Annotated in this window: 46 protein-coding genes (1 of these 46 cut by a window edge); 9 read left to right on the forward strand and 37 right to left on the reverse strand. The window is 73.6% G+C overall.

Annotation, left to right across the window (positions count from 1 at the left end):
- The 14 genes from D5H75_RS27420 to D5H75_RS27485 form a co-directional block, all read right to left on the reverse strand.
- The coding region (locus tag D5H75_RS27420) for an MFS transporter (protein WP_242454549.1) at positions 1–1,290 on the reverse strand (1,290 nt) is incomplete at its 3' end.
- A 250-nt stretch (positions 1,291–1,540) separates the two neighbouring features.
- On the reverse strand, positions 1,541–2,530 hold the full coding sequence (gene ilvC, locus D5H75_RS27425) for a ketol-acid reductoisomerase (protein ID WP_119929574.1): 990 nt from the start codon (positions 2,528–2,530) through the stop codon (positions 1,541–1,543).
- Between the two features lie 159 nt (positions 2,531–2,689).
- Positions 2,690–3,214, reverse strand: a complete 525-nt coding sequence (gene ilvN, locus D5H75_RS27430; RefSeq protein ID WP_119929441.1) for an acetolactate synthase small subunit — start codon at positions 3,212–3,214, stop codon at positions 2,690–2,692.
- A gap of 2 nt (positions 3,215–3,216) precedes the next feature.
- Positions 3,217–4,974 (reverse strand): acetolactate synthase large subunit, encoded by a 1,758-nt coding sequence (locus tag D5H75_RS27435; protein WP_119929442.1) that lies wholly within the window; start codon positions 4,972–4,974, stop codon positions 3,217–3,219.
- A 332-nt stretch (positions 4,975–5,306) separates the two neighbouring features.
- Positions 5,307–7,943 (reverse strand): putative bifunctional diguanylate cyclase/phosphodiesterase, encoded by a 2,637-nt coding sequence (locus D5H75_RS27440; protein WP_119929443.1) that lies wholly within the window; start codon positions 7,941–7,943, stop codon positions 5,307–5,309.
- A gap of 387 nt (positions 7,944–8,330) precedes the next feature.
- Positions 8,331–9,239 carry a 2-hydroxyacid dehydrogenase gene (locus D5H75_RS27445; RefSeq protein ID WP_119929575.1) on the reverse strand — a complete coding sequence of 303 codons (909 nt, stop codon included), beginning with the start codon at positions 9,237–9,239 and terminating at the stop codon, positions 8,331–8,333.
- 117 nt (positions 9,240–9,356) lie between these two features.
- Positions 9,357–10,199 carry an amidohydrolase family protein gene (locus D5H75_RS27450; RefSeq protein ID WP_119929444.1) on the reverse strand — a complete coding sequence of 281 codons (843 nt, stop codon included), beginning with the start codon at positions 10,197–10,199 and terminating at the stop codon, positions 9,357–9,359.
- Positions 10,196–11,155, reverse strand: coding sequence for an aldo/keto reductase (locus tag D5H75_RS27455; RefSeq protein WP_242454550.1), 960 nt, complete (start codon positions 11,153–11,155; stop codon positions 10,196–10,198). The genes D5H75_RS27450 and D5H75_RS27455 overlap by 4 nt, the downstream gene beginning before the upstream one ends.
- Positions 11,156–11,158: 3 nt before the next feature.
- Positions 11,159–12,175, reverse strand: coding sequence for an ABC transporter permease (locus D5H75_RS27460; RefSeq protein ID WP_242454551.1), 1,017 nt, complete (start codon positions 12,173–12,175; stop codon positions 11,159–11,161).
- The gene (locus tag D5H75_RS27465; RefSeq protein WP_119929445.1) at positions 12,168–13,664 is read right to left on the reverse strand and encodes a sugar ABC transporter ATP-binding protein; all 1,497 of its coding nucleotides are present in this window, start codon (positions 13,662–13,664) and stop codon (positions 12,168–12,170) included. The genes D5H75_RS27460 and D5H75_RS27465 overlap by 8 nt, the downstream gene beginning before the upstream one ends.
- Before the next feature lie 63 nt (positions 13,665–13,727).
- Complete coding sequence (locus D5H75_RS27470) at positions 13,728–14,777, reverse strand: sugar ABC transporter substrate-binding protein (RefSeq protein ID WP_202638565.1); 1,050 nt, start codon at positions 14,775–14,777, stop codon at positions 13,728–13,730.
- A gap of 28 nt (positions 14,778–14,805) precedes the next feature.
- Complete coding sequence (locus tag D5H75_RS27475; RefSeq protein WP_119929447.1) at positions 14,806–15,555, reverse strand: SDR family NAD(P)-dependent oxidoreductase; 750 nt, start codon at positions 15,553–15,555, stop codon at positions 14,806–14,808.
- Positions 15,552–16,841 (reverse strand): enolase C-terminal domain-like protein, encoded by a 1,290-nt coding sequence (locus D5H75_RS27480; protein ID WP_119929448.1) that lies wholly within the window; start codon positions 16,839–16,841, stop codon positions 15,552–15,554. Before D5H75_RS27480 ends, D5H75_RS27475 begins: the two co-directional genes overlap by 4 nt.
- A gap of 3 nt (positions 16,842–16,844) precedes the next feature.
- A complete protein-coding gene (locus D5H75_RS27485) occupies positions 16,845–17,711 on the reverse strand; it encodes a fumarylacetoacetate hydrolase family protein (RefSeq protein WP_119929449.1) in 867 nt (288 codons plus the stop codon).
- 221 nt (positions 17,712–17,932) lie between these two features.
- Between D5H75_RS27485 and D5H75_RS27490 the strand changes: the two genes are divergently transcribed.
- The 3 genes from D5H75_RS27490 to D5H75_RS27500 all read left to right on the forward strand — a co-directional run bounded on the left by D5H75_RS27490 (position 17,933) and on the right by D5H75_RS27500 (position 19,903).
- Positions 17,933–18,637, forward strand: a complete 705-nt coding sequence (locus tag D5H75_RS27490) for a FadR/GntR family transcriptional regulator (RefSeq protein ID WP_119929450.1) — start codon at positions 17,933–17,935, stop codon at positions 18,635–18,637.
- 49 nt (positions 18,638–18,686) lie between these two features.
- On the forward strand, positions 18,687–18,998 hold the full coding sequence (locus tag D5H75_RS27495) for an L-rhamnose mutarotase (RefSeq protein ID WP_119929451.1): 312 nt from the start codon (positions 18,687–18,689) through the stop codon (positions 18,996–18,998).
- A 233-nt stretch (positions 18,999–19,231) separates the two neighbouring features.
- Positions 19,232–19,903, forward strand: a complete 672-nt coding sequence (locus D5H75_RS27500) for a class I SAM-dependent methyltransferase (RefSeq protein WP_119929452.1) — start codon at positions 19,232–19,234, stop codon at positions 19,901–19,903.
- Between the two features lie 124 nt (positions 19,904–20,027).
- Here the strand turns inward: D5H75_RS27500 and D5H75_RS27505 are convergent, their stop codons facing one another.
- The 4 genes from D5H75_RS27505 to gatC form a co-directional block, all read right to left on the reverse strand.
- On the reverse strand, positions 20,028–21,461 hold the full coding sequence (locus D5H75_RS27505; RefSeq protein WP_202638566.1) for a carboxylesterase/lipase family protein: 1,434 nt from the start codon (positions 21,459–21,461) through the stop codon (positions 20,028–20,030).
- 264 nt (positions 21,462–21,725) lie between these two features.
- Positions 21,726–23,228 (reverse strand): Asp-tRNA(Asn)/Glu-tRNA(Gln) amidotransferase subunit GatB, encoded by a 1,503-nt coding sequence (gene gatB, locus D5H75_RS27510; RefSeq protein ID WP_119929453.1) that lies wholly within the window; start codon positions 23,226–23,228, stop codon positions 21,726–21,728.
- A 150-nt stretch (positions 23,229–23,378) separates the two neighbouring features.
- Positions 23,379–24,830 (reverse strand): Asp-tRNA(Asn)/Glu-tRNA(Gln) amidotransferase subunit GatA, encoded by a 1,452-nt coding sequence (gene gatA / locus D5H75_RS27515; RefSeq protein ID WP_242454567.1) that lies wholly within the window; start codon positions 24,828–24,830, stop codon positions 23,379–23,381.
- A 35-nt stretch (positions 24,831–24,865) separates the two neighbouring features.
- Complete coding sequence (gene gatC, locus D5H75_RS27520) at positions 24,866–25,165, reverse strand: Asp-tRNA(Asn)/Glu-tRNA(Gln) amidotransferase subunit GatC (protein ID WP_119929455.1); 300 nt, start codon at positions 25,163–25,165, stop codon at positions 24,866–24,868.
- A 322-nt stretch (positions 25,166–25,487) separates the two neighbouring features.
- On the opposite strand from gatC, the gene D5H75_RS27525 reads away from it, so the two are divergent.
- Complete coding sequence (locus tag D5H75_RS27525; RefSeq protein ID WP_119929456.1) at positions 25,488–25,766, forward strand: DUF6458 family protein; 279 nt, start codon at positions 25,488–25,490, stop codon at positions 25,764–25,766.
- Here D5H75_RS27525 and D5H75_RS27530 read toward each other — a convergent pair.
- Together D5H75_RS27530 and ligA are read right to left on the reverse strand one after the other, a co-directional pair.
- Positions 25,742–27,832, reverse strand: a complete 2,091-nt coding sequence (locus D5H75_RS27530) for a putative bifunctional diguanylate cyclase/phosphodiesterase (protein ID WP_119929457.1) — start codon at positions 27,830–27,832, stop codon at positions 25,742–25,744. The genes D5H75_RS27525 and D5H75_RS27530 overlap by 25 nt on opposite strands.
- 403 nt (positions 27,833–28,235) lie before the next feature.
- On the reverse strand, positions 28,236–30,410 hold the full coding sequence (gene ligA / locus D5H75_RS27540) for an NAD-dependent DNA ligase LigA (protein WP_119929458.1): 2,175 nt from the start codon (positions 30,408–30,410) through the stop codon (positions 28,236–28,238).
- Positions 30,411–30,595: 185 nt separating this feature from the next.
- Between ligA and D5H75_RS27545 the strand changes: the two genes are divergently transcribed.
- The gene (locus tag D5H75_RS27545; RefSeq protein WP_119929459.1) at positions 30,596–31,750 is read left to right on the forward strand and encodes a cysteine desulfurase family protein; all 1,155 of its coding nucleotides are present in this window, start codon (positions 30,596–30,598) and stop codon (positions 31,748–31,750) included.
- A gap of 15 nt (positions 31,751–31,765) precedes the next feature.
- On the opposite strand, the gene D5H75_RS27550 is transcribed toward D5H75_RS27545, so the two are convergent.
- The gene (locus D5H75_RS27550; protein WP_119929460.1) at positions 31,766–33,439 is read right to left on the reverse strand and encodes a class I adenylate-forming enzyme family protein; all 1,674 of its coding nucleotides are present in this window, start codon (positions 33,437–33,439) and stop codon (positions 31,766–31,768) included.
- Positions 33,440–33,670: 231 nt separating this feature from the next.
- Positions 33,671–34,711, reverse strand: a complete 1,041-nt coding sequence (locus D5H75_RS27555) for a DUF695 domain-containing protein (RefSeq protein WP_119929461.1) — start codon at positions 34,709–34,711, stop codon at positions 33,671–33,673.
- A gap of 184 nt (positions 34,712–34,895) precedes the next feature.
- Here D5H75_RS27555 and mnmA point away from each other — a divergent pair, with 184 nt between their 5' ends.
- On the forward strand, positions 34,896–35,969 hold the full coding sequence (gene mnmA, locus D5H75_RS27560) for a tRNA 2-thiouridine(34) synthase MnmA (RefSeq protein ID WP_119929462.1): 1,074 nt from the start codon (positions 34,896–34,898) through the stop codon (positions 35,967–35,969).
- Between the two features lie 58 nt (positions 35,970–36,027).
- Here mnmA and D5H75_RS27565 read toward each other — a convergent pair whose 3' ends face one another.
- From D5H75_RS27565 to D5H75_RS27575, 3 genes are all read right to left on the reverse strand, one after another.
- The gene (locus D5H75_RS27565; RefSeq protein ID WP_119929579.1) at positions 36,028–36,669 is read right to left on the reverse strand and encodes an MBL fold metallo-hydrolase; all 642 of its coding nucleotides are present in this window, start codon (positions 36,667–36,669) and stop codon (positions 36,028–36,030) included.
- A 138-nt stretch (positions 36,670–36,807) separates the two neighbouring features.
- Positions 36,808–37,488, reverse strand: coding sequence for an SDR family NAD(P)-dependent oxidoreductase (locus D5H75_RS27570; RefSeq protein WP_119929463.1), 681 nt, complete (start codon positions 37,486–37,488; stop codon positions 36,808–36,810).
- A gap of 153 nt (positions 37,489–37,641) precedes the next feature.
- Positions 37,642–38,361 carry an SDR family oxidoreductase gene (locus tag D5H75_RS27575; RefSeq protein ID WP_119929464.1) on the reverse strand — a complete coding sequence of 240 codons (720 nt, stop codon included), beginning with the start codon at positions 38,359–38,361 and terminating at the stop codon, positions 37,642–37,644.
- Positions 38,362–38,410: 49 nt separating this feature from the next.
- Here D5H75_RS27575 and D5H75_RS27580 point away from each other — a divergent pair, with 49 nt between their 5' ends.
- The 3 genes from D5H75_RS27580 to D5H75_RS27595 all read left to right on the forward strand — a co-directional run bounded on the left by D5H75_RS27580 (position 38,411) and on the right by D5H75_RS27595 (position 42,318).
- Complete coding sequence (locus D5H75_RS27580; RefSeq protein WP_119929465.1) at positions 38,411–39,019, forward strand: TetR/AcrR family transcriptional regulator; 609 nt, start codon at positions 38,411–38,413, stop codon at positions 39,017–39,019.
- Between the two features lie 270 nt (positions 39,020–39,289).
- Positions 39,290–40,288: a methionine synthase gene (locus tag D5H75_RS27585; RefSeq protein ID WP_202638567.1), complete on the forward strand. Its 999-nt coding sequence runs from the start codon at positions 39,290–39,292 to the stop codon at positions 40,286–40,288.
- 569 nt (positions 40,289–40,857) lie between these two features.
- The gene (locus D5H75_RS27595) at positions 40,858–42,318 is read left to right on the forward strand and encodes a vanadium-dependent haloperoxidase (RefSeq protein WP_119929467.1); all 1,461 of its coding nucleotides are present in this window, start codon (positions 40,858–40,860) and stop codon (positions 42,316–42,318) included.
- A 129-nt stretch (positions 42,319–42,447) separates the two neighbouring features.
- Here D5H75_RS27595 and D5H75_RS27600 read toward each other — a convergent pair whose 3' ends face one another.
- The 12 genes from D5H75_RS27600 to D5H75_RS27655 all read right to left on the reverse strand — a co-directional run.
- The gene (locus D5H75_RS27600) at positions 42,448–43,401 is read right to left on the reverse strand and encodes an electron transfer flavoprotein subunit alpha/FixB family protein (RefSeq protein ID WP_119929468.1); all 954 of its coding nucleotides are present in this window, start codon (positions 43,399–43,401) and stop codon (positions 42,448–42,450) included.
- A 13-nt stretch (positions 43,402–43,414) separates the two neighbouring features.
- Entirely contained in the window at positions 43,415–44,194 is a 780-nt protein-coding gene (locus D5H75_RS27605; protein ID WP_119929469.1) for an electron transfer flavoprotein subunit beta/FixA family protein, read from the reverse strand.
- A gap of 335 nt (positions 44,195–44,529) precedes the next feature.
- On the reverse strand, positions 44,530–45,984 hold the full coding sequence (locus tag D5H75_RS27610; RefSeq protein ID WP_119929470.1) for a serine/threonine-protein kinase: 1,455 nt from the start codon (positions 45,982–45,984) through the stop codon (positions 44,530–44,532).
- Positions 45,985–45,993: 9 nt separating this feature from the next.
- A complete protein-coding gene (locus D5H75_RS27615) occupies positions 45,994–47,706 on the reverse strand; it encodes a serine/threonine-protein kinase (protein WP_242454552.1) in 1,713 nt (570 codons plus the stop codon).
- A 23-nt stretch (positions 47,707–47,729) separates the two neighbouring features.
- Positions 47,730–49,823 (reverse strand): serine/threonine-protein kinase, encoded by a 2,094-nt coding sequence (locus D5H75_RS43500; protein ID WP_202638568.1) that lies wholly within the window; start codon positions 49,821–49,823, stop codon positions 47,730–47,732.
- 122 nt (positions 49,824–49,945) lie between these two features.
- Complete coding sequence (locus tag D5H75_RS27625; RefSeq protein WP_119929471.1) at positions 49,946–50,482, reverse strand: YbaK/EbsC family protein; 537 nt, start codon at positions 50,480–50,482, stop codon at positions 49,946–49,948.
- 419 nt (positions 50,483–50,901) lie between these two features.
- On the reverse strand, positions 50,902–51,744 hold the full coding sequence (locus tag D5H75_RS27630; protein WP_119929472.1) for a M55 family metallopeptidase: 843 nt from the start codon (positions 51,742–51,744) through the stop codon (positions 50,902–50,904).
- 222 nt (positions 51,745–51,966) lie between these two features.
- Positions 51,967–52,740, reverse strand: coding sequence for an enoyl-CoA hydratase/isomerase family protein (locus D5H75_RS27635; protein WP_119929473.1), 774 nt, complete (start codon positions 52,738–52,740; stop codon positions 51,967–51,969).
- A gap of 95 nt (positions 52,741–52,835) precedes the next feature.
- Positions 52,836–53,984 carry a glycosyltransferase family 4 protein gene (locus D5H75_RS27640; protein WP_119929474.1) on the reverse strand — a complete coding sequence of 383 codons (1,149 nt, stop codon included), beginning with the start codon at positions 53,982–53,984 and terminating at the stop codon, positions 52,836–52,838.
- Positions 53,985–54,197: 213 nt separating this feature from the next.
- The gene (locus D5H75_RS27645) at positions 54,198–56,333 is read right to left on the reverse strand and encodes an amylo-alpha-1,6-glucosidase (protein WP_119929475.1); all 2,136 of its coding nucleotides are present in this window, start codon (positions 56,331–56,333) and stop codon (positions 54,198–54,200) included.
- A gap of 65 nt (positions 56,334–56,398) precedes the next feature.
- Positions 56,399–57,229, reverse strand: a complete 831-nt coding sequence (locus D5H75_RS27650; RefSeq protein WP_119929582.1) for a phosphoribosylaminoimidazolesuccinocarboxamide synthase — start codon at positions 57,227–57,229, stop codon at positions 56,399–56,401.
- Between the two features lie 226 nt (positions 57,230–57,455).
- Positions 57,456–57,671, reverse strand: partial view of an alpha/beta fold hydrolase gene (locus D5H75_RS27655; protein WP_119929476.1) — the end only. Its footprint extends 561 nt past the window's final position; only the last 216 of its 777 coding nucleotides appear in the window; its start codon lies beyond the right edge, outside the window; its stop codon occupies positions 57,456–57,458.

Genomic DNA, 57,671 nt, shown 5'->3' on the forward strand with positions numbered 1-57,671 from the left:
GCTGAGGGCTATGAAGGCGGCGGGGAGGACGGTGCCGCCGAGGAGGGTGCCGAGGATGGCGGTGTCCGTCTGGCGGACGGGGGCGGAGGGGTCGGAGGAGACGAAGCCGAAGGCGGCCAGGACTCCGCCGAGGAACATGGCGCCCGCGGCGAAGACGACGGTCTCGGCGGCGGTCCACAGGCCGGTGAACAGGCCCGCGCGGCGCTTGCCGGAGACGGCGGTGTCGGCGGCGATCACGTCGGCCAGCATGGAGAACTGGAGGAGCTGGAGCCCGGCGAACCCGATCCCGACCAGGAGGGCGCACCCGTGGGCGTACCCGGCGCCGAGGGCCGGGGTGAACGCCAGGGCCAGGGCGCCGGCGAGGTAGAGCGCGGAGGCCAGGATCATCGCGCCGCGCTTGTCCAGGCGGCGGGACACCCACATCCACAGCGGCATGGTGGCCAGCAGCGGCCCCACGATGCACAGCATGAGCGTCGTCGTCGCCGAGGGCCGTTCCAGGGTGTACGACGCGAAGTACGGCGTGCCCGCGAGCATGATCCCGGCGGCCGCCATCTGCGCGCAGCTCAGGCCCAGCACCAGCAGGAACGAGCGGTTCCCGCGCGCCGCGGCGATCTGGGCGCGCAGCGAGGGCTCGGCCTCGGCCTGGGCGACCATGGGGGCGCGGGCGGTGCCGAAGAACGTGCCGAGCATGGCCGCGAGCAGGACCACGCCCACGACGATCCCCACCAGCCGGTACCCGCCGAGCGTGTCGCCGCCGAGGCCGGAGTTCAGGAGCTGCTGGGTCCCGGCGCTGGAGAGCAGGATCGCGAAGCCCAGGAAGACCATCCGCCACTGGAGCAGCGAGGACCGCTCGTGGTAGTCGTCGGTCATCTCGGCGGGCATCGCCTTGTACGGCACCTCGAAGAAGGCGTACGCCGTCGCGGCCAGGAAGAACAGCACCGTGACGTAGACCGCCGCGGGCACCCCGGTGAGCGGCGGCCCGGCGAAGGTCAGCGCGAACGCCGGCGGGAGGGTGAGCGCGCCCACGAGCAGCCAGGGGCGGCGCGGCCCCATCGGGGAGCGGGTGCGGTCCGACAGCCGCCCGACGTAGGGGTTGATGAACAGGTCCCACGCCTTGGGCAGGAACGCGACCAGCCCCGCCAGCCACGCGGGTACGGCCAGCACGTTCGTCATGTAGAAGAGCAGGAGCAGGCCGGGCACGCTGGAGAAGGTCCCGGTGCAGAACGAGCCGAGCCCGTAGCCGAGCCGGACTCCCCGCGAGACTCGCGCGGCAGGCGTAGATGTGAGCACGGTCACAGTGAACACAACCAAGCGACTGTTCGGTAGGCCCAGTGCGCCGGACCACGCCGCCCGGCATGCCGAAGGGCGCGGGGACCACCGCCCCCGCGCCCCTCAACCTGCGGCTTCCACGCGCCTCGCGCACCGGTCACCGCGCCCCTCGGGCACCGGCTCCGGCGCCCCGGGCACCGGCTTCCCGCGCGCCTCGCGTGCGGCGCGGCCCGGCGCGTGCCGTACGGCGCCGCCGGGCCGCCCCCCGGACCTACTCGGCCGACTTGAGCCAGCTCATCATCGGGCGCAGCTCGGCGCCGGTCTTCTCGATCGGGTGGCCGGACAGCTCCTCGCGGTACTTGCGGAAGTTGTTCTGGCCGCCGTCGAACTCCTCGACCAGCTCGCGCGCGAAGGTGCCGTCGGTGATCTCGCCGAGGATGCGGCGCATCTCCGCCTTGGTCTCCTCGGTGACGACGCGCGGCCCGCGGGTGTAGCCGCCGTACTCGGCGGTGTCGGACACCGACCAGTACATCTTGGAGATGCCGCCCTCGTACATCAGGTCCACGATCAGCTTCATCTCGTGGAGGCACTCGAAGTAGGCGACCTCCGGCTGGTACCCGGCCTCGATCAGCGTCTCGAAGCCCGCCTTGATCAGCTCGGACACGCCGCCGCAGAGCACGGCCTGCTCGCCGAACAGGTCGGTCTCGGTCTCCTCGGTGAAGGTGGTCTTGAGCGCGCCGGCGCGGGTGCCGCCGATGGCCTTGGCGTACGACAGGGTCAGCGGCCACGCCTTGCCGGTGGCGTCGCGCTCGACGGCGACGAGACACGGCACGCCGCGCCCGGCCGAGAACTGCCGGCGCACGAGGTGACCCGGGCCCTTCGGGGCGACCATGGCCACGTCCACGCCCTCCGGCGCCTCGATGAGGCCGTACCGGATGTTCAGGCCGTGGCCGAAGAACAGCGCGTCGCCCTCGACCAGGCTGGGGGCGACGGCCTCCCGGTAGAGGTCGCGCTGCACGTGGTCCGGCGCGAGGATCATGACGAGGTCGGCCTCCTCGGCCGCCTCCGCCGGGGTGACGACGCGCAGGCCGTCGTTCTCGGCCTTCTCGCGGCTCTTGGAGCCGGCGGGCAGGCCCACGCGCACGTCCACGCCCGAGTCGCGCAGCGACAGCGCGTGCGCGTGCCCCTGGCTGCCGTAACCGATCACGGCCACGTGACGGTCCTGGATGATCGACAGGTCCGCCTCGTTGTCGTAGAAGATCTCTGCCACTTTGGGTCGCCCCTCCTGGTTTTCTGTCTTGTCTCTGTACGGCTCGCGCCGGGGCCCCGTCCACGGTACGGCTCGCGCCGTGGCGTCGTACGGCTGACGCCGTACGGCCCGGGCCGGAGGCCGTACCCGGGCCTGGCGCGGCGCGCCCTCTCAGGCGGACCGGTCGAGGGCGCGCAGCGTGCGGTCGGTGATGGAACGGGCGCCGCGCCCGACCGCCACCATGCCGGACTGCACGAGTTCCTTGATGCCGAACGGCTCCAGCACCCGGATGAACGCCTCCAGCTTGTCCACCGTGCCGGTGACCTCGATGGTCACGGCGTCGGGGGCCACGTCCACGCACCGGGCGCGGAAGAGCTGCACGGTCTCCAGGACCTGGGACCGCGTCTCGGCGTCGGCGCGGACCTTGACGAGCATGAGCTCGCGCTGCACGCTCTGCGCCGGGTCCAGCTCGACGATCTTGATGACGTTCACGAGCTTGTTGAGCTGCTTGGTGACCTGCTCCAGCGGCAGGTCCTCCACGCTGACCACGATCGTCATGCGGGAGATGTCGGCGTGCTCGGTGGGCCCGACGGCCAGCGAGTCGATGTTGAACCCGCGCCGTGAGAACAGGGCGGCGACCCGCGCCAGCACGCCCGGCTTGTTCTCGACCAGCACGGAGAGGGTGTGACGGCTCACGTTCAGTCCCCGTTCTCCCACTCGGGCGCCAGGTCCCTGGCGTACTTGATGTCGTCGTTGCTGGTGCCGGCCGCGACCATGGGCCAGACCATGGCGTCCTTGTGCACGATGAAGTCGATCACGACGGGCACGTCGTTGATCTCCATCGCCTTCTGGATCGCCGCGTCCACGTCCTCGGCCTTGTCGCAGCGTATGCCCACGCAGCCGTACGCCTCGGCCAGCTTCACGAAGTCGGGGATGAGGCGGGCGGTCTGCAGGTCGGTGTTGGAGTAGCGCTCGTTGTAGAAGAGGGTCTGCCACTGGCGGACCATGCCGAGGTTGCCGTTGTTGATGACCGCGACCTTGATCGGCACGCCCTCGATGGCGCAGGTGGCCAGCTCCTGGTTGGTCATCTGGAAGCAGCCGTCGCCGTCGATGGCCCAGACCGTGGCGTCCGGGCGGCCCATCTTGACGCCCATCGCCGCCGGGACCGCGAAGCCCATCGTGCCCGCGCCGCCGGAGTTGATGAACGAGCCGGGGTTCTCGTAGCCGATGTACTGCGCCGCCCACATCTGGTGCTGGCCGACGCCCGCGCAGTAGAACGCGTCCGGCCCGACCAGCTTGCCCAGCCGTTCGATGACGTACTGCGGGGCCAGGCCGTCCTCGTGGTCCTCGTAGCCGAGGGGGTACGTCTCGCGCAGGCGGTCCAGGTAGGCCCACCAGTCGGCGTAGTCCCCGCTGCGGCCGTCCACCGCGCCCCTGGCCTCGATCTCGGCCTTGACCGCGACGATCAGGTCGGCGATCACCTCGCGGGCGTCGCCGACGATCGGCACGTCCGCGTGGCGGTTCTTGGAGATCTCGGCCGGGTCGATGTCGGCGTGGACGATCTTGGCGTCCGGCGCGAACGTGTCCAGCCGGCCGGTGACCCGGTCGTCGAAGCGGGTGCCCAGCGCGACCAGCAGGTCGGCCCGCTGGAGCGCGCCCACCGCCGCGACCGTGCCGTGCATGCCGGGCATGCCGACGTGCTGCGGGTGGGCGTCGGGGAACGTTCCCCGCGCCATCAGCGTGGTGGCCACCGGCATCCCGGTCAGCTCGGCCAGCACCTTGAGCTCGGCGCTCGCGCCCGCCTTGTGCACGCCGCCGCCGACGTACAGCACCGGCCGCCTGGCCTCGGCGATCAGCCGGGCGGCCTCGCGGATCTGCTTGGAGTGCGGCCGCGTCACCGGGCGGTAGCCGGGCAGTTGCATCGGCTGCGGCCAGACGAAGTCCATCTCGTCCTGCAGCGCGTCCTTGGAGATGTCCACCAGGACCGGGCCGGGGCGGCCGGTGCCGGCGATGTGGAACGCCTCGGCGATCGTCCGCGGGATGTCCTCGGCCCTGGTGACCAGGAAGTTGTGCTTGGTGATCGGCATCGTGATGCCCACGATGTCCGCCTCCTGGAAGGCGTCGGTCCCGATCATCGAGCTGGCCACCTGCCCGGTGATCGCCACGATCGGCACCGAGTCCATGTACGCGTCCGCGATCGGGGTCACCAGGTTCGTCGCGCCCGGCCCCGAGGTCGCCATGCAGACGCCCACCTTGCCGGTCGCCTGGGCGTACCCCTCCGCGGCGTGACCCGCGCCCTGCTCGTGCCGTACGAGCACGTGCCGGACCTTGGTCGAGTCGAGGAGCGGGTCGTACGCGGGGAGAATCGCGCCGCCCGGGATCCCGAACACGGTCTCGACCTCCATGTGCTCCAGCGCGCGCACCAGCGCCTGGGCACCTGTCATCCGTTCGGTCATCGGCTCGTTCCTTGCTGGTCAACACTGGCTACCGGCTGTGAGCCCTCACTTGGGTGAGGCCAAACAAAAAGCCCCTCCCGGATACCGGATGAGGGGCGCGCGCAGGCTGGGACTCTTCGTCAGCGACCTGCGCGCCGGCGAAGTACTACGAGGATCCCACTGCGATGCATGTCGCCAACATTGGCCGATGAGACGCCCCGCCGTCAACTTGCTGGGATGGAAGTCTCACAATACGAGACGTCTTCGCGTTTCCGGCGAGACGAACGAGCACGTCAGAGCGGGTCTCAGCGGAGGGCCAAGCGGAGGTCTCAGCGGAGGGCCAAGCGGAGGTCTCAGCGCAAGGTGCCGCTGAGCTTGGGCGGCATGAGCGTGTCCACCCGGCGCGGCGCCATCGGGCGCGCGACCAGGTAGCCCTGGCCCCGCGTGCACCCCATCTCGCGGAGCTGCTCCAGTTGCTCCGGCCGTTCGATGCCCTCGGCCACCACGACCAGCCCCAGGTCGTGGCCCAGCCGCACGATCGTGCGGGTGAGCAGCGCCAGGGTCTCGTCGGAGCCGAGCCCGGACACGAACGACGGGTCGATCTTGATCATGTCCACGGGGAGCTGCCGGAGGTACGCCAGGGAGGCGTATCCCGTCCCGAAGTCGTCGATGGCCAGCCGTACGCCCAGGGCGCGCAGGGCCGACAGGCGCTCGATCCGCTCGTCGGCGTCCTCCACCAGCAGGTCCTCGGTGACCTCCAGCGTCAGCGCGCTCGGCGGCAGCCCGCTCTCCTTGAGCGCGGCGGCGATGGTGTCCACGAACCGGGGCGAGGTGATCTGGCGCGGGGACAGGTTCACGTTGAGCCCGATGTCCCACGAGGAGGCCCGCCAGGCGGCCACCTCGCGGCACGCCTCGGTCAGGATCCACTCGCTCAGCGGCACGATCAGGCCGGTGTCCTCGGCCACGCCGAGGAAGTCCTCGGGCGGCACGAACGCGCTGCCCCGCCACCACCGCACCAGCGCCTCCACGGCGGTCACGCGGGAGGTCGCCAGGTCCACCACCGGCTGGTACTCCAGGGCGAACTGGTTCTCCATCAGCGCTCGCTGGAGGTCGGCGGCCATCTCCAGGCGGCGCATGACGTCGGCGTGCATGTGGGCGGCGAACACCTCGACGCGGTGCCCGCCCAGTTCCTTGGCGCGGGCCATCGCCACGTCGGCGTTGCGGATCAGCTCGCCGTGCGCGAGCCCCTCCTCGGCGAAGGCGATGCCCACGCTGGCGGTCAGCGCGACGTCGCGCCCGGCCACGCGGAACGGCTCGGTGGAGACCGTGCGCACGAGCAGCTCGGCCAGGTCCACCACGGCGGCCTGCCCCTCGGCGCCGATCTCGACCAGCACGGCGAACTCGTCCCCGCCGAACCTGGCGAGGGTGTCGTCCACGTCCACGGCCCGGCGCAGCCGCCGCGCGGCCTGGCTGAGCAGGTAGTCCCCGGCGGCGTGCCCGACCGAGTCGTTCACGGCCGTGAACCCGTCCAGGTCCAGGAAGACCACGGCGACGCCGCTCGGGTGCCGGTCGAGCAGGTCGCGCACCCGCTCCTCGAAGTAGGCGCGGTTGGGCAGGCCGGTGATGCCGTCGTGGAAGGTCAGGTGGGTCACCTGGTGGCGCAGGGCCATCTCGTCGGTGATGTCCCGGGTGGTGATCAGCAGCAGCTCGTCGCCGCCGGTGCGCACGTGGCGGGTGGCCACGGCCTCGGCCGGCCGCCAGGTGCCGTCGGCGGCGCGCACGCGGCACGACAGCCGGCAGGTGGACCGCTCGTCGTCGGCGAACGCCCGCAGCGCCGCCTCCACGTCCGGCTGGTCCTCCGGGTGCACGAACTCGCCCACGCGGCGGCGCGCGACCTCCTCGGGGCGGTAGCCGTACATCGCGAGGACGCCCTCGCTGACGTGGTGGATGACGCCCTCGTGGTCCACGGTCAGGACCACGTCGCCCGCGGTCTCGGCCAGGTCCCGCAGCCGCCGCTCGGCGCCGTCCACGAGCAGCCGCAGGCGGGCGGCCCGGAGCGTGAGCACGAACAGCCGCACGAGCAGGATCAGCATGACCGACCCGCCGACCAGGCCGAGCACGGGCAGCCCGTGCCAGGGCCGGACGCCGTGGGTGGCGGTCCACACGCTGACGACGACGATCGCAACGCCGGCGAGCGCCAGCGGCACGCCGGTGGCCAGCGGCGGCCTGTCCTCACGCGGCTCCGCGCGGCGGCGCCGTACCCAGGGGGACACGGCGAGCAGCAGGAACGCGGCCAGCAGCGGCACGGCGCCCGCGGCGGGCGCCGGGTCTCCGGTGAGCTTGGCGGCCGCGACGAAGGTCTCGCTCGCGGTCAGCGCGGCCATGGTGGCGAGCACGGCGATGGCGAGCGGGCGGCGCGGGGGCCCGGCCCCGGCCACGCCCTGGCCGATCCAGCAGGTCACGCAGAGGAAGAGCAGCGGGAGCGCCATCGCGAGCAGGAAGTCCGCCGACAGGCCGCCGCCGCGTTCGTAGAGCGGGCCGAGCAGCGTCACCCAGCCGATCGAGAACAGCGAGCCGGCGCAGACGTAGGCGTCGGAGAGCTGGCGGGCGAGCGTGAGCGCCCCGGACGACCGGCCCACGGTGAGCGCCGAGCCCACGGTGAACACCACGGCCGCGCCCAGGACGAACAGGTCGGCGAAGGACAGCACCGAGGCGGGCGGCTCTCCCGGCGAGAGGAACGTGCGCCCCCAGGTGCCCGCGGCCCAGGTGATCGCCCCCGCCGCCAGCCAGCGGCAGGCGCCGCGGCGCGCGGGGGCCACGCGCGTGCCGGCGGCCAGCAGGGACAGCGCGGCGGCCAGTGCCGCCCCCACCCCGGAGGCCGCGAGCGCCCCGCCGGAGGTGCGGAGCACCAGGAGGGCAACCGCCAGCGCCGCCACGCCCAGTCCGGCCGCGGCGGTCAGCGGCAGGCGGTGCCTACGCCAGTCGCTCATCGTCGTCGCTCATCAGGCCGCCCACCAATCAGGCCGCTCGTCATGTCTGTAGTCTCGCGTGCTCACGACGGCCGGGATGGGCCGACACCCGAGTCGTCACCGTTCTGATAACGAGCCGGGCGCGAATCGTGAGCAGGCTCCCGCATGCGTCTTCGCATGCCCGTGCACCACGCTGTGCACAGTTTCCGACGGTGCCGCTTACTCTACGTGGCCAATGTCACGGCATCAGCACGGTCAGGAATCCTTCTGGCCGTCAGCCTTACGGGGCCCTGAGGGCGCCCCGGCCCGGCAGGAGGCACGCGGGAGGAACGCGGGAGGAACGCGGAAGGACGCGGGACGAGCGCGGGACGAGCGCGGACCGGGCGCGACCGGGGCCCGGTCCGGGGGTCAGTACGCGCCTTCGATGACGTTGACGAGGGGTTCCCCGGCGAGGAGGCGTTCGAGCTGGGCGCGCAGCAGCTTCAGCGCGCGGCGGCCGGAGGCGGGCGTGGACCCGGCCACGTGCGGCGTGATGAGCACGCCGGGGGCCTTCCACAGCGGGTGCCCGGCGGGCAGCGGCTCGGGGTCGGTGACGTCCAGGGCCGCGCGGATGCGCCGGGAGTTCAGCTCGGCGACCAGCGCGCCGGTGTCCACGACGGGCCCGCGCGCGGCGTTGACCAGCAGCGCGCCGTCCTTCATGCGGGACAGGAACGCGGCGTCGGCGAGCCCGGCGGTCGCGGGCGTGGAGGGCACCAGCAGCACGACCACGTCGGCGTCCGGCAGCAGGGCGGGCAGCTCGTCCTCGCCGTGCACGCCGTCCCTGGCCGTCCGGGCGACCCGGACCACCTCGACCTCGAACCCGGCGAGCCGGCGTTCCACGGCCGCGCCGATCGATCCGTACCCGACGATCAGCACGGTCTGGTCGGCGAGCGCGCCGGTGAAGCGGTAGTCCCAGCGCTCCTCGCGCCGCGCCTCGTCGAACGCCGGGAAGTCGTGCTGCATCGCCAGGATCGCGCCCACCACCCACTCGGCGGTGCCCGCGTCGTGCACGCCCTTGGCGTTGCAGAGCAGCACGCCGTCCGGCATGTGCGGCCGGTAGGCGTCCACGCCGGCGGTCAGCGTCTGGACGACCCGCAGCCTGGCCATGCGGGCCAGCGCCTCGGGCGTGCGCGGCGTGCCGAAGAAGGGGGGCACCCACACCTCGACGTCCTCGACGCCCGGGGGGAACTCCGCGCCCCCGTCGTAGACGCCGACCTCGACCCCCGGCAGATCCCCCAGCGCCTGGGCGATGCCCGGCAACGGCACCCACACCTTCATGCCCGCCACCCTAGATCCCCCTCCGCGTCCTCCGGAACCCACGATCACCGCCCGATCCCCCGCCGTCCCGCGCGCCCCCGCGCCCGGGACCGCGCGGCGGGGAGGGACGGAGGCGGGTCACAGGCGGTAGACGCGGCGGGCGGTGCCGGACAGGACCGACTCGCGCTCGGCGTCCGAGAGCCCGGCCAGGGCCAGGTCGGTGGTCTCGACCGCGCCGCCGTACGGCACGGCGAGGGTGCAGACGGGCCAGTCGGAGCCGAACATGAGGCGTTCGGGCCCGAAGACGTCCAGGGCGTGCCGGACGTACGGCGTCACGCGGGCGGGGTCGGGGGTGTTCCAGTCGGCCTCGGTGACCAGGCCGGAGACCTTGGCGGTGACGTTGGGCAGGGCCGCCAGGTCCGCGATCCAGGCCGCCCACGGCTCCCACATGCCCGCGGCGATGCCGGGCTTGCCGAGGTGGTCGAGCACGAACTGGACGCCGGGCAGGTCGCGCGCCGTCCGCAGCGCTGCCTCGTACTGCGGCGGCTTGACCAGCAGGTCGTAGGCGAGGCCGGCCTCGGCGACGGCGGCCAGCCCGCGCCGGGTCTCGGGGCGTTCCAGCCAGGCGGGGTCGGGCTCGTCCTGGACGAGGTGGCGCACCCCGGCCAGGTTCTTGCCCCCGGCGCCGCCCATGAGCTCGGCGAGCACGTCCACCACGCCGGGCGCGTCCAGCGGGACCCACCCGACCACGGCCCGCACCAGCTCGGACCGGGTGGTCAGCTCCAGCAGCTCGCGGGTCTCCGCGACGTCCGCGAGCGCCTGCACCACGACCGCCGCGTCCACGCCGTGCGGCCGGGCCTCGGCGGTGTAGCGGGCCTCGTCGAACACCCCCCGCAGCGGGTCCGCCCAGGGGCCGTCCATCCAGGGGTACTCCCGGGCCCCGGTGTCCCACAGGTGATGGTGCGCGTCCACCCGGCTCATGCGACCTCCAGCTCCGCCCACAGCGCGTCGGGGACCTCCGCGGCGAACATCGCCAGGTTGTCGGCGACCTCCGCCTCGCTGCGGCAGCCGACGAGCACGCTGGCGACGGCCGGGTGGCGCAGCGGGAACGCGATCGCCGCCGCGCGCAGCGGCACGCCGTACGTCTCGCAGAGCGCCTTCATCCGCAGCGCCCGCTCCACCAGCGGCTCGGGCGCGGGCAGGTAGTCGTACGTCGCCCCGGGCCGCGGGTCGGCGAGCAGTCCCGAATTGTAGACCCCGCCGATCACGACGGAGGTGCCGCGTTCGGAGCAGGCGGGGAGGAGTTCCTCCGCCGCGCGCCGGTCGAGCAGGGAGTACCGTCCGGCGCAGAGCACGACGTCCAGGTCGAGCCGCCGCACGAACCGGGTGAGCAGCTCGGTCTCGTTCGTGCCCGCCCCGATCGCGCCCACGACGCCCTGCTCGCGCAGTTCCGCCAGGGCCGGGTAGGCGGACTCGTAGACGGCCTCCTCGGCCCCGGCCACGTCCGGGTCGTGCAGGTAGACGACGTCCACGCGGTCGAGCCCGAGCCGTTCCAGGCTCTCCTCGATGGACGCGCGGACGCCGGCCCGCCCGAAGTCCCAGACCCGCTTGTACGGCGGGCTGTCGCGGAACATGGGGGCGTCGTTCTCCTCCCCGGGCGCGAGCGGGCGCAGCAGCCTGCCCACCTTGGTGGAGAGCGTGTACGACCCGCGGTCCGCCGCCCGCAGCGCCGCGCCGAGCCGCCGCTCCGACAGGCCCGCCCCGTAGTGCGGCGCGGTGTCGAAGTAGCGGACGCCGCCCGCCAGCGCCCGCCGGACGGACGCCCCGGCCTGGTCGTCGGACATGGGCGCGAAGAGGTTGCCCAGCGGCGCGGCCCCGAAGGACAGGGTGCTGACCTCCACGTCCGTCGAGCCGAGGCGGCGGGTTTCGATGCGCACGGGTTACTCCTGGGCCCGGCCGGTGGTGACGCGGGCGATCATCAGGGCGACCAGGATGATCGCGCCCTGGATGGACTGGATCCAGAAGGACGACACCTGCGCCAGCGTGAGCAGGTTGGTGACCACGCCGAGCAGCAGCACGCCGGTGAGCGCCCCGGACATCGTGCCCCGGCCGCCGTCCATCGCGATGCCGCCGACCACCGCCGCCGCCATGACCATGAAGATCATGTTGGCGCCCTGGTTGGCGTTGATCGCGCCGACGTAGCCGGTCTGGATCAGGCCGCCCAGCCCGGACAGCGCCCCGGCCACGACGAACACGCCGAGCAGGACGCGGTCCACGCGGATGCCGGCCGCCCTGGCCGCCGCGGGGTTGCCGCCGATGGCGTACAGGGCGCGGCCGAGCCGGTGGTAGCGCAGGAAGAACCCGGCGACGCCGAACGCCGCCGCGGCCAGCCACACCGAGATCGGGATGCCGAGGAAGGTGGTGGTGGCCAGCGCGAAGAACGGCTCGGGCATGTCGAACAGGGTCTTGCCCTTGGTCGCGCCGACGAGCAGGCCGCGCAGCACGATCAGCATCGCCAGGCTCACGATGAACGCGTTGAGCCGCAGCTTCACCACGAGGAAACCGTTGAACGCGCCCACGAGCGCGCCGACCACGACGATCAGCGCGAGGCCCACGGCCGTCGGCAGCTCCAGCCCGAACCCCGCCGACGCCGCCGGGATCACGACGAGCGCGCCGAGCGCCGGGGCGATGCCCACGACCGACTCCAGCGACAGGTCGATCTTGCCGGTGATCAGGATCAGCGACTCGGCGAGCACGACCATCGCGAGCGCGGCGGACGAGCCCAGGATCGAGATGATGTTCGCGTAGCTCAGGAAGTTCTCGTTGACGAAGGCGCCCAGCACGATCAGCGCGACCAGCGCGGGCACCAGGGCCAGCTCGCGCAGCCGGCGCATGACCGGGCTCTGGCGCGGAAGGGCCGCCGCCGTGGGGCGCGCGGCGGTCGAGACGTCAGTCACGGGTAACACCTTCAATCGAGGCGACCAGGTCGTGGTCGTGCCATCCGGCGGGGAACTCGTCGGCGATCGAGCCGTGCCGCATGACCAGCACCCGGTCGCAGGGCCGCAGGTCGTCCAGCTCGTCGGAGATGATGATCACGGAGGTGCCGCCGGCGCGGATGCGGTCCACCACGGCGAGCAGCGCCTCCTTGGACTTCACGTCCACGCCGGCGGTGGGGTTGATCAGCACCAGCAGCCTGGGATCGGTGGCCAGCGCGCGGGCCATGACGACCTTCTGCTGGTTGCCGCCCGACAGCGCGTTGACCGGCTGCCCCGGCCCCTCGGTGCGGATGTCCAGGTCGGCGATCGCCCGCTCGGCGTGGGCGCGCAGCCGGGACGGGGCGATGACGCCGTACTTCCCGAGGCGGCCGGCGATGGTCATCGCGGAGTTCTCGCCGACCGACAGCTCGGGCACCAGGCCCTCGTGGTGCCGGTCGCGGGGCACGCAGCCCACCCCGGCGTCCAGGGCCCGGCGCACGTCGCCGAAGGGCAGCGCCTCCCCGTCCAGCACGGCGGAGCCGCCGCTCGGGGTGCGCAGCCCCACCAGGGACTCCGCCAGCTCGATCTTGCCGCTGGCGCTGGAGCCCGCCAGGCCCAGCACCTCGCCCCGCCGCACGGCCAGGCTCACGTCCGTGAACGCGTCGCCGGACAGACCGGAGACGGCGAGGCGGACCGGCACGTCCGGGCCGACGCGCGACTCGGTCACGCCCTCGCCGAGCGCGGTGGCCTCGCCGGTCATCGCCTCGACGAGCGCGGCGCGGGGCAGGTCGGCGACCGGGGCCGTGATGATCCAGCGGGCGTCACGGAGCACGGTCACGGTCTGGCAGACCTCGTAGACCTCCTGGAGGTGGTGCGAGATGAACAGGAACGTCACCCCGGACTCCTGCAGGGCACGCATCCGGGCGAACAGCCGCTCGATCTCGTTGTTGTCGAGCTGGGCCGTGGGCTCGTCGAGGATGATGAAGCGCGCGCCGTACGACAGGGCGCGGGCGATCTCGACGAGCTGCCGGTCCTCCACCGCCAGGTCCCCGGCGCGGGCGTCCACGTCCACCTCGACGCCCCACTGGTCCAGCAGCTCGCGGCCCTCGGCGCGCAGCCGCTTCCAGCTGATGCGGCCGAAGCCCGCGAGCGGCTGGCGGTTGATGAACAGGTTCTCGCCCACGGTGAGGTCGGGGACGATCGTGGACCGCTGGTAGACGCAGGCGACGCGGGCGCGCCACGCGTCGCGGTCCGCCAGCGGCGGGGCCGGCTCCCCGCCGAACCTGATCTCGCCGCCGTCCGGGGCCTGCAGGCCCGTGAGCAGTGAGACCAGGGTCGACTTGCCGGCCCCGTTCCGGCCGACCAGCGCGTGCGACTCACCGGGCACGACGGTCAGCCGCGCGTCCGCGAGCGCCACGGTGGAACCGAAGCGCTTGCCGACGCCGATCGCCTCCACGAGGGGGGCAGACATGACACCTCCTAGCCGACGACTCCGCCGGTCGCGGCGCCGCGCGGGCGCCGCCGACGGCGTGGACTACTTGACGCTGTTGCCCCACAGGGCCTTGTCGTCGACGTTCTCCTTGGTCACGAGAGGCGCCGCGAGCTGGTCCTCCAGCAGGCCGTTCGGCAGCTTGACGATCTCGCTGTCGTGGTCGGTCGGGCCGGGCCGGAACGTCTTGCCCTCCATCGCGGCCTTGACGTAGAAGAGCCCGTACCTGGCGTACGCGTCGGCCGGCTGGGACACGGTGGCGTCGATCTCGCCCTTGCGGATCGCGTCGAACTCCTGCGGGATGCCGTCGTTGGAGACGATCACGATGTGCTTGTCGTCGCCGGCCGGGCGCAGCATCCCCTTGCTCTTGAGCGTCTGCAGCGTCGGCGCCAGGTAGACGCCGCCGGCCTGCAGGTAGATGCCCTTGACGTCGGGGTTGGCGTTGAGCAGGCCGTCCAGCTTGGCGGCGGCGACGTCGGACTTCCACTCGGCCGGGATCTCCAGCACCTTGATGTCCGGGTAGTTCGCCTTCATGCACTGGTTGAACGCCTCGGAGCGCTCCCGGCCGTTGACGGAGGCCAGGTCGCCCTGGATCTGCACGACCTTGCCCTTCTTGACCTGGTCGCCGATGTGCTTGCAGGCCTTCTCGCCGTACGCCCGGTTGTTCGCGCGGACGATCATGAAGACCTTGCCGCTCTCGGGGGCGACGTCCACGGCCACCACCGGGATCCCCTTGTTCTCGGCCTGGCGCAGGCCCGCGACGATCGCGGCGCTGTCGAGCGGCGAGACGACGATGCCCTTCACGCCCTGGGTGACGAGGTTGTTGATGTCCGTCACCTGCTGCGCGGGGTCGGAGTTGGAGTTGACGGTCGGCAGCGTCTCGACGCCGAGCTCCTTGGCCATCCGCGGCACGTAGTTGTTGTACGCCTGCCAGAACGGCGAGGTCAGGAGCGGCAGGACGACACCCGCCCGGCCCGCCTCGGCCCCGGCCCCGCCGGCCGCGGGCCTGGCGGCGTCCTTGGTGCTGCCGCAGCCCGCGGCGAGCAGCGCGGACAGGGCGAGCACGGCTGTCGCCGCGAGCTTCTTGCTGATCATCGTCGCCTCCATGCGAGATGTCGTGTGCTCAGTTCCTCGGCCGGAGCCGCAGCCCGGCCATTCCGCCGTCCACCGCGAGCCAGGTCCCGGTGGTCGCCCCCGACACCGGGCCGGCCAGGTACGCGATGGCCGCGGCCACCTCCTCGGGGGTGACCAGCCGCCCGGTCGGCTGCCGGGCGGCCAGGGCCGCGCGCTCGGCCTCGGGGTCGTCGGCCGCGTCCAGCAGCCGGCCGACCCAGGGGGTGTCCACGGTCCCGGGGTTGACGCAGTTGACCCGGATGCCCTCCCGCACGTGGTCGGCGGCCATGGCCAGCGTCAGCGACAGGACCGCGCCCTTGGACGCGGAGTACAGCGCCCGGTTCGGCAGCCCCGCCGTGGCCGCGATCGAGCAGGTGTTGACGATCGCGGCGTGCGCGGACTCGCGCAGGTACGGCAGGGCCGCCCGCGTCGTGCGGACCATGCCGAGCACGTTGACGTCGAGCACGCGGCGCCACTCGTCGTCGTCGTTGTCCTCGACGGTGCCCTGCGCCCCGATGCCCGCGTTGTTCACGAGCACGTCGATCCCGCCCAGCGCCTCGGCGGCCCGCCGTACGGCGTCGCGCACGGAGGCGTCGTCGCTCACGTCGGCGCGGACGCCGATGAGCGGGGCGTCCACCTCGGGGTTCAGGTCCAGGCAGGCGACGCGGGCGCCCCTGCCGAGGAGGGTCCTGGCGGTCGCCAGGCCGATGCCGGAGGCGCCGCCGGTGACGACCGCCCTGATTCCGTCGAACTCCGTCACTGCCAGACGCTCCCTTCGGGATAGGCGTAGGCGGTCAGCGTCTCCGCCCTGATCTCGGCCGACATGCCGGGCGCGGTGGGCGTGACGTAGTGGCCGCCCTCGATGACCACCGGGTCCAGGAAGTGCTGGTGCAGGTGGTCGACGTACTCGATCACGCGGTCCTCGACGGTGCCGCTGACCGCGACGTAGTCGAACATCGACAGGTGCCGCACGACCTCGCACAGGCCCACGCCGCCCGCGTGGGGGCAGACGGGCACGCCGTACTTGGCGGCCAGCAGCAGGATCGCGACGTTCTCGGTGACCCCGCCCACGCGGCAGGCGTCGAGCTGGAGGATGTCCAGGGACCCGGCCTGGAGCATCTGCTTGAAGATCACCCGGTTCTGCACGTGCTCGCCGGTGGCCACCTTCACCGGCGCGACCGCCCGCCGGATCGCCGCGTGCCCCAGCACGTCGTCCGGGCTGGTCGGCTCCTCGATCCAGTAGGGGTCGTACGGCGCCAGCGCGGCCATCCACCGTTCCGCCTGCGGCACGTCCCACCGCTGGTTGGCGTCCACGGCGATGCGGACGCCCGGCCCCACGGCCTCGCGGGCCAGCCCCATGCGGCGCACGTCCTCGCCGAGGTCGGCGCCCACCTTGAGCTTGATCTGGGTGAAGCCCTCGGCGACGGCCTCGCGCGCCAGCCGTACCAGCTTCTCGTCGTCGTAGCCGAGCCAACCGGGGGTGGTCGTGTAGGCCGGGTAGCCGCGCTCCATGAGCCGCTTCTCGCGCTCGGCGCGGCCGGGCTCGGCGGCCCTGAGCAGCTCGACGGCCTCCTCGCGGGTGAGCGCGTCGCTCAGGTAGCGCCAGTCCACGAGGTCGGCGATCTGGTCGGGGGTCATGTCCGCGAGCAGCTTCCACACGGGCTTGCCCGCGACCTTGCCGGCCAGGTCGAACGCCGCGTTGATGATCGCGGCGGCGGCCATGTGGGAGGCGCCCTTCTCGGGGCCGAGCCAGCGGAGCTGGGAGTCGTGGGTCAGCCTGCGGGCGAAGCCGCCCAGGTCGCCGACCACCTCGGCCACGTCGAGGCCGGTCACGAGCGGGGCGTGGGCGTTGATCGCCGCCACGCAGACGTCGTTGCCGCGGCCGATCGTGAAGGCGAACCCGTGCCCGTGCTCCGCGCCGTCGGTGCGCAGGACGACGTAGGCGGCGGAGTAGTCGGGGTCGGGGTTCATCGCGTCGGAGCCGTCCAGCTCGCGCGAGGTCGGGAAGCGGATGTCGAAGGCCTCGACGGCCGTGATCGTCGCCATCGCTCAGGCCTGCCCGGCGGTCTGCCGCTGGCGGCCCAGGCGGTCGATCTCCAGCTCCATCACGTCGCCCTCGCGGAGGTAGGGCCGGCCGGGCAGGCCGAGGGCGACCCCCTGGGGCGTGCCGGTGTTGATCACGTCGCCGGGGTCGAGCACCATGAACTGGCTGAGGTACCAGACCAGGTGGTCGACGTCGAAGATCATGTCGGCGGTGGTGCTGTTCTGGCGCAGCTCGCCGTTGACCCACAGGCGCAGGCCCAGCGCCTGCGGGTCGCCCACCTCGTCCGGGGTGACCAGCCAGGGGCCGAGCGGGTTGAAGGTCTCGCAGGACTTGCCCTTGACCCACTGGCCGCCGCGTTCGAGCTGGAACTCCCGCTCGGAGACGTCGTTGCTGATCGCGTAGCCGGCGATGTGGCGGCGCGAATCCCGCGGGGACTCCAGGTAGCGGGCCTGGCTCCCGATCACCACGGCCAGCTCGACCTCGTAGTCGGTCTTGACGCTGCCGCGCGGGATCAGGACCTCGTCCTCTGGTCCGACCACCGTGTTGGACGCCTTGAAGAAGACCACCGGCTCCTCCGGCACGTCCATGCCGGACTCGGCCGCGTGCTCGCGGTAGTTCAGGCCGACGCAGACCACCTTGCCCGGCCGGGCCACCGGGGCGCCGAGGCGGGAGCCGTACGGAAGCTCGGCGGCGGGCTCGATCGGGCGCAGCTCACCGGACCGGAGCGCGGCGCGGACCCGGTCGGCGCCGCCCCCGGCGAGGAAGTCCGCGTCGATGTCCCGGGTCAGGCCCGAGAGGTCGAGCAGCACGTCGTCGCCGGTGAGGAGCGCGGGCCGCTCGGCCCCGGGCGCGCCCACGCGCAGGAGCTTCACTGGAAGTGTCCCCCTATCAACCGCCGACACCCTGGCGGTATCGTTCTTGTCTGACCACTTTGTCGGATCTCTCGGCTTCATCTCGCGCACTTACCGGACATATCCGGGAGATCAGCGATAATTGGTATGACAACTCATACTTGGGGACAATCGAGGGTGTCAAGACGTCACCCTTGATCGACAGACGGTCGGGACACGGGCGTGATGTGGAGAGGTGCGCGTTGGATCAGAAGGCGGCGAAGATCTCGGTCACCCAGCGGGCGATCGAGCAGATCAAGGCGATGATCGCCGAGGGTGAGCTGCGGGCCGGGCAGCGCCTGCCCACCGAGCGCGACCTGTCCGCCGACCTGGGGCTCTCCCGCAGCTCGATGCGGGAGGCGATCCGCGCGCTCACCGCGATGGGCGTGCTGGAGGCCAGGCACGGCGCCGGGGTCTACGTCACCCAGCTCGCGCCCAGCGACCTGCTGGAGACCTTCGGCGTGGTGGCCGAGATCTCCCGGGGCGCGACCCTCGTCGAACTGCTCCAGATCCGGCGCATCCTGGAGCCGGCCGCGACCTCGATGGCCGCGGCCCGGGTCACCGACGCGCAGCTCGCCGTCATCCACACCCACCTGGAGGAGATGGCCGCCAGCGAGCAGATCGAGGAGTTCGTGGCCGCCGACCTGGCGTTCCACCGGGACGTCGTGGCCGCCGCGGGCAACGCCACGCTGGCCGCGATCATCGACGGCCTCTCCACCCGCACCTTCCGCGCCCGGGTCTGGCGCGGCCAGAAGGAGAAGGGCGTGCTCTCCCAGATGCACCTGGAGCACGTGCGCATCTACCGCGCCCTGGCCGCGCGCGACCCCGAGGCCGCCAGCGCCGCCGCGGCCGTGCACGTCGGCGAGGTGGAGAACTGGCTCCGCGAGAACATCGCCGACTTCGAGTGACCCCTCCGGCCCCTTCCCGCGAACCCCGCGACCGACCCGAGGAGACCCCATGCGAGTGGCGCTGCACACCCGCGTCCGCGCGGACAAGATCGACGAGTACGAGGCGGCCCACCGGGAGGTGCCCGCGGAGCTGGTCGCCGCGATCAAGGCGGCCGGAGCGCACGAGTGGACCATCTGGCGCAGCGGCCAGGACCTCTTCCACGTGATCGAGTGCGACGACTACGCGCGGCTCCTCGCCGAGCTGGAGAACCTGCCGGTCAACGTGGCCTGGCAGGCCCGGATGGCGGACCTGCTGGAGGTCGTCCACGACTACTCGGGCGCGGGCGCCGCCGCCGGGCTGCCGGAGGTCTGGCGGCTCTGACGCCCGTCCCCGGCCGCGCGGGGACGGCCCTGACAGCCCGTTCCAGCGCGGGGGACGGCCCTGACAACCCGTCCCGGCCGAGTACGGGGACGGGCGAGACGGTGACCGGCGTGACGAGGACGGGCCTGACGAGGACGGACGTTCCGGGGCGGACGTGCCGGGGCCGGGACGGGCGTGGCGGGGCGCCGGGGGGCGCGCCCGGGCGGCCGCCGGGTGGGCTAGGGTCCTCCCCCATGACCGAACCCTCCTACCTGACCGCGACCAGAGCGGGATACGACTCCTTCGCCGCCGAGTACGCCGAGGCCGCCGCTGACGAGCTCGGCGAGAAGCCGTTCCAGCTCGCCATGCTGGCCGAGTTCGCCGAGCGGGTGCGCTCGGCGGGCGCGGGACCGGTGGCCGACATCGGCTGCGGGCCCGGCCGCGTGTCCGCCCACCTGGCCTCGCTCGGCGTGGACGTCTTCGGTCTCGACCTGTCCTCGGAGATGATCGCGCTGGCCCGCCGCACCTACCCGGGGCTGCGCTTCGACGTGGGCGCCATGCCGGACCTGGACCTGGCGGACGCCTCCCTAGGCGGCGTGCTCGCGTGGTACTCCGTCATCCACCTGCCGCCGGAGCTCCTGCCCGCGGCCTTCGCCGAGTTCCGCCGGGTCCTGGTCCCCGGGGGTCACCTGCTCCTCGCCTTCCAGGTCGGCGACGAGCCGCTGCACGTGAGCGAGGCGTTCGGCCACGAGGTCGCCCTGGACTTCCACCGCCTGCGGCCCGAGCGCGTCTCGGACCTCCTGGAGGACGCCGGGTTCCGCGTGGACGCCCGCCTCGTCCGCGGGCCCCACGACCCGGGGACCTCGGAGACCAGGCTCACCGAGAGGATGCCGCAGGCCTACATCCTGGCCTCCGCCCCGGCCTGACCCCGGTTCCGATCCTCCCGCCGCGCCGCCGTCCCGGCCCGATCCGGTACGGCTCCCGCCCGCGCGCGGCCCGCCGTACGGGCTCATGCCGTACGGCGGGCTCGCGGGGCGTCGCGGGGGTCGGTCAGTCCACCGGGGGGAAGCCGCGTGGGCCCCAGAGGGCGCGCGAGGCGGCCTCGGGGTCCGGGACGTCGGAGGGGGTCACGTCGAACAGGTGCGTGACGGCGGTGTCCGCGTCGTGGCGCGGCCAGCCGGGGTCGCCGGTGCGGGCGAAGGCGGTCCAGGCGGCGCGGAACTGCTCCGACAGGTTCGCCGCGTCCGGGGAGCCGCCGGTCAGCATCCGGGCGAAGTCGCCGTCCAGCACGCCGAAGGTGAGCGGGAGGTCCAGCGCGTGGCAGGCGCCCAGCGGCGAGGGCGACCAGGTCAGCTCGTAGGCGTACGTCGTCCCCCGGTGCGCGTCGGCGAGCAGGGCGCTGGGCATGCGGAACAGCCAGTCCGACATGAGCGCGGTGTAGGCGGCCCGGGCGTCGCCGCGGTACAGCTCGGCCGCGCCATCGGGCGCGAGCGCGGCCAGGGCGACGGGCAGGCGGGCGTCCAGGTCCAGCGTCGGGTCCATGGCCGTGAACAGGGCGTACTCGTCCCTGTTGAAGCCGGCGACCAGCTCCACGCCGGCGGCGTCGCCCCGCGCCAGGCCCTCCCACGGCGTCACCGGCAGCACCTCGCCGTCCACCACGGGCGAGAAGCAGGTCGGCGTGAGGGCGATCGGCCCCCAGGTCTCCACGTCTCCCGGCATCACCTTGGTCATGAACGCCGAGGCCGCCTCGATCACCGCCTCGGGGGCGGCCTCCAGCGGGTTCCCGCCGGGGAGCAGCGCGGTGATCGCCGCGCCCACCCGGCCGGCGTACTCCGCTGAGAAGAACGTGCCCGGCACGCTCTGCGCGATCGCCCGCCGGAACAGCCCGCGGGCCGAGGGCATGACCATCAGCGAGGCGACGCCGCCCGCGCCGGCCGACTCCCCGAACACGGTCACCAGGTCCGGGTCGCCGCCGAACGCCGCGATGTTCTCGCGCACCCAGCGCAGCGCGGCCACCTGGTCCAGCAGGCCCCGGTTCGCCGGGACGCCCGGGACCTGGCCGAATCCCTCCATGCCGACCCGGTGGTCGAACGACACGACCACGACGCCCGCGGCGGCGAGCCGCGTCCCGTCGTACTCCGGCATCCCGGACCAGCCGGAGATGTACGCGCCGCCGTAGATCCAGACCATGACCGGCAGCCCGGACCCGCCGGGATCCGGGGTCCACACGTTCACCGTGAGGCAGTCCAGGCCCTCGCCGGAGCTCCACGGCCGCATGCCGGGACCGCCCTCGTGCTGGGGCGGCCGCGGCCCGAACGCGTCCGCCTCGCGGACCCCGTCCCAGGGCTCGGCGGGCGCGGGGGCCCGCATGCGGTGCTCGCCGAACGGCGGCCGCGCGAAGGGGACGCCCTTGAAGGAGGCCACGCCGCCGGTCTCACGACCGCGTACGGCTCCCGACGACGTGCGCACGATGGGTTCGCTCAACGCCCCGCCTCTCCGACTGCTCCGGCCGGCCGTTCCGGCGCGGATCGGGTTTCGGGCCTCCCCCGGCGACCCGGAGATCGCATACCTCCCGCCGAAATTAGCGAAAGCCGCATCTCCCGCAAAAGACGTCCGGCGGAGAAGACCCCCGCCCCGCGGAGAAGACCGCGGCGCCTCGGGAAGACCTCCGCGCCCCGGGAAAGCCCGCTGCCCGCCATCCGGACGGATGACGGGCAGCGGGCGAGATCGGGGCCGGGTCGCTCGCGGTCAGGCGGCGCCGAGCTTCTCCAGGATCAGCTCCCGGGCGCGGCCGGCGTCGGCCTGGCCGCGCGTGGCCTTCATGACCGCGCCCACGAGGGCGCCGGCCGCGGCCACCTTGCCGGAGCGGATCTTGTCGGCGACGTCCGGGTTGTCGGCGATGACCTGGTCGATCACCGCGCCCAGCTCCTCGTCGCCACCGACGATCTTCAGGCCGCGCGCGGCCACGACCTCGTCGGGCTCGCCCTCGCCGGCCAGCACGCCCTCCAGGACCTGGCGGGCCAGCTTGTCGTTCAGCGTGCCCTCGGCGACCAGCGCCGCCACCCGGGCGACCTGCGCCGGGGTGACCGCCAGCTCCGCCAGCGGCGTGCCGGACTCGTTGGCGCGGCGGGCCAGCTCGCCCATCCACCACTTGCGGGCGTCCGCCGGGGTCGCCCCCGCGGCGATCGTCGCCTCGACCGGCTCGACCGCGCCCGCGTTCAGCATCGCCTGCATGTCCAGCTCGGACACGCCCCACTCGGACCGCAGGCGCTTGCGCCGCACCGAGGGCAGCTCGGGCAGGCCGGCGCGCAGCTCCTCCACCCAGGCGCGGTCGGGGGCGATCGGCACGAGGTCGGGCTCGGGGAAGTAGCGGTAGTCCTGCGCCTCCTCCTTGGACCGGCCGGACGTGGTCTCGCCGGTGTCCTCGTGGAAGTGGCGCGTCTCCTGGATGATCGTGCCGCCGTCGGCCAGGATCGCCGCCTGCCGCTCGATCTCGTGGCGCACGGCCCGCTCGATCGACCGCAGCGAGTTGACGTTCTTGGTCTCGGTGCGGGTGCCCCACTCGGAGGAGCCGCGCGGCATCAGCGACACGTTGATGTCGCACCGCATCGAGCCCTCCTCCATGCGCACGTCGGAGACGCCCAGCGCCCGCATCAGCTCGCGCAGCTCCGTGGCGTACGCCCGGGCGACCTCGGGGGCGAGCCGGTCGGTGCCCTCGACGGGCTTGGTGACGATCTCCACGAGCGGGATGCCGGCGCGGTTGTAGTCCACGAGCGAGTAGTCCGCGCCGTGGATGCGCCCGGTGGCCCCGCCGACGTGCAGCGACTTGCCGGTGTCCTCCTCCAGGTGGACCCGCTCGATCCCGACCCGCACGACCTCGCCGTTCACCTCGACGTCGAGGTAGCCGTCGAAGCACAGCGGCTCGTCGTACTGGCTGATCTGGAAGTCCTTCGGCATGTCCGGGTAGAAGTAGTTCTTCCGCGCGAACCGGCACCACTCCGCGATGGAGCAGTTCAGCGCCAGGCCGATCTTGATCGTCGCCTCGATGGCCGCCGCGTTGGCGACGGGCAGCGACCCCGGCAGGCCCAGGCAGACGGGACAAACCTGCGTGTTGGGCGCCGCCCCGAAGGTCGTGGCGCACCCGCAGAACATCTTCGACGCCGTCCCCAGCTCAACGTGCGTCTCCACACCCAGCACCGGCTCAAACCGGCCCAGCGCCTCGTCGTACGGCATCAGCGTCGGGGTAGTCATTGCGATTCGTCCTCGATGTCCATCGTCGGCCCTGGCCAGGGCTCCAGATCGTCGGTTACAGCCTAGTGTCCGCCGCGTCCGCTGCTCGGGTCGCGCGGACGCGGGCGGGTGGCGGGGAACGGCGGGACGCCCGCCGTTCCCCTCCGGGTGCTACAGGGCGGGGGCCTTGTCCAGCAGGGGGGCGCCCCAGCGGGACTGGAGGGCGGCCTCCACCGCGGCGCCGACCCGGTAGCAGCGGTCGTCGCCGAGGACGGGGGCCATGATCTGGAGGCCCACCGGGAGGTCGTCCTCGTCGGCGAGACCGCAGGGGACGGAGATCGCGGCGTTGCCGGTCAGGTTGGACGGGATGGTGCACAGGTCCGCGAGGTACATCGCCATCGGGTCGTCCGCGCGCTCGCCGATCCTGAAGGCGGTCGTCGGCGTGGTCGGGCTGATCAGGACGTCCACCTGCTCGTAGGCCGCCTCGAAGTCGCGGGTGATGAGCGTGCGGACCTTCTGGGCCTGACCGTAGTAGGCGTCGTAGTAGCCCGAGGACAGGGCGTAGGTGCCCAGCATGATGCGGCGCTTGACCTCGGGGCCGAAGCCGGCCGCCCGGGTCAGGGCCATGACCTCCTCCGCCGAGCGGGTGCCGTCGTCGCCCACGCGCAGGCCGTACCGCATCGCGTCGAACCGGGCCAGGTTGGAGGAGGCCTCGGACGGGGCGATGAGGTAGTAGGCCGGGAGGGCGTAGGTGAAGGACGGGCAGGAGACCTCGACGACCTTGGCGCCCAGGGACTCCAGCAGGTCGCACGCCTCCTGGAAGCGGGCCAGGACGCCGGGCTGGTAGCCCTCGCCGGAGAACTCCTTGACCACGCCGATGCGCATGCCGGACACGTCGGCCTGGCGCGCGGCCTCGACGACCGGCGGGACCGGCTGGTCGATGGAGGTGCTGTCGAGGGGGTCGTGGCCGGAGAACGCCTCGTGCAGGAGGGCCGCGTCCAGGACGTTCCGGGCGAACGGCCCCGGGGTGTCCAGCGAGGACGCGAACGCCACCAGGCCGTACCTGGACGAGCCGCCGTAGGTCGGCTTCATGCCCACGATGCCGGTGACCGCGGCGGGCTGGCGGATGGAGCCGCCCGTGTCGGTGCCGGTGGACAGGGGGGCCTCGAACGCCGCGACCGCCGCCGAGGAGCCGCCGGACGAGCCGCCGGGGACGCGGGTCAGGTCCCAGGGGTTGTGGCTCGGCCCGAAGGCGGAGTTGTCGGTGGACGAGCCCATGGCGAACTCGTCGAGGTTGGTCTTGCCGAGGATGACCAGGCCGGCGGCGCGCAGGCGGGCCGTGACGGTCGCGTCGTACGGCGGCTGCCAGCCCTCCAGGATCTTCGAACCGCAGGTGGTGGGCATGTCGGCCGTGGTGAAGATGTCCTTGTGCGCGACCGGGACGCCGGCCAGCGGGCCCAGCTCCTCCCCGGCGGCGCGGCGGGCGTCCACGTCACGGGCCTGCGCGAGCGCGGACTCGGTCGCGACGTGCAGGAACGCGTGGACCTTGTCGTCCACCTCGGCGATGCGGTCCAGGTGCGCCTGGGTCACCTCGACGGCGGAGACCTCGCCGGAGGCGATCATGGCGCCCAGTTCCGCGGCGGTGCGCCTGGTCAGGCTCACGCTTCCTCCTCCAGGATCCTCGGCACGCGGAAGCGGTCCTCCTCGACGGCCGGCGCGGCGGCCAGCGCGTCGTCGGGCGCCAGGCCCGGCCGTACCTCGTCGGGCCGGAAGACGTTGGTGAGCGGCAGGGCGTGCGAGGTCGGCGGGATGTCGCCGGCGGCGACCTCGCGCACTCGGGCTACGGACTCGATGATCTGGTCGAGCTGGGCGGCGAAGTGGTCGAGCTCGTCGTCGGCCAGCGCCAGCCGCGACAGCCGAGCGAGATGCGCCACCTCGTCACGGGTTATGGCGGACATGGATCGCAGATTCCTAGGTCAGGGAGCGTTGTGGAAGACTTCCCCGCCATCCTAGGGGGCCGCGCCCGTGAGGCCGACTCGATATCCGCCCGGCGGCCCGCCCCGCGCCCCCGGACCCGCGCCGTATGACGGGCGGGCCCGCCCCGCGCCCCGGCCCCCGGCCCGCACCCCGGGCCGCGCCGTACGGCGGGCGGGGCGTCCCGCGGCACGGCCGCGCGCGTTGACCCTGGGCTGGGCTAATCGTGACCGACGTTTGAGACGCGGGGGCGGGAGATAACTGGACGTAGCGCGAGCGATGTGACGACGCAAAGGAGTGAGCGCGGTGACCATCGCAGGCGGAATCATCCTGATAATGATCGGCGCCATCCTCACCTGGGCCGTGGACTACGACCTGGCCGGGATCGATATCAACGTCGTCGGGGTCATCCTCATGCTGGGCGGCCTCGCCGGGACGATCGTGGGGATCATGCGGCTCCAGGCGGCCCGGCGCGCCGTGGTCGAGCCCCCGGTCCGCGAGGTGCACGACGAGACGCGGCCCCTGGGCGGGACCACGCGGCGCGTCCGCGAGGAGCGTTACTACAACGACCCCCCGGCCGTGTAGGGAAGCCGGTCCTGGGTGGCGTAGCCGCCCAGGACCATCGGGGACTCGTCCTTGCCGAGGTTCTCCTTGAGCCACAGGGTGGCCTCGTCGGCGGGCAGCGGCTCGCCGAACCACCGGCCCTGCGCGGCGTCGCACCCCATCTCCCGGAGGGTGCGCGCCGTCTCGGCGTCCTCGACCCCCTCGGCCACCGACCGGACCCCGAGTGAGCGGGCCAGGTCCACGAGCGACCGGACGACGCGCGCGTCGTCGGCCGACTCCCGCAGCTTCCCCACGAACGATCGGTCGATCTTGACCTCGCTGACCGGGAGCCGCTGGAGCCGCACCAGCGAGGAGTAGCCGGTGCCGAAGTCGTCCAGGGCCAGCGTGACGCCCATGCGGGCCAGGGAGCGCACGGTCTCGGCGGTGTACGCCTGACCGGTCATGAGCACCCGCTCCCCCACCTCCAGCAGCAGCGCGCACGAGGGGACGTCGTGCCGCTCCAGCGCCTTCTCGACCACCTCGGGCAGGCCGGTGTCGAGCAGGTCGCGCGCCGACACGTTGATCGAGACCGGGACGCGCCAGCCGTTCTCCCACCACCGCGCGGCCTGTTCCAGCGCCTGGTCCACCACGTGCTGGGTCAGCAGCCGCATCAGGTAGGACTGCTCGGCCAGCGGCACGAAGTCGTCCGGCCACACCATGCCCCGGTCGGGGTGCCGCCAGCGCACCAGCGCCTCCACGCCCACGGGGACCCGGTCGGCCAGCCGCACCTTGGGCTGGTAGTGCAGCACGACCTCGCCCCGGTCGAGCCCGCGCCGCAGGTCGCCGAGCAGGTGCAGGCGCGCCGGCGAGTTGCGATCCTTGTCGGGGGCGTACGTCTCGACGCCGGTGCGGCTCTCCTTGGCCAGGTACATCGCGACGTCGGCGCGCTGGATCATCAGGTCGAAGTCGGGCGCGTGATCGGGGTGGAGGACGATGCCGACGCTGGCGTCCAGGTCGAACGTCATGCCCTCCAGGCGCACGGGCTCGGCCAGCGCGGCCCGCAGCCGGGCGGCGACCTCGCGGGCGGCGGCCTCGTCCCGCACGGACGGCAGCAGCACGGCGAACTCGTCCCCGCCGAGCCGGGCGACCACGTCACCCGGGCGCACGCTGTGGGTCAGGCGGTGGGCGATGAGCTGGAGCAGCCGATCGCCCACCGGATGCCCCAAAGTGTCGTTGACCTCCTTGAACCTGTTGAGGTCGAGCAGGAACAGGCCGACGCGCCCGCGCGACTCCTCCAGGGCCGCGGCGGCGCGCAGGGCCAGCAGCTTGCGGTTGGGCAGGCCGGTGAGCGGGTCGTGCATCGCCTGGTGGTCGCGGCGCACCGAGAGCGCGGCGGTGAAGTAGACGGCCACGATCGGGGCCACGAACAGCGGCACGAGCGCGCTGGAGTGGTGCATGACCACGACGACGACGGGGGCGAGCCCGAGCAGCGCCAGGTGCACGAGCGACTGGTAGCCCAGCGTGGCCCGTACCACGCGCCACACCGGGCGGCGTTCGTGCAGGGCGACGGCGCCGCACACGAGCAGGTCGGTGACCAGGAAGTACGCCACGCCCGCGAGCAGCACGACCCCGATGTCGCGGCCGGAGGGCACCCAGGGCGCGGCCGGGTCGGGCCGTATCCCCGCGAGCCGGAGCACGCCCGAGGCGGCGGCGAACCCGAGCGTGAGCTGAGCGGCGTTGAAGGCCACCCTGAACCACGCCTTGCGGGTGACGATGCCGCTCACGACGATCGCGACGGCCTGGAGGAGCGCCGCGGTGGGCAGCCCGAAGTGCAGCAGCGCGGCGAACGCGAACATCGTCGAGGTGGTCGCCCCGCCCATCGCGTGGGACCCCGGGGTGACGACCGGCCGCAGCTCGCCGAACACGACCAGCACCGCCAGGATCCAGAACAGCGGCTCGTGCAGCAGCCCCGCGAACTCCCGCGGGCCCATCAGGAACAGGGCCGCCACCAGGGCGGACGTGCCGATCAGGGTCACGCCCGCGAGGTAGCCCCACAGCGGGGAACCGCGGCGCGGCCCGATGTCCCTGGTGTCGGTCGGATCCTTCATCACGTCCTCGGCTGCCGTGCCCCGGGTCAAGGGCGGGTCAGGCGACCGGCAGCGAAAGGTAGACGACTGGTCACTATGGGAGAGTAAGGCTTCCACACGACTTCGCGAAACCGATTGGGCACGTTCCGTGAAGTTTGAGCAGGTCCGGGTTATTCAAATTGTTGAATCTATTCAGACTTCCTCAAGGTTCGCCAGGTTCGCCAGGGTCCCCCGCGTCCGGAACGACCCCTGGTACGGCTCGCGCGCCGGGCGGGACGCCGTACGGCCCAGACGGCCCAGGCCGTACGGCCCGCGCGGGCGGGACGCCGTACGGCCAGGCAGGTCAGGCAGGTCAGGCAGGTCAGGCAGGTCAGGCAGGTCAGGCGGTCCAGGCGACCCGGGCGGTCCAGGCGCCTCAGGCGATCTAGGCGTCCTCGGGGGGGACGGCGGCCTCGCGGGCGCGGTCGGGGCCCTGCTCCAGGAGCACGCGGAACCCGGCCTCGTCGAGGATGGGGACGCCCAGCTTGACCGCCTTGTCGTACTTCGAGCCGGGGTTGTCGCCCACGACCACGAACGAGGTCTTCTTGGACACCGAACCGGTCACCTTGCCGCCGAGGTCCTGGATGGCCTCGGTCGCGCCGTCGCGGCTGAAGCCCTCCAGCGAGCCGGTGACCACGATCGCCAGCCCCTCCAGCGGGCGCGGGCCCTCGTCGGCCCCCTCGTCCTCCATGCGGACCCCGGCGGCCCGCCACTTCGCGACGATCTCGCGGTGCCAGTCCTCGGCGAACCACTCGCGCACGCTCGCCGCGATCGCCGGGCCCACGCCCTCGGCCGCGACCAGCTCCTCCTCCGACGCCGCCATGAGCCGGTCGATCGAGCGGAAGTTGCGCGCGAGCTCCCGCGCCGCGGCGGGTCCCACGTGCCGGATCGACAGCGCCACCAGGACGCGCCACAGCGGCTGCTCCTTGGCCTCCTCGAGCTCCCGCAGCAGCTCGTCCACGACCTTCTTCGGCTCGCCCTCGGCGTTGGCGAAGAACGTCACGACCTTCTGCTCGCCGGTCTCCGGGTCGAGCTTGGGCAGCCCGGTGTCCTGGTCGCGCACGACCGTCTTGATCGGCAGCAACTGCTCGACCGTGAGGTGGAACAGGTCGCCCTCGTCCCGCACCGGCGGCTCGGCCGGCTCCAGCGGCTGGGTCAGCGCCGTCGCGCCGACGTACCCCAGCGCGTCGATGTCGAAGGCGTTCCGGCCCGCCACGTGGAACACGCGCTCGCGGATCTGCCCCGGGCAGTAGCGCGCGTTGGGGCAGCGCAGGTCGGCGTCGCCCTCCTTCTCCGGCCGCAGCGCCGTGCCGCACTCGGGGCAGTGCCCGGGCATCTGGAACTCGCGCTCGGTGCCGTCGCGCAGCTCGGTGACCGCGCCCACGATCTCCGGGATCACGTCCCCCGCCTTGCGGACGATCACCGTGTCCCCGATCAGCACGCCCTTGCGGCGCACCACGTCCTCGTTGTGGAGGGTCGCCCGCTGCACCACCGAGCCCGCGACCGTCACCGGCTCCATCACGGCGTACGGCGTCGCGCGCCCGGTGCGGCCGATGCCGACCTGGATGCCGAGCAGCCTGGTGTTGACGGTCTCCGGGGCGTACTTGTACGCGATGGCCCAGCGCGGCGCCCGGCTCGTGGAGCCCAGGCGGCGCTGGAGCGCGATCCGGTCCACCTTCACCACCACGCCGTCGATCTCGTACGGAGGGTCGTGGCGGTGCTTCTCGTAGTGGTCGACGTACGCTTGCACGCCCGCGAGGTCGGGCACGACGCGATAGCGGTCGCTCGTCGGCAGCCCGAAGCCCTTGAGCAGGTCGTACGTCTCGGACTGGCTCGCCGGCGCCGGGCCGCCCTCCCAGCGCCCGAACCCGTGGACGAGCATGCTCAGCGGGCGCTGCGCGGTGATCCGGGGGTCCTTCTGGCGCAGCGACCCGGCGGCGAAGTTGCGCGGGTTGGCGTACACCCGCTCCCCCGCCTCCGCCGCCCGCGCGTTCAGCTCGTTGAACGCCTCGACCGGCATGAAGACCTCGCCCCGCACCTCCAGCAGGTCCGGGACGTCGTCCCCGGCCAGCCGCTGCGGCACCTCGGCGATCGTGCGCACGTTGGCGGTGACGTCCTCGCCGACCCGCCCGTCGCCCCGGGTCGCGGCCCGCACGAGCCGCCCCTTCTCGTAGACGAGCGCCACGGCCAGGCCGTCGATCTTCAGCTCGCAGAGGTACGGCCCCGCGTCGCCGACCTCCTTCTCCGCCCGCGCCGCCCAGGCCGCGAGCTGGTCGGGGCTGAACGCGTTGTCCAGGCTCTGCATCCGCTCCAGGTGCTCGACCTTGGCGAAGTCGGACCCCAGCGGCGCCCCCACCCGCTGCGTGGGCGAGTCTGGCGTGCGCAGGTCCGGGTGGCGCTCCTCCAGCTCGTGCAGCTCGCGCATCATCGCGTCGTAGTCGGCGTCGCTCACCGAGGGCGAGTCGAGCACGTAGTACCGCCAGTTGTGCTCGTCCACCTCCTGCGCCAGCTCCGCGTGCCGCTCCCGCGCCGCCGCCGGGGTCTCGAACTCCGCGCTCATCTCCAGCCTCCCTGCTCACACCGCTCGCGCCGCCGCCCCCGGCCGGCCTCGCCCGGGGCTCGCGGCGGCAGGTTCACCTTACGGAAATCGCCCGCCCGGGACCGCCATCCCGGCGCCGCCGCGCCGCCGTACGGCGGGGCTCGGGTCGGGGCCGGGCGAGGCGGCCCATATAGGCTGGGGGCGCCATGGTGTACCTCGATCACGCCGCCACGACTCCCATGTCGCCCGAGGCCCTCGACGCGATGACCGCGGAACTCGGGCGGGTCGGCAACGCCTCGTCCCTGCACGCCGCGGGACGCCGCGCCCGACGGAGGGTCGAGGAGTCCCGCGAGACGATCGCGGCGGCGCTCGGCGCCCGGCCCAGTGAGGTGATCTTCACCTCGGGCGGCACCGAGGCGAACAACCTGGTCGTGAAGGGGCTCTACTGGGCGCGGCGCGCGGCCGACCCCCGGCGCACCCGCGTGCTGGTCAGCGCGGTCGAGCACCACGCCACCCTGGACCCGGCGCAGTGGCTCGCGGAGAGCCAGGGCGCGCGGGTGGACCTGATCCCCGCCGACGAGCACGGCCGGGTGCACCCCGAGGCGCTGCGCGAGGCCATCGGCGACGACCCGGGCAGCGTGGCCCTGGTCAGCATGATGTGGGCCAACAACGAGGTGGGCACCGTCCAGCCCGTGAAGGCGCTGCGCGAGGTGGCCGCCGAGCACGGCATCCCGTTCCACACCGACGCGGTGCAGGCCGTCGGGCAGCTCCCCGTGACGTTCGAGCAGAGCGCGATGACCATCAGCGGCCACAAGGTGGGCGGGCCGATGGGCGTGGGCGTGCTGCTGCTGGCGCGCGGCGTGGACCCCGCGCCGGTGCTGCACGGCGGCGGCCAGGAGCGCGACGTGCGCTCGGGCACCCTGGACACGCCCGCGATCGTGGGCATGGCGGTGGCCGTGGACCAGGCGGTCGCGCGGCAGGAGGAGCAGGCCAAGGTCCTGACCGAGCTGCGCGACGAGCTGATCGCGCGGGTGCGCGCCGAGGTCCCGGACGTGATCCTCAACGGCGACCCGGTGGACCGGCTGCCGGGCAACGCCCACTTCTCGTTCCCCGGCTGCGAGGGCGACGCCCTGCTGATGCTGCTGGACGCCAAGGGCATCGAGTGCTCGACCGGCTCGGCGTGCTCGGCCGGCGTGGCCCAGCCGTCCCACGTCCTGCTGGCGATGGGCGCGGACGCCGTACGCGCCCGGGGGTCGCTCCGCTTCACCCTCGGGCACACCTCGACCAGGCAGGACGTGGAGGCGCTGGGGAACGTGATCGCCGGCGCGGTCGAGCGGGCCCGCCGCGCCGGCGTGAGCTGAGGCCCGGGAGCCGGCTCAGGCTCCCAGGATCTCCTTCCTCAGGTGCGTCTTGAGGATCTTGCCGCCGGGGTTCCTCGGCAGCTCCTGCTCGCGGAACCAGATCCGCGCCGGGACCTTGAAGTGGGCGATCCGCTCGGCCAGGAACTCCCGCAACTCCTCCTGCGTCGCCCGCGCGCCCGGCTTGAGGCAGACGACCGCGCCGACCTCCTCGCCCAGCTCGTCGTGCGGGATGCCGATCACCGCCGCGTCGTCCACCGCCGGGTGCTCGAAGAACGCGGCCTCGACCTCGGCGCAGTAGATGTTCTCCCCGCCGCGGATCAGCATGTCCTTGGCGCGGTCCACGATGTAGATGAACCCGTCCTCGTCGATGCGGGCCATGTCGCCGGTGTGCAGCCAGCCGTCCACGAAGGTCATCGCGGTCGCGTCGGGCCGGTTCCAGTACCCCTTGATCACGTTGGCGCCCTTGACGCACAGCTCGCCGACCTCGCCGGCGGGCAGGTCCTCGCCGCCCGGGCCCACGACCTTGGCGTCCACGATCGCGACCGGCAGGCCGATGCTCTCGGGGCGCTCCAGGTAGTCCACGCCGCCGTTGAAGACCGCCAGCGCCGTCGTCTCCGTCATGCCGTAGCCGTTGCCCGGGGTGCGCTTGGGCAGGAGCTCGGTGATGCGCTCGACCAGCTTGGGCGGGGCGGGCGCGCCGCCGTACGACACGGAGTTGAGGCTGGAGATGTCGTACTTGCCGAACGAGGGGGCCGACAGGAGCTGCCAGGCGTTGGTGGGCACGCCGTTGAAGACCGTCACCTTCTCGCGCTCGATGAGCTGGAGCGCCCGGTCCGGGTCCCACTTGTACATCAGGACGAGCTGCCCGCCGGTGAAGACCGTCGCGGTGAGCACGGCGAAGCAGCCGGTGACGTGGAACAGCGGCACGGTGAGCAGGGTGACGCGGCGCGGCCCGGCGGCCTCGGCGGCGGTCTTCCCCGCGCGCATCGCGGTGCGCAGCAGCGCGTACGCCACGGTCATCGGGGACTGGCCCAGGTTGCGCTGGGTGACGAGGGCGCCCTTGGGCTTGCCGGTGGTGCCCGAGGTGTAGAAGATCGTGGCGTCGTCGTCGGGGTGCAGGTCGATCGCCGGCATGGTCACGTCGGCCCGGACCTCGCCGAGCACGTCGGCGAACGCGCGGGCGCCGGCGGGCAGGTCCCCCTCGGCCCGCGCCACGATCATCGGCACGTCCACGCCGGCCAGGCGCTCGGCCCGCTCGCCGTCCGCGATGAGCACCTTGGCGCCCGAGTCGCTCAGGCCGTACTCCAGCTCCTGCCGCGTCCACCAGGCGTTCAGCGGCACCACGACGGCCCCGGCCGCCGCCGCGCCGAAGAACGACACGATCCACTCGGGGAAGTTGCGCATCGCCAGCGCGACCCGGTCGCCCTTCTGGACGCCGTACTCGTCGACCAGGCGGTTCGCCAGCGTCACCGCGCGCCGGAAGTGCTCCTCGAACGTGATGTGCTCGTCCTCGTAGGCGATGAAGACGTTCTCGCCGTGGAACCGGGACATCTCCAGCAGGGCCCGCACGTCCTTGGGGGCGTGTTTCCACGTGCGGGTCCGCACCCCGCGCACGTCGATCTCTTCCATCTCGAACAACTGGCCCGGGCCGGTGAGCTCGGCGGTCACCTCTGCCAAGGGTCGGGTCATCGAACGCTCCTCGGGGGATTCGGAGTCGGATCGGGGTGAAGCCTCGGGATACCTCGGTGGTCTGGTCGCTCGGTGGTCTGGTCGCTCGGTGGTCTGGCCGGCGGAGTGGCCGCCCGGGCGCGGAGCGGTCCCGGGGACGGCCGGGGAGGCGCCCGGCCTCCGGCGCGGGTTCCGCCCCCGGCGCCGGGCGTTCTCAGGTTTCTGGCGTTCTCGCGGGTTTCCCGCGTTTTCTCAGGATAGGAACGGGGCCACGGCTGTCCAGGCCGGATCCGGGTGGGCCTCCACCCGCCCCCGGCCCTCGGGCCACCGCGCGACCAGGCTCTTGAGAGCGCCGGCCACGGAGGCGTCCGGATCGGCGTACACGTGGAAGACCCGCGTCCGGTCGCTGCTCGTGTGCGCGACCAGCACCGCCCCGGACCCGCTCCCGTCGTACGGCGACTCGCCCAGCGCGGCCTGGAGCCCTTCCTCGAACTCGCGCAGCGCGTCGAGCGAGTCCCCGGTGGGGAAGCCCTCGTCGTCCGCGGTGCGGTAGGGCAGGGTGATCGCGATGTGCTCGTCGAACAGCGGGTGGTCCACGGGCCGCAGCGGGTAGCGCGTCATGGCCGCCAGGGGCGATCCCCGGCCGGTCTCGCCGCGCATCAGCGCCCACTGGTCGGGCTGGACGTCGGCGGCGACGTCGGCCACGACGGCGGGCAGGTGCAGCGCGGGGACGGCGTCGATGGGCGCGGCCGTCGCGGCGGCCACGTCCCCGATCCAGCGGGCGACCTCGTCCTCGCCGAGCAGGGCGTCCAGCGCGGCGTAGGCCGCCTCAAGGCGCGCGTCCTCCGGCAGGTCCGGGAAGACCGGGTGGTAGGCGGTCACGTCCACGCGGACGCCGTTCCTGGGCACGCGCAGGCCCAGGACCAGCTCGGCCAGGTCCAGCCGCCGCCCGCCCGCGGTGACGTGCCCGCCCGCGGCGTCGGCCCTGGCCGGGCGCGCGTCGCGGAACTCCCACGTGGCGTCGGGCGGCGGCGCGGCCAGCAGCCACCGCCGGGTGGTCGAGCGCAGTGACAGGTCGCCGGCGGCGCTGAGGACCAGCGCGTGCGGCGCGGCGCTGCCCGGCGCCGTCTCCCAGGCCAGCCCCGGGTTCAGCCGCGCCACCGCGGGCGTGATCTCCGCGGCCAGGGCCTCGGCGTCACCCGCCGCCAGCGCCTTGTCCAGGCGTGGCCGGGCCTCCGCCCACCACTCCCAGAACTCCCGTATCGCGTTTCCCTTGCGCCCGAACAGTCGCATAGCCCGGAATCCTGGCAGGTGAGAGCCCTCCGAAGCAATGCTCTGGAGATCGTGATCGCGCCCGCTCCTTTGTCACCCGGCGTACGGGGCCGCCCGGCGCGTCGCGGGCGGCCCGCCGTACGGCGTGAGCGGGGCGGTCCGGGCGGGCCGAGTCGTACCCGGGGCGGGTAGCCTCGTAGGTGCCATGAGCCTTCGTGTACTTGCCGCCATGTCCGGCGGCGTCGACTCCGCCGTCGCGGCCGCGCGCATCGCCGAGATGGGGCACGACGTCACCGGCGTCCACCTGGCCCTGTCGTCCAACCCGCGGTCCTACCGCACCGGCGCCCGCGGGTGCTGCACCATCGAGGACTCCCGGGACGCCCGCCGCGCCGCCGACGTCATCGGCATCCCGTTCTACGTCTGGGACATGGCCGAACGCTTCCACCACGACGTGGTCGAGGACTTCGTCAGCGAGTACGCCGCCGGCCGCACGCCGAACCCGTGCCTGCGCTGTAACGAGAAGATCAAGTTCGAGGCGGTGCTGGACCGGGCGCTGGCGCTGGGCTTCGACGCGGTGGCGACCGGGCACCACGCGCGGCTGTCCCCCGACGGCGTGCTGCGCCGCAGCGTGGACGCCGGCAAGGACCAGTCCTACGTCCTCGGCGTGCTCACCCGCGAGCAGCTCTCCCACGCGATGTTCCCCCTCGGTGACTCGACGAAGGCCGAGGTCCGCGAGGAGGCGGCGCGGCGCGGCCTGACGGTGGCCGACAAGCCGGACAGCCACGACATCTGCTTCATCGCCGACGGGAACACCCGCGCCTTCCTGGCCGACCGCCTCGGCGCGGCCCCCGGCCCGATCGTGGACGAGTCCGGCGAGGTGCTCGGCGAGCACGAGGGCGCCTACGGCTTCACGGTGGGCCAGCGCCACGGCCTCGGCCTCACCCGGCCGGCCCCCGACGGCCGCCCCCGCTACGTCCTGTCCATCGAGCCGGTGTCCAACACGGTCACGGTGGGCCCGCGCGAGGCCCTCAGGGTCACCTCGATCACCGCCGCCCGCCCGGTCTGGAACGGCCCCGGCGAGCCCCCCGCCGAGCCCTTCGCCTGCACCGTGCAGCTCCGCGCCCACGGCGAGGTGTACGGCTGCCGCGCCCAGCTCTCCGGCGACACCCTCCACATCGCCCTGGACACCCCGGCGACGGGCGTGGCCGCGGGCCAGGCGGCCGTCCTCTACGACGACGACGTGGTCCTGGCCTCCGCCACCATCACCGCCTCCTCCTAGACCCCCTCCTGGCCGGCCCCTCTCACGAGAGGCGGGGCCCTGGGGTCCGGGACCCAGGTCAGGCGGGGATCTCGACGGACTCGCCGGGCTTGAGTCGGCGGATGTCGGCCTCCAGGGTCTGGGCCTCCCGGCCGAGCTGGCCGTCCACCAGGGACAGGCCCACCTCGTTGAGCAGGCCGTCGTGGATGGAGTAGGCCCGCCGCGGGCGCACCTCGCGGAGGTAGTCGATCATCTCGGCGGCCTTCATCCACGGCGCGTTCGCCGGGGTGAGGAGGGTGCCCACGGGGACGCCGGGGACCGTGAACGCGTCGCCGGGGTGGAACACCTCGCCGTCCACCAGGAAGCCCACGTTGGGCACGACCGGGAGGTCGGGGTGGATCACCGCGTGGTCCCGGCCCAGGACCCCCACCTCGAAGCCCGCCGCGGTGAAGGAGTCGCCCTCCCCGACCACGCGCACGCGGGGCACCCCGCCGAGCTGCGCCGCCACCGCCCGGCAGGTCCAGATCTCCAGTCCGGGGCTCGACCGGGCGGCCTCGGCGACGCGCCCGGCCTCCAGGTGGTCGAAGTGCTCGTGCGTGATCAGCACCGCGTCGGCCCCGTCCAGGGCGGACGCCTCGGTCAGCGCCCCCGGGTCGATCACGAGCGTGCGGTCGTCCTTCTCCAGCCGCACGCACGCGTGCCCGAGCTTGGTCAGTCGGATCATGCCCCCACGTTCTCACAGTCCCCCGGCCCCGCCCCACCACCGCGTCCGCCGCCCGGCACGGCTCCCACCGGCCTCCCGCCGGCCTCCCACCGGCCGGTACGGCGGCGCCGTACGACGGGGACGGGCGGCGCGGGGTCACCAGGGGACGGGCCGCCCGTCCCGGAAGAACCCGCCGGTGGGGCCGCCGGCGGGGAGGGTGACGGCCCAGACCACGCTCGCGGCGCCCTCGGCGACGGGACGGCCGCCGGGGCCGCCCATGTCGGTGGCGACCCAGCCCGGGCACACGGCGTTGACCAGGAAGTCCTCGTGGCGCAGTTCGGCGGCCAGCATGCGGGTCAGGGCGTTGAGCGAGGTCTTGGAGAGGCTGTAGGCGGGCGTGCCGCCGCCCATCCCGGCCAGAGAGCCGCCCTCGCTGGAGACGTTCACGATCCGCGGGCTCGTGCTCTCCCGCAGCAGCGGCAGCAGCGTCATCGTCAGCCGCCACGGGCCGTACAGGTTGGTCTCCATCGCCTCCCGGACCACGTCCAGGTCGGCGGTCACGGCCCGCTGCCACGTGTCGTAGGTGATCGCCGCGTTGTTGACCAGCGCGTCCAGCCGCCCGTGCCGCGCGGCCACCTCGCGCGCGGCCTCCTCGGCGTCCTCCGCGGCGGTCACGTCGAGCCGCAGCGGATGGACGTCCCCGTCGATCGAGGCCGCCGCCTCCTTCGCGGCCCGCTCCGACCGCGCGGTCAGCAGCACCGTGTGCCCCTGTCGCGCGAGCTGCGCGCACACTTCCCGCCCGATGCCCCGGTTCCCGCCCGTGACCAACACGATCATGATCGTCCTCCCCCTCCGGTCGCCGGGGCCCCCGGCCGCGCGCCGGGGGCCGACCGGGCGCACGCGCCGTTCCGGCCTCGACCACGTGACGCTACCGCGCCCCCGGCCTCCCGCCGGCACACCGGGCCCTGGTCACCGGCGGGAGGGGAGGGATCAGGCGAGGGTGACGAGGCGCGCGCCGCCGTCGGTCTCCAGCACGGTGCCGGTGACGTTGGCGTTGGTGGCGGCGAAGGCGACGGCCTCGGCCACCTCCTCGGCGGTCGCGACGTGGCGGACGGGCAGCGCCCGTGACACGGAGGCGAACCACTCGCGCCGCGCGTCCTCGGGCATCCCGCTCCACCACGCGGTGTCGATCAGGCCCGGCGAGACGGCGTTCACCCGGATCGGGGCCAGCTCCGCGGCGAGGGGCTTGACCATGGACTCGATGGCGCCGTTGACGGCGGCCAGACCGGCCGTGCCCGGCATGTCATTGCGCGCGCTGATGGCGCTGATCAACGTGATCGAGCCGTCGGGCGCCAGGTGGGGCAGGGCCGCCTTGATCGCGGTCAGGTGGACCCAGAACTTGGAGTCGAACGCGCGCCGCAACACCTCCAGGTCGAGCTCGGCGACCGGGCCCATCCCCTCACCGCCGCTCGCCGCCACGACCAGCCAGTCCACCCGGCCCACCGACTCGACGACGGACCGCATCGCGTCGCCGTCGGCGGCGTCCGCCCGGTGGCCGACGAGGTCCGGGTCGCTCACGGCCAGCTCGTCGAGGCGCTCCTTGCCGCGTCCCACGATGTGCACCCGCGCCCCGCGCTCACGGAGCATGCGGGCGGTGGCCAGTCCGACGCCGGACGTACCGCCGATCACCAGGGCAATGCGCTGAGACATGACGCGCTCCTTAATTTCGAACCGTTGCGTCTCGCATTAAAGTAGACCCGTGACCGAGAACAGGCAACCGGCGACCGGGGCGAAACGTGGGCGCAAACGCAGCGAGGAGAGCCGGCAGGCGATCCTGGGAGCGGCGTTCGAGCTGGTGGACGAGGTGGGATACGCCGCCCTGACCATCGAGGGGATCGCCGCGCGGGCGGGCTGCGGCAAGCAGACGATCTACCGGTGGTGGCCCTCGAAGGCGCACGTGCTCATGGAGGCGCTCGCGGCCGAGGGCGAGCTGGGCGTGACCACCGCCGACCACGGCTCCTACGCCGCCGACCTGCGGGCCTTCCTGCGGGACACCTTCCGCCTCGGCGGCGAGCCGCGCATCGCCGGCCTCCTGCGGGTGCTGATCGCCGAGGCCCAGATCGACCCGCGGTTCGGCGAGGTCTTCCGCGCCGGCCTCCTGGAACGGCGGCGCGACGCCCTCCGGGTCGTCCTCGACCGCGCCGGGGAACGCGGCGACCTGCCCTCCAGGCCCGCCCCGGACACCGTCCTGGACATCGTGTTCGGCGTCCTGTGGTACCGCCTCCTGGCCATCCCCCAGCCCCTCGACGACGCCCTGGCCGACGACCTCACCGCCACCCTGGCCCCCTCCGCCGGGGGTCCCGCCTGACCACCCCGCCCGCCGCGCTCCCCGTACGGCGGAGCCGTGGCCCGCAGCACGCGGGCTCCACGGGGCGCGCTTCGCCGTACGGCGGGCCCGGCGGCCGCCGTACGGGACGGGCTTCGCCGTACGGGACGGGGCCGGGACGTGCGGGGCGGGCTCCGCCGTACGGACGGGATCGGGGCGGGCGGGACCGGCTTCGCGGGGCGGGGCGGGATCGGGCGTGCGCGCGGGTGGGGTGGCGGGACGGGGGCGGCGCGGGTCGTAGGCTTGGTGAACGTGATCGAGTACCCGTGGTCCCCCGGCGCCGCGACCGGGGTCGGCTCCCATCCCGGCGACGACCCGCTGGAGGCGGCGCGGGTGGTGTTCGGTGAGCTGCCCGCCCTGCCGTACCTCCCGGAGCTGCCCGATCGCGGGGTCGGCGCGGACATGGTCGGGCGCACGGCCCGGCTGCTCGTGGACATGCCGGTGGAGGTTCAGCCGTCCGGGTGGCGGTTCACCGACCGGCCGGGGCGGGACATGGCCCGCGCCCACGACGCGATGTCGCGCGACCTCGACGCGCTCGAAGAGGTCGCGCAGGGCTACTCGGGGCCGTTGAAGCTCCAGGTGACCGGCCCGTGGACCCTCGCGGGCGCGATCGAGCTGAAGCACGGGGACAAGGCCCTGGCCGACCCCGGCGCGGTGCGCGACCTGACGGCGTCGCTGGCCGAGGGGGTCGCCGCCCACGTGGCGAACGCGCGCCGCCGCGTCCCCGGCGCCGAGATCCTGCTCCAGCTCGACGAGCCCGGCCTGCCCGGGGTCCTCGCGGGCACCGTCCCCACGGCGTCCGGGTTCGGCCGCCTGCGCGCCGTCGAGGAGCCGGTGGCGACCGAGGCCCTGCGCGCGGTCCTGTCCGCCACGGACGCGTTCCCCCTCGTGCACTGCTGCGCCCCCGGCGTGCCGTTCGGCCTCCTGCGTACGGCGGGAGCCCGCGCGATCTCCGTGGACGCCGCCCTCCTCCGCCGCCGCGACGAGGACGCGATCGGCGAGACCCTGGAGGCGGACGTCGCCCTCTTCCTGGGCGTCCTGCCGGCCACGGACGCGGCGATCCCCGACCTGAAGCAGGTGGCCGCCCCCGCCGTGGACCTCTGGCGCCGCCTCGGCTTCCCCCGCGACCGCCTCGCCGCCCAGATCGTCCTGACCCCCTCCTGCGGCCTGGCCGGCGCCTCCCCCGACTACGCCCGGCGTGCCCTGACCACCTGCCGCCGCGCCGCCGAGATCCTCACCGAGATCGAGTAGCCCCTTTCCCCCGGACCGAGCCCCGCCCCAGAAGACCACGCCCCACCCAAAAGGCCGGAGCCCCGGACCAACAGCGGGAGCCCGGGTCAGAAGCGGGAGCCCTGCCTCCGAAGCCGGAGCGCCGCCCAGGAGCACGAGCCTCCACCAGGAGGTTGGGGCCCGCGCCAGGAGGTGGGGCCGCACACCAGGGGCCGGGAGCCCCGGCTCGCAGGGCATGCCGCGCCAGGGATGGGCCCCGGTCCCGGGCGGGGGCCGTTCGGGCGATCCCAGACCTCACCGTGATCTCGCGATCGCGCACCCGGCCGGTGAGACCCCGGCCGCCATGTCCAGCGTGCACGATCGCGAGATCACGGCCCCGATCGGGCGCTCCCCCCCGCGCCTGCTCCTGCTCCTGCTCCTGCTCCTGCTCCTGCTCCAAGCCACGGTGCGCGTGCGCGTCGCGGGGGCCACGACATGCGCGCAGGGGGAAGGGTTCTCTCACTTCCGAGATAGTCGAAAATTTGTTCGATAGATGTGAGGCTCGCTTCGGTCGTGTCGGTCGGGGGTCGCCGAGGTGAGGGAGATCTCTCGTGTTCAAGGGCTTACGTGGGCTCGCGCTGGTTCTGGGCGGGGCGTCCGCGCTCGTCATGGCCGCTCCGGCCGCCGGGGCCGCGTCCCGGGCGGAGGCGGCGCCCACGGCCGGGGCGGCGGCGGGCGCGCCTTCCGTCGTGGTGCGGTGGAACCAGGCGCTGCTGGGGGCGGTGCGGACGGGCACGCTGGGGCCGCCGATGGTGGCGCGGGCGCTGGCCGTGGTGCACACCTGCGCCTACGACGCCTGGGCGGCGTACGACGGGGTCGCGCTGGGCACGCGGCTCGGCGGGGCGCTGCGGCGGCCGGAGGCCGAGCGCACCGACGCCAACCGGGCCGAGGCCATCAGTTACGCGGCGCACCGGGCGGCCGTGGACCTGTATCCCGCGCAGCGGTCCGGGTTCGACGCGCTGATGGCCGAGCTGGGGCACGATCCGGCGAACCCCGCGAGCCAGGCGGCGCGCACGGGGCTCGCGGCCTGCGACGCGGTGCTCCGGCACCGGCACGCCGACGGGTCCAACCAGCTCGGCGGATACGCCGACACGAGCGGATACGCCCCCGTCAACCCGCCGATGGCGGTCGCCGAGCCGCTGGGGGCGGTCACGGACCCGGGACGCTGGCAGCCGCTGACCTACCGCAACCGGGCGGGGGCCCTGGTCACGCCGCCGTTCCTGGCGCCGCACTGGGGCACGGTCGCCTCCTTCTCGGGCCGCGCGCGTGACCTGGCCGACGCGGTCCCCGCGCCCCCGGCGTACGGCACGGAGGAGCACCGGGCTCAGGCGGGCGAGATCGTGGCGCTGACCGCGTCGCTGGACGACCGGCGCAAGGCGATCGCCGAGTACTGGGCGGACGGCCCGGCCAGCGAGACGCCCCCGGGGCACTGGAGCCTGTTCGCCCAGCAGGTGTCAGCGCGCGACGGGCACGGCCTCGCCGAGGACGTGAAGATGTTCTTCGCCCTGGCCAACGCGGTGTTCGACGCCGGGATCGCGTCCTGGGAGGTCAAGCGCGACCACGACACGTCGCGGCCGATCACCGTGATCCGGTCCCTGCACCGGGGGAAGCAGATCCCCACCTGGGGCGGCCGGGTCATCGACGGCGCCACCTGGGCCCCCTACCAGCCGTCGTGGTTCCCGACCCCGCCGTTCGCCGAGTACGTCTCCGGCCACAGCACGTTCAGCGGGGCCGCCGCCGAGGCGCTGCGGCGGTTCACCCGGTCCGACTCCTTCGGCGGCCAGGCCGTGGTCACCGCCGGATCGTCCCTGGTCGAGCCCGGCGCGAGCCCCCGCTACGACGTGACCCTGCGCTGGCCCACGTTCACCGCCGCCGCGGACGAGGCCGGCGTCTCCCGCCGCTACGGCGGCATCCACTTCAAGGCCGGCGACCTCCAGGGCCGCGCCCTCGGCCGCGCCGTCGGCGCCGCCGCCTTCGACCGCGCGGCCGCCTACTGGTCCGGCCGTCCCTGACCCCTCCGCGCGCGCCCGGCCCCCCGCGCGACTCCCGCCGGGCGCGCGCCGCCGTACGCCTGAGCGTGCCGGAGGGGGCACGCCGAAGGGCCCGGGAGGCGACCTCCCGGGCCCTTCAGGCGGCGCGTGTCACTTGCGCTTCTTGATCTCCTCGGTGAGCTGCGGGGTCACCGTGTGGAGGTCGCCCACGACGCCGTAGTCGGCGAGCTCGAAGATCGGGGCCTCGGAGTCCTTGTTGATGGCCACGATCGTCTTGGCGGTCTGCATGCCGGCCCGGTGCTGGATGGCGCCGGAGATGCCGACCGCGATGTAGAGCTGCGGGGACACGGTCTTGCCGGTCTGGCCGACCTGGAACTGGTGGGGGTACCAGCCGGCGTCGGTGGCGGCGCGGGAGGCGCCGACCGCCGCGCCGAGGGAGTCGGCCAGCTCCTCGATCACGGAGAACTTGTCGGCGGAGCCCACGCCGCGGCCGCCGGAGACCACGATCGCGGCCTCGGTCAGCTCCGGGCGGGCGCCCTTCTCCTGCTTGACCCGCTCGACCACGCGCGCGGCCTTGGCGGAGTCGGACAGGGACACGGTCACCCGCTCCTCGGCCGCCGCGCCCTGGGAGGCCTCGGGGGCGGTGGAGTTGGGGCGGATCGCGATGATCGGGGTGCCGGTCTTGACGCGGGACTTCACGTTGACGCCGCCGCCGAAGATGGACAGCTCGGCGGTCAGGTCGGAGTCCACGCCCACCGCGTCGGTGATCACACCGGACTCGGTCTTCACCGCGAGGCGGCCGGCGATCTCCTTGCCCTCCTGCGAGGCGGCGATCAGCACGGCGGCGGGCGACGCCGAGCCGACGAGCTGGGCGAGCAGCTCGGCCTTCGGGGCCACCACGTGGTCGGCGATGTCGGCGTCGTCGGCGACGTACACCTTCTCCGCGCCGTACTCGGCCAGCTTGGCCTTGGCGTCGGCGGCGTAGCCGGGGCCCGCCCACACGGCCGACGGCTCGCCGAGCGAGCGGGCGAGGGTCAGCAGCTCCAGCGTGACCTTCTTGACCTCACCGTCGACGTGGTCGACCAATACGAGAATCTCAGCCATCGGTCAACCTCCCTTAGACGAACTTCTTCGAGGCGAGGAACTCGGCGACCTTGACGCCACCGTCACCCTCGTCCTTGACGATCGTGCCCGCGGCGCGCGGCGGCGCCACCGCGAAGTCGACGACCTCGGTGGCGGCCGAGGCCAGGCCCACCTTGGCGGCGTCGATCTCGGCGTCCGCGACGGACAGCGTCTCGACCGGCTTCTTCTTGGCCGCCATGATGCCCTTGAAGGACGGGTAGCGCGGCTCGTTGATCTTCTCCACGACGGAGACGACCGCGGGCAGCGACGCCTCGACCCGGTCGAAGCCGTAGTCGGTGAGGCGCTGGATGCGGATCGTGGAGCCGTCGATCTCGACCTTGTTGGCGAGCGAGAGCTGCGGGGCGTCCAGGCGCTCGGCCAGCATCGCGGCGAGCGTGCCCATGCGCGCGTCGGTGGACTCCGAGCCGAGGATGACGACGTCGAAGCCGATCTTCTTCAGCACCTGGGCCAGAGCGTAGGAGGTCTGGAGGCCGTCGGAGCCGTGCAGGGCGTCGTCCACGAGGTGGACGGCCTTGTCCGCGCCCATGGCCAGCGCCTTGCGGATGGTGTCGGTGGCCTTGGACGGGCCCATCGTGAGGACGGTCACCTCCCCGCCGTGGGCCTCCTTGAGCCGCAGCGCCTCCTCGACCGCGTACTCACAGATCTCGTTGATGACGCCTTCGGCCGCCTCGCGGTCGATGGTCTTGTCATCGGGCCTCAGCTTGCGCTCGGTCGCCGTGTCGGGGACCTGCTTCACGCAGACGACGATGTTCATGGCCGGTGGCCGACCTCCCGTGTTCGCGTGCGCCACCGCGAGCGGCTGGCGCCGGATTCCAAGGACGTACGCGCGGCGCGCGCACGAAGTGCCAGAGGCGCGTCCGACGGGCAACGCTCGTCAGGCATGCCCCAAGACTGCCAAACGCCCCCGAACCTTCCGACATCGGGTCGAGCCCGATCGGTGGCCGGCGAGGACGCCGGGTGGCCTGGGAGCCCGCCACCCGCAGGCGACCACGGGCGAACGGGGACTCCCTTGTCCCCCTCGCTCATGTTACCCACGAGTAGCTTGCTCGCAAACCTCACCACCGAACTTTATTCCAGAACGGCGGCGGTTCAGCCGACCATCGCGACGAAACCCAGCAGAACCAGTACGCCCAGGACCACGAGCGCGAGCGTGAACGTGCTGAACGCCGCCGACAGCCCGATCGAGAGCCCGACCACGCCCAGCCCCGACAGCAGGTCCACCAGCACGCGCCGCAGCCGCGGCCCCCGCCACCGCACCACCGTCACCACGATCGCGTCCAGCGTCACGGCCAGGACGTACGCCGACAGCATCAGCAGGAAGACCTCCTCCAGGTACTCCTGCGCCGCCGCCGACACCAGCGCCACGACCACCCCGCCGCCGATCACCCACCGGGTGCGCACCCGCTCGGCGTACCGCGCCCGCGCCTCCTCGGGGCTCGGCGGGCGCTTCACCCGCATGGACTGCGTCGTCTCCTGCGCGACCCCGCCGCGCCGCCGTCTCCTGGACCGGGGCGCGACGTCCGCCGGGCCGCCCACCGCCTCGGCCCCCAGCGCCGCCGCCGTGCCGGACCCCGCGTCCATCCCCATGCCCGCCGCCGTGTCCATCCCCCGCGCGTCCAGGCCGCCCGCCGGAGGGTACGGCGCGGGCCCCGGCCCGGCGGCGCGCGGCTCCGGCCCGCCGGGAGGGACGCCGCCCGCGAACGGGATCGGCGCTCCGCCGTGGGACGCCCCCTCGGCGAACTCCTCCCCGCGCGCGGCCGGGGCCGGACGCTCGACGCCGAGGGCATCGCACAGTTCCCCCGCCGACGGGCGCAGGTCCGGGTCCCGGGCGAAGGCCGGCCGCAGCACCTCCTCCAGCCAGCCCGGCACCCCTTCGAGGTCCGGCTCGTGGTGCACGACGCGATACCCGACCGCCGCGGGCGGCCCCACGCCGTACGGCTGCCGCCCGGTCGCGGCGAACGCCAGCGTGGCCGCCCAGGAGAACACGTCGGCGGCCGGACCGGCGTCGCCGCCCTCCAGGACCTCGGGCGCGAGGTAGCCGGGGGTGCCCAGGACGGCGCCGGTGGTGGTGACCGAGGGCGAGTCCAGGGCGTACGCGATGCCGAAGTCGATCACCACCGGCGACCGGTCGGCCCAGATCACGTTCCCGGGCTTGAGGTCGCGGTGGACCACGCCGGCCGCGTGCATCGACGCGAGCGCCAGGGACAGGCCCCGCGCGAGCCGTACGAGATCGTCGCCGCGCAGCGGGCCGGACTCGGCGACGACCGCGCCCAGGGGGCGGCCCTGGACGTAGCGGGTCACGAGGTAGGGGCGGTCGCCGGCGAGGGAGGCGTCGAGGAGCTCGGCGACGTGCGGGCCGCGGAGCAGGCGCATGGTCTCGACCTCGCGCGCAATCCGGGCCAGGGCGGCCTCGTCGCCGGCGATGTGCGGATGGATGACCTTGACCGCGACGGTGCGTCCCGCCGGGTCGAGGGCGAGGTGGACCTCACCGAACCCCCCGGCTCCCAGACGGGAGAGCGGGCGGTACGGTCCGATCGCCTCCATGACCTGAATCTAGATCCTAATCCCGATCCGGCCGATGAAGTCGTTGACGAGTCCGGTGATGAATTCCCATGTGGTGTCGCGCCCCTCGGAGACGAGTTCACTGATGACCTTGGACGGCGGACGCCACGGCGTCCACGTGGGACTCGCCCCGAGCGCCATCGCGACCAGGAAGAACGCGAGCACGCCCAGCACGAGGCCCGACACCATCATGACCTGCCGGCTGGGGATCACCGCGGTCAGGGTCCGCATCACGGCGCGGCGCGGGGCCGCCCCGCCGGGCAGCACGAACAACCCGGCCGCGAAGGCGGCCGCGCCGTAGGCCGCCGCCCGGTCGGTGCCGAGCCCGGCCAGCCACTTGAGCCCGCCCCACACGCACAAGCCGAACGCGAACGACAGGATCCCGCTCAGCGCGGTGGCGAGCACGGCCCGCGCCAGCGCCATGGGGGTGCCGAGCACCGCCAGCATCGCGTCGTTCCCGTTGCCCCCGCGCACCGAGCGCCGCTGCTCCACGCCCCGGTAGAGGCGGTCCCCGACCCGCAGGCCGACCACGATCACCAGGAGGAACGCGCAGGTCAGCACCGGCAGCATGGCCGCCAGCCCGACCACGATCGCCAGCAGCAGCGCCGCGTGCAGCGGGTGCAGCGCGCGGTACTCCCGCGGCCCGGCCACCTGCCGGTCGTAGGCCGGCTGGGCCCGCCGGTCCGGCGGCGGGTAGGCCGCGGCCCGGGCGTCGGGCACGGGCGGCGGCGCGACCACGGCCGGAGGCGCCTCCTGGTTCCTGGCCTGCCGGGACTCCCGGCGCGGGGGCCGGGGCGGCGGCTCGGCGTAGTTCACCGGCGGCAGCAGGTCGGAGAACGTGTCCTCGCGGCTGAAGACCTTCGTGTGCCCGTGCCCGTCGTCGCGCGCGGGCGACACCCCCGGGACCAGCTCCTGGGCCTTGGCGCGAACGGCTCGCGCGGTGGGCCGGCGGCGCGCCTCGACGTCCAGCGTCTCGGCCAGGAACGGCCGCAGCCAGCCCGGCGCTGCGGACAGGTCGGCGCGGCCCTCCATGACGTTGAAGCAGATCGCCTCGAACGAGCCGGAGCCGAACGGGCCCTTGCCGGTGGCGGCGTAGTAGACCGTGGATCCGAACGAGTGGATGTCGGCGGCCTGGGTGATCTCGCTGTCCTGGAGCACCTCGGGCGCGAGGTAGCCGGGGGTGCCGACGAACATGCCGGTCTGGGTCAGCCGGGTGCCGTCCACGAGGTGGGCGATGCCGAAGTCGATGACCAGCGCCTCGCCGTGCACGATCATGACGTTGCCGGGCTTGAGGTCGCGGTGGATGACCCCGGCCTCGTGGATCGCCACGAGCGCGGCGGACAGGCCGCGGATCAGCCGGACCAGCTCATCGCCCCGCAGCGGCCCGTCCTCCATCACGGTCTGGTCCAGCGACCTCCCGTGGACGTACCGGGTCACGATGTAGGGGCTGCGAGCGGTCACGTCCGCGTCGATGACCTCGGCGACGTGCGGGCTGCGGATGCGCCGCATGGTCTCGACCTCGCGCGCGAGCCTGCGCCTGGCCTGCTCGTTCCCCGCGACGTGCGGGTGCAGGACCTTGACGGCGACCTCGCGCCCCTCGGGGTCCACGGCGAGGTGGACGACCCCCATGCCGCCCTCGCCGATGCGCCGCCGCAGGAGATAGGGCCCGACCCGCTCCTGCGAATCTGCCGCGGTTCCGGTCACCTACATGCTCCCCTCAGCAGTGGTCAATTGGCCTTGTCCCGCAGTCCCTGCAACTCCGTTCCCAGACCCGAGACGTCGAACGGGCTCCAGACCACGGGCGCGGCCCCTGAGCGCAGGGTGGACAGCGCCAGCAACGCGACGAAGAACGCGATCACCCCCAGCAGCCAGGCCAGCGCCATGGACGCCTGACGTCCCGGCACGAGTGCCCCCAGCACCCGCTCCATCTGCCGTTTCGGCCCCTCCACGCCGGGTCCGGCACACATCGTCCACAAGAACGTCGCAGCGCCCCAGCTTAAGGCATTGACCACGGGGACGTCACGGAGTGTGATCGTCAGCAGCAGCGTGACCGGCAGCCCCAGGATGATCGCGTACGGCAGGAGCGCCGCGGTCACGGCCGCGGACTTGCCGAGCGCGGCGGGGTTGCCGAACACGCTGAACACGTCGAGGGCGGCCGAGCCGCCGCTGCGGGCCCGGGCCAGGGCGAGCTCGTCGTGGGCGGCGTCGGCGGCGCGCAGCAGCAGCGCGAACGGCACCGCCACGATGATCACCAGCGCGGGCGCGAGCACGGCGCAGCCGACCATGATCGTCAGCAGCAGGCCGCTCACGACCCGGTAGACCACCGAGCGCCCGGCGACCGAGCTCTGGTATCCCGCCGCGACCGGGTGCGGGCCGGAACTGGCCGCCCGCGGCTTGCCGTACACCCGGCCCTGCCGCTGCGGCGCGGCCGCCGCCGGCGGGGTGTACGGCACGGGCGGTGGGTACTGCGGCTGCGGGTAGGCCGGGGGCGGGTAGGCGGGCGGGTCGTGCCGGACCGTGGGCGCGTCCGCGCGGGACTCCCGCCGTGCCGGGTCGGGCCAGGCGTCGCGGCGGTCGGGCGGGGCCGGGAGGTCCTCGGGGCGCACGACGCCGGTGTAGGCGCGCGTGGGGCCGGGCTGCCCGGGCGGGGCCTCGGGGTCGGTGGGGATCTGGTCGAGGTCCACCCGGTGGGTGGGCACGTCGTCCAGCGTCACGCGGACCGTGGGCCACAGGTCGTCCGCCGGGGGGACGGCGGGCTTCTCCGGCTCGGGCTCGGCCGCCGGGAGCCGCTGCTCGTCCGGGGCGTGGACGGGCCGCCCGCCCTGGTCGCCGAGCAGCGAGACGTACGGCTCCGCGTCGTCGCGGGCCGCGGCCGGGCCGGGGACGGCGGGAGGGAGCGTGCGCGGGGGCGGCGGGACCGCCTGCGGGGCGGGCGGGACCTCGCTGATCATGCCGGTGTGCGGCAGGTCGCCGGTGCTGAACCGGGGCTCGGTGGGGATCTCGCTGGGGTGGCCCGCGGGCCGGGAGGGACCGAGGGACAGGCGCGCGACCTGCTCGGCCAGGAACGCGGCGCCCGGCCGGTCCTTGGGGTCGCGGGCGAACGCGGCGCGCAGCAGCGGCCGCAGCGGCGCCGGGGCCGAGTCCACGTCGGCGCGGCCGGTGGTGATGTTGTAGAAGACCATCTCCAGCGAGCCGCTGCCGAACGGCGGCTTGCCGGTGCACGCGAACAGGACCGTGCCGGCCCAGGCGTGCACGTCGGCCCCCGGGCCGGTCGCGTCACCCTCGATGATCTCGGGCGCGAGGTAGCCCGGGGTGCCGATGAACATGCCGGTCTGCGTCAGCCGGGTCGAGTCCACCGCCTGCGCGATGCCGAAGTCGATCAGCACCGGGTCGCCGCGCACCAGCATGACGTTGCTGGGCTTGAGGTCGCGGTGCACCACCCCGGCCTCGTGCACGGCCGCCAGCGCCTTGGCGATCCCGGCGGCCAGCCGTACGAGCGCCTCGCCCTCCAGCGGCCCGTCCTGCTTGACCACGTCATCGAGGGGACGTCCGGGGACGTACTGGGTCACGATGTACGGCCGCCGCCCGGTCACGTCGGCGTCCACGACCTCGGCGATGTACCCGCTCCGGACCCGGCGCATGGTCTCGACCTCGCGCGCGAGCCGTCGCCGGGCGACGTCGTCTCCGGCGATGTCGCCGCGCAGCACCTTCACGGCGACCTGCCTGCCCTGCGAGTCCTGCGCGAGGTGAACGACGCCCATGCCGCCCTCGCCCAGTCGACGCAGCAGGCGGTACGGGCCGAGCCTGTCGTCCTGATTCATGGCAGTCAGCACCATACCTGCCGATACACCGCCCGTGAGATGAACCATGTGGACACATTCCCTGTCCATACGACGCGCGGGCGGGCCCGAAGGTTTCGGGCCTCACGCCGTATCTCGGTGTTTCACATGGTCAACGGCAGTACTTCCGCCCCCGGCAGGTCCGCGAGCACCTTGCCCGGCGCGGCCAGCTTCGACCGCCGCACCCCGCTGCCGATCACGGCGTACGGCATGGCGGCCACCGCCTCGTCCACCAGGACCGGCCAGTCCGCGGGCAGCCCGACGGGCGTGATGCCGCCGTACTCCATGCCCGTCAGCTCCACGGCCGTGTCCATCGGGGCGAACGACACCTTCCGGACGTCCAGCCGCTTGCGGATGACGCCGTTCACGTCGGCGCGGGCGTTCGCCGGCACCATGCAGGCGGCGTACCGCACCACGCCCTCGCGCTTCCCGCTCACGATCACGCAGTTCGCGGACGCGGCGAGCGCCACGCCGTACCGCTCGCAGAACGCCGCCGTGTCGGAGAGCTCCGGGTCGATCTCCGCCGCGACGAGCTCGTCCCCGAACCCGCCCGCGGCCACGGCCGCCGCGACCGGCGCCCCGAGGATCTCCAGCCGCTCCCGCGCCGGCGCCCAGTCCAGCGTCCCCAGCTCCACCGTCATCTTCCTCTCCTCCCACTCGATCTCGACAGGTCCAATACACCACCTCCGCCGGACTCCCCGAGCCCGATCCCCCGCCCCTGTGGACAACCCGCCCCCTCCCTCTTCGTGATCATGCACTTTTAATCACACCGTGTGCTCAAAACCGCATGATCACGGCGAGGAAGGGACGGCGGCGGGGGGCGGGATGGGGATCCCGGAGAACGGGAGGGCCCCGGAGGGACGGCCCCCGCGAGGATGGTTCCGGAGGTCGCTCTCCCGAGGTCGCTCTCCCGAGGTTGCCCCCTCGGAGGTTGGGCTCCCCAGGTTGGTCCTCCGGGTTGGTCCTCCGGGTTGGTCCTCCGGGGTTGGGCTTCCGGGGTTGGGCTTCCGCAGGGTTACGGGGCTTGCGGGGTGGGTTTCGGGGTGGGTTTCGGGGTGGGTCAGCCGTAGACGCCGCTGGAGCAGGCCACGGTGCCGGCGATCATGGAGAAGATCCCGAAGAGGGCCATGATGTCGCCGTAGTCCTCCGTGGTGAACTCCGTGTGGCGGGGGCCCGCGAGCCGTACGCCCGGGATGTTCGCGCACGAGGCGGCGATGGCCGTGGAGTTCCACTCGACGGCGAGGGTGTAGGGCGCCTCGATGGTGTACGGCCGGAAGTCCGCCCGCCGGTCCAGGGCCCGCAGCGTGGCCTCGCCGATCATCTCCTGGGCCCGGGCGGGCGGGACCAGCTCGGCCGAGAACTTGTCGATGCCCTTCTTGACCGCGACCGTCTCCACGTCGCCGAGCAGCGCCCGCGCCTCCTCGCAGACCGCCTCGTCGCCGGTCACCAGCACCACGGGCACGCCGAGCGACCCGGCGTACCCCGCGACGAGCCGCGTCTCGCCGGAGATCTCGCCGTTGATCCAGACGTTCTGGATCTCCTTGCCCATCCAGGTGTGGTTGAGCACGCCGTTCGGGGTGCCCGCGCACGCGTGGTACCCGACGAAGCACGCCGCGTCGAAGGAGGCGTCCAGCCCCTGGCCCATCCGCATCGGCTTGTACGGGCCCCGGATCAGCGTGCAGCGCGGGTCGATCAGGTCCACGCGCAGGTTCTTCGTGGAGCTGTGCGCGTCGTTGACCACCACGGCCTCCGCGCCGCGCAGGAACGCCGCCTCGATCACCGCGTTGGCGTCGGCCGTCATCAGCTCGCACCCGCGTTCGTACCCGCGCCCGCCCGCGTGCATCTCCTCCGGGTCGGTCAGCCCGGTGACGCCCTCCATGTCCACGGACAGATAGACCTTCATCCCCGACTCTCCGTTCTCAACCGTTCCCGACCGTCCCCGACCGTCCCCGACCGTTCTCGGCGGTCTTCAGCCGTTCCCGGCCGTTCCCGGCCGTTCCCGGCCGTTCCCGGCCGCCGCCCCGCGCCGCCCTTCTCCGCGCCCGTCCTCCGCCGTGCCGTACGGCTCGCGGCGGTTTCTCCCGTCCGGTACGGCCGGCGCTCGCGTCGGCCGTACCGGAACGGCTCAGCGGCCGGTGAACTTCGGCTTGGCGCGCTCGCTGAAGGCGCGCATGCCCTCGCGGGCGTCCTCGGTCGCGAACAGCGAGGCGAACTGGAGGCGCTCGATCTCCAGGCCGGTGGCGAGGTCGGCCTCCAGGCCGTGGTCGATCGCCTGCTTGGCCGCGCGCACCGCGAGGGCGGGGCCGCCCGCGAACTTGGCGGCGAACTCCCTGGCGGCGTCGTAGACCTCGGCGTCGGGCACCACGCGGTCCACGAGCCCGATGGCCAGCGCCTCCTCGGCGGCGACGTGGCGGCCGGTGAAGACCAGGTCCTTGGCGCGCGCCGGGCCGATCAGCCGCGGCAGCCGCTGGGTGCCGCCCGCGCCCGGGATCAGGCCGAGCTGGATCTCCGGCTGGCCCACCTTCGCGCTCTCCCCCGCGACCCGGAAGTCGGCGCACAGGGCGAGTTCGAGGCCGCCGCCGAGGGCGTACCCGGTGATCGCCGCGATCACCGGCTTGCCGATCTCCGCGACGGCCGTGAAGCACGCCTGGAGCCGGCCGGACCGCGCCGCCATGTCGGCGTACGACATGTCGGCCATCTCCTTGATGTCCGCGCCCGCCGCGAACACCCGCTCCCCGCCGTACACGATCGCCGCGTAGACGCCCGCGTCCGCGTCCACCTGGGCCGCGGCCTCCGCGATCTCCTCCTGGACCTGCGCGTTCAACGCGTTCATCTTCGGCCGGTCCAGCCTGATCGTCGCGATCCCGTCCGCCGTCTCGACCCGCACGAACTCGCCCACACAAGCCTCCTGACACCTCGGCCGACCCGTCCCCCCGAGCCTAGCGAAACACCCCCGCGCCCCCACGCCGCCGGGGAGGCGTCACGGGGCCGCCGTCAGGCCGTGCCGACCACCGGCGGGGCGGGGGCGGCGTGCGGCCTGGTCGTGACGTGGGGGGCCGGGCGGGGACGGGCGGCCGCCGCGTCGGGCCGGGCGGGGCGGGCGGCCAGGACGTCGCGGTAGACGCGCTCGTAGCGCTCGGCCATGGAGGCGACGTCGAAATGCCGCTCGGCGTGCTCGCGGCAGGCCAGAGGGTCGATCTCGTGGGCGCGGTCCACGGCGGCGGGGAGGTCGGCCTCGGTCCGGCGGATGAAGCCGGTGCGGCCGTCCACGACCACCTCCGGGACGGAGCCCCGGCCGAGGGCGACGACCGGCGTGCCGCAGGCCATGGCCTCGATCATCACGATGCCGAAGGGCTCCTCCCACTGGATGGGGAAGACCAGGCAGCGGGCGCGGGAGAGCAGCTCGCGCTTCTCGTGGTAGTCCGCCTCGCCGACGTACTCCGCGTGCGGGCCGAGGCGGGGGCGGACGAAGCGGTCGAAGTACTCGTGCTCCGGCGGCTCGGACAGCTTCCCCGCGAGCACGATCCGGCGGCCCGCCTCGCGGGCGACGTCGATGGCCTGGTGCACGCCCTTGTCCGGGCTGAACCGGCCCAGCCAGAGCACCCAGTCCTCCTTGTCCACACGGACCGGGAACGTGCCCACCTGCACGGCGTTGTGCACCGTGCCCGCCCAGTTCAGCTCGGGGGCGCGGGCCCGCTGCGCCCGCGAGATCGCCACCAGCGAGACCGAGTCGCCCAGCCAGCGGTAGTACTCCAGCAGCTCCCCCGAGGCGGGCCCGTGCATGGTCGCCACGGTCGGGATCGCGCGGCCCCGGGCGGCGACCGGCCCGCAGAGCGAGTGGTCGTGCACGAGGTCCACGTCCAGCCCCGCGACCAGCCGCGCCGCCGCGGCGGCCTGCACCGCCTCCGGCAGCGACTCCCCGATCCGGGTCGAGGGCGGGTCCTCGAACGTGCGCAGGAACCGCGCGGGCGTCGCCGTGCCCCCCGCGCCGATGAGCGTGATCTCGTGGCCCCGGGCGTGGAGCCCGATCACCAGGTCCGCCACCATCGCCTCGATGCCGCCGTAGCCCTGCGGCGGCACGCCGTACCAGGGCGGCGCCACCATCGCGATCCGAAGCCCCGTGCCGACGACCCCATCGCCCATGGCGAAGACACCTCCTCCGCGGGACCCCCGGATCTCCCCCGGGACGCTGCTTGCCCGTCGCCGAGATGCCCACGTGCGCTTTATCACCCCAGGCGACGACTGCTAACGCTCCGTGCCCCACGAGTCACGCGGGACCGCCCCGCGCCCGTCACCCGAGGCGGTCGCCATCGGTCGCGCGGGACGGCCGGCATGAGCCGCCAGGGACCGCCGCCGTCAGTCGCACGGGCCGGTCGCCGTCAGCGGCCGGCGCGGGGTGGTGATCAGCTCGATGCCCTCCGGCAGCCCCGGCGCGCGCGGGGGCCTCCCCTGCCGCGCCTCCACGTCGATCCGCGCGCCCGCCATCGGCAGCCCCGTGATCAGCACGTCCCCCAGCTCCTCGGGTACGGCGGGGGCGAGCCACACCTTCCCGTACGGCACCCACGGGTCGAACCGCAGCAGGCTCCGCAGGAGCAGGATCGGGGCCGCCGCCGCCCACGCCTGGGGCGAGCAGGACGTCGGGTACGGCACGGGCGTGCCGAACTCCGAGCGGTCGAACCCGCAGAACAGCTCGGGCAGCCGCCCCCCGAACGCCTCCGCGGCGTCGAGCAGGCCGAGGGTGACGCGCTGGGCCTCCTCCGCGAAGCCGTACCGGATCAGCCCGGCGACGATGATCGCGTTGTCGTGGGGCCAGACCGAGCCGTTGTGGTAGCTCATCGGGTTGTACGCGCCCATGCCGGAAGCCAGGGTGCGCACGCCGTACCCGGAGAACATCTGCGGCGACAGCAGGTGCTCGGCGACCGAGGCGGCCTTGTCCTCGTCGGCGATGCCCGTCCACAGGCAGTGGCCCATGTTGGAGGCCAGCGCGTCGATCGGCCGCCCGGCCCAGTCCAGGCCCACCGCGTAGTAGCCCCGGTCGGGCAGCCAGAACCGCTCGTTGAAGGCCCTCTTGAGCGCGGCGGCGCGGGCGGCGTAGTGCTCCTCGGCGGTGGCGTCGCCCTGCTCGTGCGCGAAGTGCATGCGGGCGATGTAGGCGGCGTAGACGTACCCCTGCATCTCGGCGAGCGCGATCGGGGCGCGGGCCAGGGTGCCGTCGGCGAAGTTGATCCCGTCGAAGGAGTCCTTCCAGCCCTGGTTGATCAGGCCCCGGTCGGTGCGCCGCCGGTAGGAGACGAACCCCTGGCCGTCCGCCGAGCGCTCGATCCACCCCAGGGCGGCGTCCGCGTGCGGGAGCAGGGCGTCCACCTCGTCCGTGTGCAGCCCCCAGCGGCGCAGCTCGCCGAGGAGCATCACGAAGAGCGGCGTCGAGTCCACCGATCCGTAGTAGGCGCGGGGCTCGGCGGCGGCGCTGTCCTGCGTGACGGTCATGCCGAACCGCAGCTCGTGCATGATCTTGCCGGGCTCCTCCTCGGTCATCGGGTCGTCGCGGCGGCCCTGGAGCCCGGCCAGCCGCCGCAGCGTGCCCAGCGCGAGGGACTGGTCCAGCGGCAGCGCCATCCACGAGGTGAGCAGCGAGTCGCGCCCGAACAGCGTCATGAACCAGGGCGCCCCGGCGGCGATCGTGGCCGGCTCCTCCTCGTCGAACAGCCGCAGCGCGCCCAGGTCCTCCCGCGACCGGCGCAGCGCCCGCGCCAGCCCCTGGTGCCGGGTGTCCACCCGCGGGCTCTCCCGCTCCCACTGGGCCAGCCTGCGCGCGGGCTCGGCCTGCTCGGGCGGGTGCTGCGCGGGGAACGTCGGCGGGACCTCCCGCCCGTTCATGATCGGATGGACCTGTACGGTGGCCCGCCAGCGGCCCCGCGCGGGCACCACCACCGGGAACGTCAGCAGCCCCGGGACGGCCTGCGCGTCCTCGGCCGTCACCCGCGCCCCGCGCGCCCGGCCCGGCGAGTAGAACCGCAGCGCGCCCCGCTCGGCCCCGCCCTCGACGTCGCCCACGTGCCGGACCCGGTCGGACTTGACCTCGAACAGGTCGGCCACGTCCGACCCGGCCAGCAGGGTGACCACGCAGGCCGCGGGCTCGCCGGCCATGTTGGTCAGCGTCACGTCCTCGCGCATGCCCGCCCCGACGTACCGTTCCCGCGTCACCAGGAGGGTGCTCTCCGCCCGCCCCGGGCGCGGCCGGGCCCGCCCCACGAACGTCGCGTGGTACGGCTCGGCCGGCAGCACCTGGAGCGGTTCCACCGGCTCGTCGTCCACCCGCAGCTCCCAGCGGCTCAGCAGGCGGGTGTCGGCGTAGTAGACCCCCTGGGCCCCGCCGGGGTGGATGTCACCGCTCCGCGCGCAGACGCAGAACGAGTTGCCCTCGACCAGCGTGACGTCGGCGGCCCCGATCGCGGTCGGCTGGCCCTCGAACGTCCATTCGTCGGCTCCCATGGTCCATAGCCTTACCCGCGCGGCTGATTCCCGTCAGCCCGACCAGGCAAGGACCGGGCGGCGTTCTACCAGCTTTCGCCCGTGATCCGCTCGTACGCCTCGATGTAGCGGGCGCGGGTGGCCGCGACGACATCGGCCGGGATCTCCGGCGCGGGATAGGTCTTGTCCCACCCGGTCCCGGCCGCCCAGTCGCGGACGTACTGCTTGTCGAAGGAGCGCTGCGGCCGGCCCGGCTCCCACTCGTCCAGCGGCCAGAACCTGGAGGAGTCGGGCGTGAGGACCTCGTCGCCGAGGACGAGCCCGCCGTCGGCGTCCCAGCCGAACTCCAGCTTGGTGTCCGCGATGATCACACCGCGCTCGCGGGCCAGCTCCGCGCCGCGCCGGTAGACCGCGAGGGTGGTCTCACGCAGCCGCTCCGCGATCTCCGCGCCCTCCTGGGCCACGACGTCGTCGTAGGTGATGAACTCGTCGTGCTCGCCCACCGCCGCCTTCGACGTCGGCGTGAACACCGGCGCGGGGAGCTGCGACCCCTCGGTCAGCCCCGGCGGCAGCGCCACCCCGGACACGGCCCCGCCGGCCCGGTACTCCCGCAGCCCGAGCCCCGCGAGGTAGCCCCGCGCGATGCACTCGACCTGCACCATCCTCAGCTTCCGCACGCGTACGGCGCGGCCGGCGAACTCGTGGGGCACGTCGGTCGCGGAGATCACATGGTTGGGCACGATGTCGGCCAGCCGCTCGAACCACCACAACGACAGCCGGGTCAGCACCTTCCCCTTGTCGGGGATCGGCGTGGGCAGGATCACGTCGTACACCGACACGCGATCCGACGCCACGAGGATCAGATCCCCGCCGTCCTCGTAGACGTCGCGCACTTTCCCGGAATGAACTAGCTCCACGACCGGCACTCGCCCTTTTCGCTGGTGGATTCTGGGGACGCCAGGCTAGCGGAGCCGTCTTCGCGCCCGGCGTACGGCTCCCGCCCGCGGCGCGGGGAGGGGGTGGCCCGGCGCGGGAAGGGCGGCCGGGGAAGGCGGCCGCGGCGCCGGGTACGCGGGGGGCCGCGGGTCCGGGAGCCGGTTCCGGGACGAGCCCGGGGCGGGCGCGAAGACGGGTCCGGGGCGGTCAGGCGCGGAAGAAGTCGCGCAGGACCGGGGCCAGGACGTCGAAGTCCACCTGGTGGGTCTGGCCCTCCAGGACGCGGTGCTCGGCGCCCTTGACGGCCTCGGCGATCTCACGGGCCGCCGCGTGCATGAACGGATAGGTCTCGCTCCCGGTCAGCACCAGGGCCGGCACGCCGATCACGGCGAACCGGCCGGCCGGGACCCGCCCGCCCTCGGC

The organism is Bailinhaonella thermotolerans, assembly GCF_003594875.1.
GTDB classification, from domain to species: domain Bacteria; phylum Actinomycetota; class Actinomycetes; order Streptosporangiales; family Streptosporangiaceae; genus Bailinhaonella; species Bailinhaonella thermotolerans.

Excerpts from the sequence above, each read along its gene's own strand:
- D5H75_RS27435 (WP_119929442.1), bottom strand. The coding sequence starts at position 4,974 with ATGACCGAACGGATGACAGGTGCCCAGGCGCTGGTGCGCGCGCTGGAG.
- D5H75_RS27440 (WP_119929443.1), bottom strand. The coding sequence starts at position 7,943 with ATGAGCGACTGGCGTAGGCACCGCCTGCCGCTGACCGCCGCGGCCGGA.
- D5H75_RS27445 (WP_119929575.1), bottom strand. The coding sequence starts at position 9,239 with ATGAAGGTGTGGGTGCCGTTGCCGGGCATCGCCCAGGCGCTGGGGGAT.
- D5H75_RS27450 (WP_119929444.1), bottom strand. The coding sequence starts at position 10,199 with ATGAGCCGGGTGGACGCGCACCATCACCTGTGGGACACCGGGGCCCGG.
- D5H75_RS27465 (WP_119929445.1), bottom strand. The coding sequence starts at position 13,664 with ATGTCTGCCCCCCTCGTGGAGGCGATCGGCGTCGGCAAGCGCTTCGGT.
- D5H75_RS27470 (WP_202638565.1), bottom strand. The coding sequence starts at position 14,777 with ATGATCAGCAAGAAGCTCGCGGCGACAGCCGTGCTCGCCCTGTCCGCG.
- D5H75_RS27480 (WP_119929448.1), bottom strand. The coding sequence starts at position 16,841 with ATGGCGACGATCACGGCCGTCGAGGCCTTCGACATCCGCTTCCCGACC.
- D5H75_RS27495 (WP_119929451.1), top strand. The coding sequence starts at position 18,687 with ATGCGAGTGGCGCTGCACACCCGCGTCCGCGCGGACAAGATCGACGAG.
- D5H75_RS27500 (WP_119929452.1), top strand. The coding sequence starts at position 19,232 with ATGACCGAACCCTCCTACCTGACCGCGACCAGAGCGGGATACGACTCC.
- gatB (WP_119929453.1), bottom strand. The coding sequence starts at position 23,228 with ATGACTACCCCGACGCTGATGCCGTACGACGAGGCGCTGGGCCGGTTT.
- gatA (WP_242454567.1), bottom strand. The coding sequence starts at position 24,830 with ATGATCGCCTCCGGCGAGGTCTCCGCCGTCGAGGTGACCCAGGCGCAC.
- gatC (WP_119929455.1), bottom strand. The coding sequence starts at position 25,165 with ATGTCCGCCATAACCCGTGACGAGGTGGCGCATCTCGCTCGGCTGTCG.
- D5H75_RS27530 (WP_119929457.1), bottom strand. The coding sequence starts at position 27,832 with ATGAAGGATCCGACCGACACCAGGGACATCGGGCCGCGCCGCGGTTCC.
- ligA (WP_119929458.1), bottom strand. The coding sequence starts at position 30,410 with ATGAGCGCGGAGTTCGAGACCCCGGCGGCGGCGCGGGAGCGGCACGCG.
- D5H75_RS27545 (WP_119929459.1), top strand. The coding sequence starts at position 30,596 with ATGGTGTACCTCGATCACGCCGCCACGACTCCCATGTCGCCCGAGGCC.
- D5H75_RS27550 (WP_119929460.1), bottom strand. The coding sequence starts at position 33,439 with ATGACCCGACCCTTGGCAGAGGTGACCGCCGAGCTCACCGGCCCGGGC.
- D5H75_RS27555 (WP_119929461.1), bottom strand. The coding sequence starts at position 34,711 with ATGCGACTGTTCGGGCGCAAGGGAAACGCGATACGGGAGTTCTGGGAG.
- mnmA (WP_119929462.1), top strand. The coding sequence starts at position 34,896 with ATGAGCCTTCGTGTACTTGCCGCCATGTCCGGCGGCGTCGACTCCGCC.
- D5H75_RS27570 (WP_119929463.1), bottom strand. The coding sequence starts at position 37,488 with ATGATCGTGTTGGTCACGGGCGGGAACCGGGGCATCGGGCGGGAAGTG.
- D5H75_RS27575 (WP_119929464.1), bottom strand. The coding sequence starts at position 38,361 with ATGTCTCAGCGCATTGCCCTGGTGATCGGCGGTACGTCCGGCGTCGGA.
- D5H75_RS27600 (WP_119929468.1), bottom strand. The coding sequence starts at position 43,401 with ATGGCTGAGATTCTCGTATTGGTCGACCACGTCGACGGTGAGGTCAAG.
- D5H75_RS27605 (WP_119929469.1), bottom strand. The coding sequence starts at position 44,194 with ATGAACATCGTCGTCTGCGTGAAGCAGGTCCCCGACACGGCGACCGAG.
- D5H75_RS27610 (WP_119929470.1), bottom strand. The coding sequence starts at position 45,984 with ATGGAGGCGATCGGACCGTACCGCCCGCTCTCCCGTCTGGGAGCCGGG.
- D5H75_RS43500 (WP_202638568.1), bottom strand. The coding sequence starts at position 49,823 with ATGAATCAGGACGACAGGCTCGGCCCGTACCGCCTGCTGCGTCGACTG.
- D5H75_RS27625 (WP_119929471.1), bottom strand. The coding sequence starts at position 50,482 with ATGACGGTGGAGCTGGGGACGCTGGACTGGGCGCCGGCGCGGGAGCGG.
- D5H75_RS27630 (WP_119929472.1), bottom strand. The coding sequence starts at position 51,744 with ATGAAGGTCTATCTGTCCGTGGACATGGAGGGCGTCACCGGGCTGACC.
- D5H75_RS27640 (WP_119929474.1), bottom strand. The coding sequence starts at position 53,984 with ATGGGCGATGGGGTCGTCGGCACGGGGCTTCGGATCGCGATGGTGGCG.
- D5H75_RS27645 (WP_119929475.1), bottom strand. The coding sequence starts at position 56,333 with ATGGGAGCCGACGAATGGACGTTCGAGGGCCAGCCGACCGCGATCGGG.